The sequence below is a fragment of the Nonomuraea insulae genome (genome assembly GCF_042656245.1).
In genome coordinates, this window is record NZ_JBHSPA010000089.1 from 1 (window position 1) to 56,522 (window position 56,522).

General features: G+C 69.4%; 55 protein-coding genes and 1 pseudogene (1 of these 56 running past the window's edge). 22 read left to right on the plus strand and 34 right to left on the minus strand.

Annotated elements, in window-relative coordinates:
- From ACFPZ3_RS55530 to ACFPZ3_RS55550, 5 genes are all read left to right on the plus strand, one after another.
- Positions 1-286 (plus strand): phosphotransferase (locus ACFPZ3_RS55530; RefSeq protein WP_379522551.1); only part of this gene is annotated, 286 nt, incomplete at its 5' end.
- A 240-nt stretch (positions 287-526) separates the two neighbouring features.
- The gene (locus tag ACFPZ3_RS55535) at positions 527-934 is read left to right on the plus strand and encodes an HIT family protein (RefSeq protein ID WP_379522552.1); all 408 of its coding nucleotides are present in this window, start codon (positions 527-529) and stop codon (positions 932-934) included.
- 117 nt (positions 935-1,051) lie between these two features.
- Positions 1,052-1,618: a hypothetical protein gene (locus ACFPZ3_RS55540; protein ID WP_379522553.1), complete on the plus strand. Its 567-nt coding sequence runs from the start codon at positions 1,052-1,054 to the stop codon at positions 1,616-1,618.
- A gap of 807 nt (positions 1,619-2,425) precedes the next feature.
- Positions 2,426-2,695 carry a hypothetical protein gene (locus ACFPZ3_RS55545; protein ID WP_379522554.1) on the plus strand — a complete coding sequence of 90 codons (270 nt, stop codon included), beginning with the start codon at positions 2,426-2,428 and terminating at the stop codon, positions 2,693-2,695.
- A gap of 262 nt (positions 2,696-2,957) precedes the next feature.
- Positions 2,958-3,098: a hypothetical protein gene (locus tag ACFPZ3_RS55550; protein WP_379522555.1), complete on the plus strand. Its 141-nt coding sequence runs from the start codon at positions 2,958-2,960 to the stop codon at positions 3,096-3,098.
- Between the two features lie 624 nt (positions 3,099-3,722).
- Here ACFPZ3_RS55550 and ACFPZ3_RS55555 read toward each other — a convergent pair.
- The 7 genes from ACFPZ3_RS55555 to ACFPZ3_RS55585 form a co-directional block, all read right to left on the minus strand.
- Positions 3,723-4,088: a GntR family transcriptional regulator gene (locus ACFPZ3_RS55555; protein WP_379522556.1), complete on the minus strand. Its 366-nt coding sequence runs from the start codon at positions 4,086-4,088 to the stop codon at positions 3,723-3,725.
- Positions 4,082-5,131: a hypothetical protein gene (locus ACFPZ3_RS55560; RefSeq protein WP_379522557.1), complete on the minus strand. Its 1,050-nt coding sequence runs from the start codon at positions 5,129-5,131 to the stop codon at positions 4,082-4,084. The genes ACFPZ3_RS55555 and ACFPZ3_RS55560 overlap by 7 nt, the downstream gene beginning before the upstream one ends.
- Positions 5,132-5,170: 39 nt before the next feature.
- On the minus strand, positions 5,171-5,767 hold the full coding sequence (locus ACFPZ3_RS55565) for a hypothetical protein (protein WP_379522558.1): 597 nt from the start codon (positions 5,765-5,767) through the stop codon (positions 5,171-5,173).
- A 277-nt stretch (positions 5,768-6,044) separates the two neighbouring features.
- Positions 6,045-7,055: an alcohol dehydrogenase catalytic domain-containing protein gene (locus ACFPZ3_RS55570; protein ID WP_379522559.1), complete on the minus strand. Its 1,011-nt coding sequence runs from the start codon at positions 7,053-7,055 to the stop codon at positions 6,045-6,047.
- 195 nt (positions 7,056-7,250) lie between these two features.
- A complete protein-coding gene (locus tag ACFPZ3_RS55575; protein WP_379522560.1) occupies positions 7,251-7,382 on the minus strand; it encodes a hypothetical protein in 132 nt (43 codons plus the stop codon).
- A gap of 51 nt (positions 7,383-7,433) precedes the next feature.
- On the minus strand, positions 7,434-7,811 hold the full coding sequence (locus ACFPZ3_RS55580) for a MerR family transcriptional regulator (RefSeq protein WP_379522561.1): 378 nt from the start codon (positions 7,809-7,811) through the stop codon (positions 7,434-7,436).
- A 131-nt stretch (positions 7,812-7,942) separates the two neighbouring features.
- Positions 7,943-9,109 (minus strand): serine hydrolase domain-containing protein, encoded by a 1,167-nt coding sequence (locus ACFPZ3_RS55585; RefSeq protein ID WP_379522562.1) that lies wholly within the window; start codon positions 9,107-9,109, stop codon positions 7,943-7,945.
- Positions 9,110-9,419: 310 nt separating this feature from the next.
- On the opposite strand from ACFPZ3_RS55585, the gene ACFPZ3_RS55590 reads away from it, so the two are divergent.
- The 3 genes from ACFPZ3_RS55590 (at position 9,420) to ACFPZ3_RS55600 (ending at position 12,505) form a co-directional block, all read left to right on the plus strand.
- A complete protein-coding gene (locus ACFPZ3_RS55590) occupies positions 9,420-10,094 on the plus strand; it encodes a recombinase family protein (RefSeq protein ID WP_379522563.1) in 675 nt (224 codons plus the stop codon).
- A 426-nt stretch (positions 10,095-10,520) separates the two neighbouring features.
- Positions 10,521-11,258, plus strand: a complete 738-nt coding sequence (locus ACFPZ3_RS55595) for a recombinase family protein (RefSeq protein ID WP_465263596.1) — start codon at positions 10,521-10,523, stop codon at positions 11,256-11,258.
- A 27-nt stretch (positions 11,259-11,285) separates the two neighbouring features.
- A protein-coding gene (locus ACFPZ3_RS55600) for an IS3 family transposase (protein ID WP_379522564.1) occupies positions 11,286-12,505 on the plus strand; the annotation gives its coding sequence in 2 pieces (ribosomal slippage) (positions 11,286-11,601 and positions 11,601-12,505; 1,221 coding nt in all).
- A gap of 80 nt (positions 12,506-12,585) precedes the next feature.
- On the opposite strand, the gene ACFPZ3_RS55605 is transcribed toward ACFPZ3_RS55600, so the two are convergent.
- Positions 12,586-13,284, minus strand: coding sequence for an SDR family oxidoreductase (locus ACFPZ3_RS55605; protein ID WP_379522565.1), 699 nt, complete (start codon positions 13,282-13,284; stop codon positions 12,586-12,588).
- Positions 13,285-13,532: 248 nt separating this feature from the next.
- Between ACFPZ3_RS55605 and ACFPZ3_RS55610 the strand changes: the two genes are divergently transcribed.
- Positions 13,533-14,432: a helix-turn-helix transcriptional regulator gene (locus ACFPZ3_RS55610; RefSeq protein WP_379522566.1), complete on the plus strand. Its 900-nt coding sequence runs from the start codon at positions 13,533-13,535 to the stop codon at positions 14,430-14,432.
- 521 nt (positions 14,433-14,953) lie between these two features.
- On the opposite strand, the gene ACFPZ3_RS55615 is transcribed toward ACFPZ3_RS55610, so the two are convergent.
- Positions 14,954-15,571 carry a hypothetical protein gene (locus tag ACFPZ3_RS55615; RefSeq protein WP_379522567.1) on the minus strand — a complete coding sequence of 206 codons (618 nt, stop codon included), beginning with the start codon at positions 15,569-15,571 and terminating at the stop codon, positions 14,954-14,956.
- A 74-nt stretch (positions 15,572-15,645) separates the two neighbouring features.
- On the opposite strand from ACFPZ3_RS55615, the gene ACFPZ3_RS55620 reads away from it, so the two are divergent.
- Positions 15,646-17,136 (plus strand): pentapeptide repeat-containing protein, encoded by a 1,491-nt coding sequence (locus ACFPZ3_RS55620; RefSeq protein WP_379522568.1) that lies wholly within the window; start codon positions 15,646-15,648, stop codon positions 17,134-17,136.
- Here ACFPZ3_RS55620 and ACFPZ3_RS55625 read toward each other — a convergent pair.
- On the minus strand, positions 17,133-17,489 hold the full coding sequence (locus ACFPZ3_RS55625; protein WP_379522569.1) for a hypothetical protein: 357 nt from the start codon (positions 17,487-17,489) through the stop codon (positions 17,133-17,135). The genes ACFPZ3_RS55620 and ACFPZ3_RS55625 overlap by 4 nt on opposite strands.
- Before the next feature lie 355 nt (positions 17,490-17,844).
- Between ACFPZ3_RS55625 and ACFPZ3_RS55630 the strand changes: the two genes are divergently transcribed.
- Positions 17,845-18,318 (plus strand): hypothetical protein, encoded by a 474-nt coding sequence (locus tag ACFPZ3_RS55630; RefSeq protein ID WP_379522570.1) that lies wholly within the window; start codon positions 17,845-17,847, stop codon positions 18,316-18,318.
- Entirely contained in the window at positions 18,315-21,029 is a 2,715-nt protein-coding gene (gene fxsT, locus ACFPZ3_RS55635) for an FxSxx-COOH system tetratricopeptide repeat protein (protein WP_379522571.1), read from the plus strand. Before ACFPZ3_RS55630 ends, fxsT begins: the two co-directional genes overlap by 4 nt.
- A 64-nt stretch (positions 21,030-21,093) precedes the next feature.
- Here the strand turns inward: fxsT and ACFPZ3_RS55640 are convergent, their stop codons facing one another.
- The 4 genes from ACFPZ3_RS55640 to ACFPZ3_RS55655 form a co-directional block, all read right to left on the minus strand.
- Positions 21,094-21,756, minus strand: a complete 663-nt coding sequence (locus ACFPZ3_RS55640; protein ID WP_465263597.1) for a recombinase family protein — start codon at positions 21,754-21,756, stop codon at positions 21,094-21,096.
- Positions 21,757-21,896: 140 nt separating this feature from the next.
- Entirely contained in the window at positions 21,897-24,416 is a 2,520-nt protein-coding gene (locus ACFPZ3_RS55645; RefSeq protein WP_379522572.1) for a tetratricopeptide repeat protein, read from the minus strand.
- A 260-nt stretch (positions 24,417-24,676) separates the two neighbouring features.
- Positions 24,677-25,135, minus strand: coding sequence for an STAS domain-containing protein (locus ACFPZ3_RS55650; RefSeq protein WP_379522573.1), 459 nt, complete (start codon positions 25,133-25,135; stop codon positions 24,677-24,679).
- Between the two features lie 64 nt (positions 25,136-25,199).
- Complete coding sequence (locus tag ACFPZ3_RS55655) at positions 25,200-25,394, minus strand: hypothetical protein (RefSeq protein ID WP_379522574.1); 195 nt, start codon at positions 25,392-25,394, stop codon at positions 25,200-25,202.
- Between the two features lie 44 nt (positions 25,395-25,438).
- On the opposite strand from ACFPZ3_RS55655, the gene ACFPZ3_RS55660 reads away from it, so the two are divergent.
- Positions 25,439-25,618, plus strand: coding sequence for a hypothetical protein (locus ACFPZ3_RS55660; protein ID WP_379522575.1), 180 nt, complete (start codon positions 25,439-25,441; stop codon positions 25,616-25,618).
- Positions 25,619-25,706: 88 nt separating this feature from the next.
- Here ACFPZ3_RS55660 and ACFPZ3_RS55665 read toward each other — a convergent pair whose 3' ends face one another.
- Positions 25,707-26,654, minus strand: coding sequence for a hypothetical protein (locus ACFPZ3_RS55665; protein ID WP_379522576.1), 948 nt, complete (start codon positions 26,652-26,654; stop codon positions 25,707-25,709).
- A gap of 46 nt (positions 26,655-26,700) precedes the next feature.
- A complete protein-coding gene (locus tag ACFPZ3_RS55670; RefSeq protein WP_379522577.1) occupies positions 26,701-26,844 on the minus strand; it encodes a hypothetical protein in 144 nt (47 codons plus the stop codon).
- A 683-nt stretch (positions 26,845-27,527) separates the two neighbouring features.
- On the opposite strand from ACFPZ3_RS55670, the gene ACFPZ3_RS55675 reads away from it, so the two are divergent.
- Positions 27,528-28,010: a hypothetical protein gene (locus tag ACFPZ3_RS55675; RefSeq protein ID WP_379522578.1), complete on the plus strand. Its 483-nt coding sequence runs from the start codon at positions 27,528-27,530 to the stop codon at positions 28,008-28,010.
- A gap of 194 nt (positions 28,011-28,204) precedes the next feature.
- On the opposite strand, the gene ACFPZ3_RS55680 is transcribed toward ACFPZ3_RS55675, so the two are convergent.
- A complete protein-coding gene (locus tag ACFPZ3_RS55680; protein ID WP_379522579.1) occupies positions 28,205-28,807 on the minus strand; it encodes a TetR/AcrR family transcriptional regulator in 603 nt (200 codons plus the stop codon).
- 95 nt (positions 28,808-28,902) lie between these two features.
- Here ACFPZ3_RS55680 and ACFPZ3_RS55685 point away from each other — a divergent pair, with 95 nt between their 5' ends.
- Both ACFPZ3_RS55685 and ACFPZ3_RS55690 read left to right on the plus strand, forming a co-directional pair.
- On the plus strand, positions 28,903-30,069 hold the full coding sequence (locus ACFPZ3_RS55685) for a cytochrome P450 (protein WP_379522580.1): 1,167 nt from the start codon (positions 28,903-28,905) through the stop codon (positions 30,067-30,069).
- Positions 30,070-30,180: 111 nt separating this feature from the next.
- Positions 30,181-30,999 (plus strand): SDR family oxidoreductase, encoded by an 819-nt coding sequence (locus ACFPZ3_RS55690; RefSeq protein WP_379522581.1) that lies wholly within the window; start codon positions 30,181-30,183, stop codon positions 30,997-30,999.
- 11 nt (positions 31,000-31,010) lie between these two features.
- Here the strand turns inward: ACFPZ3_RS55690 and ACFPZ3_RS55695 are convergent, their stop codons facing one another.
- From ACFPZ3_RS55695 to ACFPZ3_RS55715, 5 genes are all read right to left on the minus strand, one after another.
- Entirely contained in the window at positions 31,011-31,973 is a 963-nt protein-coding gene (locus ACFPZ3_RS55695) for a hypothetical protein (protein WP_379522582.1), read from the minus strand.
- Between the two features lie 178 nt (positions 31,974-32,151).
- The gene (locus ACFPZ3_RS55700; RefSeq protein WP_379522583.1) at positions 32,152-32,658 is read right to left on the minus strand and encodes a hypothetical protein; all 507 of its coding nucleotides are present in this window, start codon (positions 32,656-32,658) and stop codon (positions 32,152-32,154) included.
- 105 nt (positions 32,659-32,763) lie between these two features.
- The gene (locus tag ACFPZ3_RS55705) at positions 32,764-33,021 is read right to left on the minus strand and encodes a hypothetical protein (RefSeq protein ID WP_379522584.1); all 258 of its coding nucleotides are present in this window, start codon (positions 33,019-33,021) and stop codon (positions 32,764-32,766) included.
- Positions 33,018-34,844: a 3'-5' exonuclease gene (locus ACFPZ3_RS55710; protein ID WP_379522585.1), complete on the minus strand. Its 1,827-nt coding sequence runs from the start codon at positions 34,842-34,844 to the stop codon at positions 33,018-33,020. The genes ACFPZ3_RS55705 and ACFPZ3_RS55710 overlap by 4 nt, the downstream gene beginning before the upstream one ends.
- Positions 34,841-35,608 (minus strand): hypothetical protein, encoded by a 768-nt coding sequence (locus ACFPZ3_RS55715; RefSeq protein WP_379522586.1) that lies wholly within the window; start codon positions 35,606-35,608, stop codon positions 34,841-34,843. Before ACFPZ3_RS55715 ends, ACFPZ3_RS55710 begins: the two co-directional genes overlap by 4 nt.
- A gap of 322 nt (positions 35,609-35,930) precedes the next feature.
- Here ACFPZ3_RS55715 and ACFPZ3_RS55720 point away from each other — a divergent pair, with 322 nt between their 5' ends.
- Positions 35,931-36,821 carry an alpha/beta fold hydrolase gene (locus ACFPZ3_RS55720; RefSeq protein WP_379522587.1) on the plus strand — a complete coding sequence of 297 codons (891 nt, stop codon included), beginning with the start codon at positions 35,931-35,933 and terminating at the stop codon, positions 36,819-36,821.
- Positions 36,822-37,046: 225 nt separating this feature from the next.
- Here ACFPZ3_RS55720 and ACFPZ3_RS55725 read toward each other — a convergent pair whose 3' ends face one another.
- The gene (locus ACFPZ3_RS55725) at positions 37,047-38,744 is read right to left on the minus strand and encodes an outer membrane protein assembly factor BamB family protein (protein ID WP_379522588.1); all 1,698 of its coding nucleotides are present in this window, start codon (positions 38,742-38,744) and stop codon (positions 37,047-37,049) included.
- A gap of 737 nt (positions 38,745-39,481) precedes the next feature.
- A complete protein-coding gene (locus tag ACFPZ3_RS55730) occupies positions 39,482-40,366 on the minus strand; it encodes a helix-turn-helix transcriptional regulator (RefSeq protein ID WP_379522589.1) in 885 nt (294 codons plus the stop codon).
- A gap of 220 nt (positions 40,367-40,586) precedes the next feature.
- On the opposite strand from ACFPZ3_RS55730, the gene ACFPZ3_RS55735 reads away from it, so the two are divergent.
- The 5 genes and pseudogenes from ACFPZ3_RS55735 to ACFPZ3_RS55755 all read left to right on the plus strand — a co-directional run bounded on the left by ACFPZ3_RS55735 (position 40,587) and on the right by ACFPZ3_RS55755 (position 46,575).
- Positions 40,587-41,375 (plus strand): SDR family oxidoreductase, encoded by a 789-nt coding sequence (locus ACFPZ3_RS55735; RefSeq protein ID WP_379522590.1) that lies wholly within the window; start codon positions 40,587-40,589, stop codon positions 41,373-41,375.
- A 944-nt stretch (positions 41,376-42,319) separates the two neighbouring features.
- The gene (locus ACFPZ3_RS55740) at positions 42,320-43,075 is read left to right on the plus strand and encodes a hypothetical protein (RefSeq protein ID WP_379522591.1); all 756 of its coding nucleotides are present in this window, start codon (positions 42,320-42,322) and stop codon (positions 43,073-43,075) included.
- Positions 43,076-43,119: 44 nt separating this feature from the next.
- Entirely contained in the window at positions 43,120-45,087 is a 1,968-nt protein-coding gene (locus ACFPZ3_RS55745; RefSeq protein ID WP_379522592.1) for an ABC transporter ATP-binding protein, read from the plus strand.
- A gap of 428 nt (positions 45,088-45,515) precedes the next feature.
- Positions 45,516-46,118, plus strand: a pseudogene (locus tag ACFPZ3_RS55750) (ATP-binding cassette domain-containing protein); the annotation flags it as partial.
- A gap of 271 nt (positions 46,119-46,389) precedes the next feature.
- The gene (locus ACFPZ3_RS55755) at positions 46,390-46,575 is read left to right on the plus strand and encodes a hypothetical protein (RefSeq protein ID WP_379522593.1); all 186 of its coding nucleotides are present in this window, start codon (positions 46,390-46,392) and stop codon (positions 46,573-46,575) included.
- Positions 46,576-46,666: 91 nt separating this feature from the next.
- Here the strand turns inward: ACFPZ3_RS55755 and ACFPZ3_RS55760 are convergent, their stop codons facing one another.
- From ACFPZ3_RS55760 to ACFPZ3_RS55805, 10 genes are all read right to left on the minus strand, one after another.
- Positions 46,667-48,400, minus strand: a complete 1,734-nt coding sequence (locus ACFPZ3_RS55760) for a serine/threonine-protein kinase (RefSeq protein ID WP_379522594.1) — start codon at positions 48,398-48,400, stop codon at positions 46,667-46,669.
- A 417-nt stretch (positions 48,401-48,817) separates the two neighbouring features.
- Positions 48,818-49,750 (minus strand): hypothetical protein, encoded by a 933-nt coding sequence (locus ACFPZ3_RS55765; protein WP_379522595.1) that lies wholly within the window; start codon positions 49,748-49,750, stop codon positions 48,818-48,820.
- A gap of 370 nt (positions 49,751-50,120) precedes the next feature.
- On the minus strand, positions 50,121-50,966 hold the full coding sequence (locus ACFPZ3_RS55770; RefSeq protein WP_379522596.1) for an ABC transporter permease: 846 nt from the start codon (positions 50,964-50,966) through the stop codon (positions 50,121-50,123).
- On the minus strand, positions 50,963-51,751 hold the full coding sequence (locus ACFPZ3_RS55775; RefSeq protein ID WP_379522597.1) for an ABC transporter permease: 789 nt from the start codon (positions 51,749-51,751) through the stop codon (positions 50,963-50,965). Before ACFPZ3_RS55775 ends, ACFPZ3_RS55770 begins: the two co-directional genes overlap by 4 nt.
- Before the next feature lie 112 nt (positions 51,752-51,863).
- Positions 51,864-52,976: a methyltransferase gene (locus ACFPZ3_RS55780; protein WP_379522598.1), complete on the minus strand. Its 1,113-nt coding sequence runs from the start codon at positions 52,974-52,976 to the stop codon at positions 51,864-51,866.
- Positions 52,973-54,139 carry an ABC transporter substrate-binding protein gene (locus tag ACFPZ3_RS55785; RefSeq protein WP_379522599.1) on the minus strand — a complete coding sequence of 389 codons (1,167 nt, stop codon included), beginning with the start codon at positions 54,137-54,139 and terminating at the stop codon, positions 52,973-52,975. The genes ACFPZ3_RS55780 and ACFPZ3_RS55785 overlap by 4 nt, the downstream gene beginning before the upstream one ends.
- An 81-nt stretch (positions 54,140-54,220) precedes the next feature.
- On the minus strand, positions 54,221-54,355 hold the full coding sequence (locus tag ACFPZ3_RS55790) for a hypothetical protein (protein ID WP_379522600.1): 135 nt from the start codon (positions 54,353-54,355) through the stop codon (positions 54,221-54,223).
- Between the two features lie 160 nt (positions 54,356-54,515).
- Positions 54,516-54,752, minus strand: a complete 237-nt coding sequence (locus ACFPZ3_RS55795) for a hypothetical protein (protein WP_379522601.1) — start codon at positions 54,750-54,752, stop codon at positions 54,516-54,518.
- 299 nt (positions 54,753-55,051) lie between these two features.
- Positions 55,052-55,960 carry a hypothetical protein gene (locus ACFPZ3_RS55800; RefSeq protein WP_379522602.1) on the minus strand — a complete coding sequence of 303 codons (909 nt, stop codon included), beginning with the start codon at positions 55,958-55,960 and terminating at the stop codon, positions 55,052-55,054.
- Positions 55,961-56,111: 151 nt separating this feature from the next.
- On the minus strand, positions 56,112-56,522 hold the 3' portion of the coding sequence (locus tag ACFPZ3_RS55805) for an SAM-dependent methyltransferase (RefSeq protein ID WP_379522603.1). 339 nt of this gene lie beyond the right edge of the window; the window shows 411 of its 750 coding nt (coding positions 340-750); the start codon falls outside the window, past its right edge; it ends in the stop codon at positions 56,112-56,114.

The following is a 56,522-nucleotide window of genomic DNA, read 5'->3' on the forward strand; positions in this document are numbered from 1 at the left end:
CGGCGTGATCGACTTCGGCGACCTCTTCGCCGGCGATCCGGCCTGCGACCTCGCCGCCGCGTGGATTCTGCTGCCGGACGGCGCCGCCGACCGCTTCCATGCCGCCTACCGCCCATCCGCGGACGCCGCGACGCTGCACCGCGCCCGCGGATGGGCGGTGCTCCGCGCTCTCAGCGGCCTCCTCATCGGCGAAGCCGGCGTCCGCGGCCGCCGAGGCGGCAAGCCCACCTGGGGCCCACCCGCCCACGCGGCACTGCGGCGCCTCATCGCAACGGCCCATCGCTGATCGATCGCCGCTCCACACGCTCGAATGCCTTCGCGCCGGACCCCACCATGCTCGGCATGCTGGGGTCTACTTGCCTGACGTGGCTGACAGACGTCCAAGCGGCTGACCAGCAGATTCGCTTGACAACCCAAGACTTGCTATGGAAGCGCGCGAAACCCTAGGGCTCCTGGCCTGAGAGTGGCCATCCCCAGCTGAAACCCCCTTTGCAGCCTGGCCAAGCGTGCTGTGATCATGCCGGTCATGAGTTGCGTCTTCTGCCGCATCGTCGCCGGCACCGAGCCCTCGCAGACCATCCACGAGGACGAGCACGCCATCGCCTTCCTCAACCTCGCTCAGGCCACCAAGGGTCACACGCTGGTCGTCCCGCGAGCGCATCACCGAGACATAGGAGAGATCCCAGTCGAGACTGCGGCACACGTCATGCGAGCCGCGGTCGAGGTGTCCCGGCGGCTCGCCGGCGCGCTCGGGGCGCCTGGAGTCAACCTCTGGCACGCCAGCGGCAAGACGGCCTGGCAGAGCGTCTTCCACTTCCACCTCCACGTGGTCCCCCGCTTCGAGCCCACCGACCTCACCCCGCCGTGGATCGAAGTCGAGCATCCGCTCGAGTCCCTCAAAGGGCTGGCCGAGGAGATCAGGGCCTGGCGCTGAAGGCGAGCACCAGACGGGCTCTGAACACACACGCCACACCGGCAGCTGCTTGAACGACCTCGTCACGAGGCGCAAATCGGGTGGAGTTCGGCTTGGGGCGGTTAGTACCGTTCGAGGATGCGGCGGTGCTTGGAGTGCGGTCAGTGGGAACCTGCCGGAGCGCCGGACTGCGAGCGATGCGCCAGGTTCATTGACGAGATCGTCGAATCGGGATGGCGGGAGTTCGTCTCGCAGGAATTCGACGCACTGACCGCCCTGGATGAGCGCCACATCGCCGAGATGGTGATCGACGAGCCCGACAGGCACCTGTGGCGGGTGGTGGACGCCGCCCATGACCGGCTCGTCTGCACCGAGTGCGGCGACAGACTGAGCCGAGGTCCGGCTGGTTGCGCTGCCTGCGATCTGGCCAACGGATTCCGGTATGTCGCCATTGAGATTGACCGGCCTGGCGTCCCGCCAGGCAACGAGCATGCGTTGAGAGTCAACGTGTCTGTGGTGCGCAGGCCATCGGGAATCTCGTGGCGTGAGGTACTGGGGCGCCGGCTCTTGCTCCCCTACCTCCTCGACGGGCATCTGCCCACGATCAGGCAGGCTCAGGCTGCCCGGGCCCTCCTCAATGAAGGAGGCACGGCCGAGGACCTAGCGAAGCACTTCCACTCTCTCTGGGGCGACGCCGCATCCTAACTACAGTCAGTTCAAGGAGATCAACGGAACCGCGCCACACCTACTTGCCTGACGTGGCTGACAGACCTTCAAGCAGTTGACCAGCTATTTCGCTTGACTACCCAAGATAACGCACACACCCACCGCCGATCCGCAACGACAGCAGCCGGGCAACCGTGCCCGAAAACGCCACCCAAATCCTCCGCCCACTGGCGTATCGTGCGCGGATGGAACAAGCGGCGGCAGAGCTGGCGCACTGGCCGGCGCAGCGCACGACCGAGCAACAGGCGGCTCTGATCAACACCCGAGCAACTGGCCGCCACCCTGCTCCGCGACCAGCACGCCACCGGGCTCCTGCACGGCATCACCCCCGCCGAGCGCCAACTGCTGATGGCCGCGGCCGCGCTCGCCGAAGACCCGCCCTGCACCACCGCAACGGCCGCGTCGCCCGGCACAAAACCTGGTGGGCCTACCACGGCACCTGCTCAGACCCCATCAGCATCACCCGACCTAGTCACCGCGCTCGCCAGCAGCACCGCCCCCGCCGCAGCCGCAGCCGCCGAACAGAACATCACCCACCTGATCAAGCGGCTACTGCCGCCCCGCTCTCGATCAACCACCACAGGCACGCCCACCCATGCATCAGCCCGACGAGGGGAGCTGAAAGCGCCATGATCAACGACTTTCCTGGGCACGAACCCGGCGACGATGCCACATCGCCCGCCCAAGGTCATCAGTCCACTTCCGACCAGCCCCCAGCAAGGACCGGCAACCTCGCACCGCGGCCCCGCACGCGCTGCCTCGGCGCCCGCCGAGGCAGCTTGGACCATGACCGAGCCCGAAGACGTCTTTCAGGCAGAGGTCATACGCCGTCACGAACTCCCCTACGCACGACCGCTCGTCGGTGCGAAAGAACCCGAAACGACCTTCCAACGCGAGGTGGTCGACCGATACCGCCAGCCCGGCACCGCGCAGACCGACAGCACCCCCGAAGGCGGCGGGCGCGCACTCGCCAGCCCGACCGCTCAGGCGATCGCCGCTGACCGAGCCTGGCTGGCCAAGATGATGGCTGCCCGCCGCACCACAGACGACTCGTGACTGTCCAGGCTGTTCCAAGACACGGTCGCCGAGCCGCAGTGGGCGGACGCGCTCACCGACGTCGACCGGCGCGGCCTGACCCCCGCTGTTCCACACCATGACGCCCGTACGGGACGGTACAACTGCGGCCCGATCGGCGCCTGGACTTGACCGGGCTTTCCCATCGTCGAAAGCTGAGGTAGCAGGGAGAGTGAAGCTTCGTCGACTTCAAGACCATGAGCCTGCAGCACGACCGCATCGTCTGAAGGTCATGCCGTGGTAGATGGCGCTGATCGGTGTGATCACCATCGTCGGCGCCGAGAAGTGGCGCAACCCCGACGACGCGCCCTTCAGCTGCGCGGCCCCGCTGATCCCGTCCTTTAACGGCGGCCTCCTCCCGAAGGAGTCCCCAACCGCCAACTAGCGCCGACCGCTCAGAACCTGACCCGGACGAGGTGCGCACGATCGGTGCCATTGCGCGACTGCTGGGCGTGGACGGCCGGACGGTGACGAATTCCGGGCCCGGGTGGACGAGCGGGGCCGCTCACGAGAACCGGGGCGCACGCCGCCTCGCTACCTGGCGGGGCTGCGCGGGGCGGGCCGGGCGTTCAACACGGAGAAGACCTACGCGGGCCGGATCGCCTTGTACCTGTCGTATTGCCGAGGCCATGGGCTGGACTGGGCCGGCCCGAGCCTTCCGCAGCTGATGGCGATGATGCGCTGGCTGGTGGACGAGCCGATGCCGTCGCGATCACGCAAGCCGGGCGCCGCGGTGCGGTATCGCAGCGAGGGCACCGAACGCGATCATGGGGACCGTCGGGGAGTTCCTGTCGTGGTGCAGCCTGCAGGGCTGGGTGCCGCCGACGGTGGTCCACACGCTCACTCAGCCGAAGTTCCTGCGCTACCTGCCGTCGGGGTTCGACGCGGGTGAGGACGGTCAGAACCGAACGGTGATGGCCCGCACGATCAAGTTCTGGGTCGCGATCCCGGGCCATCCGCCTGGGCGGCGAGGCCGTCATCCGCGCGGGTGCACGAGCTGCTGTGACGCTCACTCGCGAGCATTGAGCAGGGCTTGCCATACGGCTGCGATCGCCTCCTCGTCGGAGGCGCCGGCCTGCAGGGCTGCCCTCGCGTATTCCTCGGCCGCAGCCACGAGCCGCAGCCGGAACGCGTCGGCCGTGCCGGTAATGACCGCCGCGCGGCCCCGGCGCAGCTCGACCAGGCCCTCGTCGCGCAGTTGTTGGTAGCCGCGCAGTACGGTGTGCAGGTTGATGCCGAGAGAGGCGGCAACGTTGCGCGCCGAAGGGAGCTTGTCGCCGGGGGTCACCTGGCCGCTCGCCACCGCGTTCCGGACCGAACCCGCCACCTGATCGGCGAGCGGCTGCGCCGACGACGGATTGACGGTGATCAGCACCCTGCGGTCTCCCCTCCACGTTGCCGGTTGAGCCAGCCGTTGACCAGCCGGGCCGCCGTCTCCGCCTCGCGGGTCGAGTACACGAACGACCGGCTGTCAGCCAGTGCCAGGACCAGCGCCGAGCCCTTCCCGGACACCACGCCCCAGCCGGAGTCGGTGTCGCCCAGCTTGTAGCGTCCCTCCGGCGGTGTGCTCCTGGCCTCCGCGAATCGTATCCGCGCGTACGGCACGGTACGGCTAAGCATTGGCAGCAGGGGCACTCGCACCGTGACGCCGGACCCGTCAATCTGCAACCGCGTGTAAGCCTGCGCCGCCCACAGCGTCGGCCAGCAGACGACCCAAACCGTCATGTACAGGCCCCCGAAACTCAGCAGGGTCCTGTCGTCGCCGTCGGCGAGCCGGTTCACGTAGATCCACACGAGCAGGGCGGTCGCCGCCGCCGCCATCACGAGCGTGCGGATCGACCAGGCAGAGGTCGTGAAGAGGACTCGCTGGTAACGGGTGAGCGGCATGGCCTGCACGTGCGCGGGCGGGAGCAGGGTGGCCTCAGGCTCCTGCGGCAACGGGCCGACCGCTGCCCGGCCCAGCGTGACCGACGCCACGGCGATCACCAGCTCCGCTGCGAACAGCCAGGGCGGCCTGGCCGCGCTAGGCGTGTCGACCATGGCCAGCAGTCCCACCGCCGTGGAGATCCCCACCGCGACGCCGAGGAGGAAACCCACCTGGACCAGGCCGCGCTGGACCTGCGGCAGCCGCCACGAATAGAAGAACGCGATGATCATCCCGATTTCCAGATAGAGCGTCCATCCGTACAGAGGCTGCGAGGTCCACCAGTCCCAGGTGGGTTCGTAGCCGCCAGGATCGAGCGGCCAGTTGAAGACGTACACCCGCCCGGGCAACCGCTCGCCGTACGCCGCGACCACGGTCATCGGCGCGACCAGCAGCACCACTGGCCCGAACAGCGCCAGCGCCAACCGCCGAAGCCGCCCCGGCCCGGCATGGTCCTCGTACGGCACCGCCGTGGGCGGCACGCGGATGAACATGACCTCACCTCAAACTGTTTGCCTTTGACTATAACAGTGTCAACAGTTACCTGAGGGTGACAGCAGCATGCCTGCGGCCTCGGCCTGGTCGAGGATGTGCCGGTGGCGTTCGGACAGTTGCGGGCCGATCAGCGCGCGCACTGCCTGTGCGCTGCGGGCCACCACCAGCGCCTGAATGAGCGGGGTGCCGTCGTGTTCGGCCAGGGCGCTCATCAGCGGCGTCAGGTCGGCGCTGGCCCCGCCATCGTCGACGACGATCAATGTGGGATCGCCCGCCTCATGGGCCAGCCGGACGATCTGCCCACCATGGCCTGGACGAAGCTCTCCGCGCGCCCACTCCTGCGGCAGGGCGAGCCCGTGTCGGTAGGCCAGTCGGCTCTTGCCCACGCCGGCAGGCCCGATCACCAGCATCCCCGCATGTGCGTCGGCGCCGTCCCACCCGCCCAGTGCCGTCAGCTCGGCCATCCGGCCGCGGAACGGAATCACCGGCAGCGCGGCGTTCAGCAACATCAGCGGGCCAACATCGCCCGTCAGGCGGAGCTCCATGGGTGACAGCGCCTCATCGCGGCCTTGGCGGGCCGCCGCCAGCTGAGCGCGGCGCCTGCGCCGAGACTCCCGAAACACCGTCTCGGTCATCACCCAGTTCCTCGGGACTGGCGGATTCGTCTGGGACGGCCAGCAACGCGCTCTCTCCGCACCATCGGTTCTTCTTAGGTCCGGGCTGCGTTCGGTCAACTTGGCCTACGTGAAAGAAGAGATCATCATCCTCTGACCTGCTGGAAGGGTCCTCCAACCCTAGATAACGCGCGTCTCGAGTTCGCCGCGTCCGCGCCGCAAGCGTTCAAGGCCTCGGTCAGGCCTCGAAGTCTTCGCCGAGCCCTGTCCTGGATGCGCCCGGGAGGCACGGCGGGGGTCAGGGAATGGTGACGAGAACCGTGCCGGTTTTGCCTGGCCGGACCGCGTGCTCAACGGCCTGCGCGATCTCGTCGATGCCGTACTGGGCTGCCACGTCGAACGCCTCGGCCGCCCCACGGGCGATGAGCTGGGCCGCGGTGGCCATGTCGTGAGCGCGCTGCTCGGCGGAGACGGTCTCCGCCCAGCGCAGGACGATCAGGCCCCGCAGCCCGAGACTCGTATGAAGGAGGTCCCCGGCGTGCAGAGGGATGGGCTCCTTGGCGAGGACGCCGTAGGTGATCAGGGTCCCGCCGGGCGAGAGCAACTGCAGGAGGTCTCGGGCCAGCGTGCCACTCACAGGGTCGACCGCGGCAGGAACAGGCCGCGCCCCGATGTGCTCGCGGATCTCTTCCTTCCACGTGGGCCGAGCGGTGGAGACTACCGGAACGCGCGGGTAGCGTTCTCGCAGCGTCTGGGCACCGACGTCGCTGCGGACGATGTTGATGTGCTGGATGGCGTGGTACTGGGCGACGGCGGACAGCAGGCGGCCGACGTTGGAGCCAGCGGCGGTCTGCAGGAAGACGCCGTTGTAGCCGATCGTGGCGTGCTTTTCGAGCTCACGCCGCAGCATGATCACGGTGATGGGATTGGCCAGCATCTGGGCGGCGATGCTGTCGGGAACATCGTCGCTCACAGGGACGACGAACTCCGCCGGGACGAGGACGTATTCGCTCCAGGCCCCGGGGTGGGGAAAGAAGGACACACGCGCCCCGGTGGCGACCCCGGCGGCCACGGGGGTGTCGGGTCCTACCGCCTCGACGATGCCGGTGGCCTCAATACCGGGCGTCAGGTACGCGGTCTTCGAGGGGTAGGGGCCCTGGATGGGGAGGAGGTCGCCGATGTGGATCGGGAAGGCGTGCACCCGTACCAGTACCTGGCCCACGCCGGGCGGTCCAGGGACGTCGACCTCCGCGACGGACAGAACGTCGGCGGGGTTTCCGGACTGCCCGTAGATCACTTTTCGTGCCATTCCCGATACTCCTCGCTGTACGGTGACGGCCGAGCCGCGCCTCAGCGGCCCCGATCACCCGCTCCTGGGCCTGGTGGGTGGGAAGCAGAATTCGGCTTCTCCTGGCTTCCATCTGGGCCGGATGACTTCAGCCTGCCCGCATGAGAACGAGCTACGTCAGCCCTGCCACTTTCACACCTGTGGCACAGAACCGCTTTACCCCGTCACATCCACTGACGCCGGGCTGCGTCGCCGCATCCAGCCTCCCTTGGGCTTGACGATGCGGGCGCGTACGGTGCCCCACTCGCCGACGCTGATCCATTCATCGTCGATGTCCGGCTTGTCCACACCATCCCCTGTCCGCAGGCCAGCGACGATGTCGAGCCCTTGGATGGAAATCTAACTAATAACCCTTGAGTTGCTTCTGGCTTTCCTGCTCCCTCTAGCCGCAGGACCTGGGCTTAGCCGGCGCAGCATGTCACGGCGCGCGATCAGCTCCTCGATCCGTTCGGTGAGCTGCCGCTCGACGTCGGTGAGCGCGGCGGCGAACAGCGCGGTGTCGGCCTCGAGCAGGGGCCCGGTCTCGGTCAGCGGCACCCCGGCGGCTGCCAGCGTCCGGACTTGCACCAGCCGCAACAGCTCGGCCGAGCCGTACCTGCGGTAGCCGGAGCTGTCACGTTCGGGCTCCTTGACCAGGCCGAGCTTGTGGTAGTGCCGCACCGTCTTCACCGTGACGCCGACAAATGCCGCCGCCTGCCCAATCGTGACTCCGTTCATCCGCCAAATTCTGCCTGGTGCTCGAGCTCGGCGACCAGGCAGACCGCAGCCGAGCAGGTGGCCCCAGTTCACGTTCCAGCTGAGGCACGACCAGAAGGGGTCGTCTCTGGAGGTGTACGGGTCGCAGGTGTTCAGTCCGCCGGCTGAGCCGGATCGGCGTGCTCGCCGCAGAACACCTCGTTGACGAGTTTGTGCTGGGCGTTCTGGAACGCTGCTGCGATGGACATCTCGGCGTCGTCCACCCAGTTCAGTACGGCGGTCAGGGTCTTGCTGCCATCGGGCGTGCTGTACATCAGCGACGCGGAGCCGACGTTGCCGCCGTTGTGGGTGATGACGGTGGCGCCGCGGTCGGTCTTCTGGACGAACACTCCCAGCCCGTAGTCCATGTTCGGGATGCCCGTCGGGTGCGGGGTGCACATTTCGGTCAGCAGTGGGGCCGGCAGGAGCTTGCCGCCTACCAGCGCGGAGATGAACGTGGCCAGGTCCTGGCTGGTGGAGATCATGTCGCCGCCGGTGGAGACCCAGGAGGGGTTGTAGCGGGTGATGTCGATCGTCTTCTGCCGGCCGTCTTCCTGGTAGCGGTAGTAGATGTGGGCGTGCGGGGCGGGGATCTCCGGCGAGGCGTCCGGCACCACCGTGCCCGACAGCCCGAGCGGCCCCAAGATCCGCTCCTGCATCTCCTCGGCCAGCGAGCGGCCGCTGACCTTCTCGATCAGCAGCCGGGCCAGCACGTAGTTGGTGTTGGCATAGCTCCAGCCCGTCCCCGGCGCGAACCGGGCCGGCTTGGACAGCGCCAGACGTACCAGCTCCTCGGGCCGGTAGGTGTGGAACCGGTTGTCCAGCCACTGCTTGCCCGTGGTGCTGTAAGGGACGGCGATCCCGTGCACGATCGACCCGTCGTCGTAGACCTCGCCGGTGAAGTTGAAGATGCCGCTGGTGTGCTGCAACAGCATCCGCACCGTGATCCGGCCGTCCAGCCCGAACTCGGGCAGGTAGCCGGCTACCGGGGTGTCCAGCCCGATCTTGCCCTCGGCCACCAGCTGCAGCACCAGGGTCGCGGTGAAGGTCTTGGTGTTGCTGCCAATCCGAGCGTGCCCGTTGACCGGCGGCGCCTCGGTGCCGCCCAGCTCGGCCACCCCGGCACTGCCGGCCCACGCGCCCCGCTCATCGTGCACACGCAGCGACACCCCGAGGAAACCGGACTCGACGATCTCCTCGATCGCCTTGCGCAGCTCCGGGCGATCCTGTCCGGCGATCGGCAGGGTGTTCTTGTCCTGATCGGAAAGGTTGATCATCATAGTGGTTGCCCTTCAAGGTTGTTATGTCCGGGGTCGGCCTCTCGCCGCTGCGCCGAGCTTGCACCCTGACCCAAGGTCAACCTCAACCGTGATCTAGCTCACAGCTGCTTTGGGGCGTGAGACAGCTTTGCGAGCAGGACGCCGTCCCTGTTTGTGACAGTCGCATCTCGCGGGAGGCCCGGTGATGTTCCGTAAGGCGATCCCCACCGGAACACCGCCCAGCCACAGTGGCGCCCCAGGTCGGGGCGTTCCGTATAGGTGTTCCGCGAACTGTTCCGGTGAAGGCTCCCTATCCGGAACACTTCAGAGCGTGAACGGAGCACGTGTCGGCTACGCCCGCTGCAGCACCGACGAACAAGACGTCATCATCCAGACCGAGCAGCTTCTCGCGCTCGGCGTCCCCGAGGACCGCATCTACATCGATCGCGGCTTCTCCGGCACCACCCGTCGCAACCGGAACGGCCTCGACCAGGCCCTCGCAGCCGTCTGGGACGGCACCGTGTTCACCGTCACAAAATTCGACCGCTTTGCCCGCAACATGGCCGAAGCCAACGACATCCTCACCGACCTGTCCGACCGCGGGGTGCTGTTCGGGTTGAGCGCCTCCGTCTACGACTGGAACGACCCGTTCGGGCGCCTGTTCCTGCAGACCCTCGCCATGGTCGCCGATTCGAAGCAAACATCGGGCACCAGCGCACCCGCGAGGGCATGGCGTTGGCCAAGAGAAGGGGCAAGCTCAAGGGCAAGCAGCCCAAGCTGCCCGAACCCGCACGGCGTTCCATCCGCCGCCGCTACGCCGAAGGCGAGGTCTCCCTGGCCGACCTGGCCGCTGAATACAGCGTCGGCCGGTCCACCATCCACCGCATCATCCACGGAGCTCGAGAAACCCCCAGTTAGAAAGCGGATCTACGCCCACCTCGCTACACGCCGTAGCCATAGGAACTCCAGGCCTCCCTGGGCAGGATCATCCGAATGGGGCCTGTGACCCGCGCCCATGAGCGGTCGCATCCAAACGACCAGTGGCGATAGCCCGAGCCCCCACGGGCTCGCTAACGCCACTGGCCGATTGGTTGCTGCTCAAGGGCCGAGCTGTTCCGGTGCTGCCGCTACACCGCTGAGCTGGGCGACGACGAAGCCTACCAGGACGGCCTGTACGGCTGGCTGACCTGCACCCTGGAGGACGGGCGCGTCGAGACCAGCCACCAGTTCGCTGTGAAGACCGAAGACTTCTAGCGAGGCTGATGTCCATTCTGCCCTTGTGGATCATGTCGAGAATCATTCGATTCTCAACACCCTGGCCGGAGCCCCCTTCACGAACTGCCGACAGCCCGCCGGAGTGTCGGAAAAACGTGTTGCGAAGTCGGAGTGTTCATCAATTCCCGCAACATCGTTTTCTCTACACTTCCGAGGTGTGACGACGCTCCCCGACGATCCGGCCCCCGCCGCGATGATCCGCCAGGCCGCCGACGACCTCCTTGGCGCCGAACCTACAGTCCTCACCGGAGCGCTCGTCGGCTACGCCCGGGTCTCCACCCGCGATCAGCGCCTCGACCGACAGACCCGCGCGCTCGAAGCCGCCGGCTGCATCCGCATCTTCGCTGACAAGCTGAGCGGCAAGAACACCAACCGCGAAGAGCTCACCAAGGCCCTGGACTACCTACGGCCCGGCGACACCCTCGTCGTCCCCTCGCTCGACCGGCTCGCCCGCTCTCTGGCCGACCTCATCACGATCGTCGCCGATCTGCGTCGCCGCGGCGTCGGCTTCCGGTCCCTGAAGGAAGCCCTCGACACCACTACCCCCGGCGGCCGTCTCGTCTTCCACGTCTTCGCCGCCCTCGCTGAGTTCATCCGCGAGCTGATCGTGGAGGGCACCCACGAGGGTTTGGCCGCCGCCAAGGCTCGCGGAGTGCGACTCGGCCGCCCGCCCGCGATGACCCCCGAGCAGGTCCGGCACGCCCGCGCCTTGCTCACCCAGCCCGATGCCACCGTGTCCTCGATCGCCCGGTTGCTGAACGTCAGCCGCTCCACGATCTACAAGTACGTGCCCGAACTCGCCACGGGCCGCCCTGTCGTCGAACAGCCAGCAGCGCAAGCCGAGCTGGAGACTGGGTCCTCGCCCCGAAGTGTGGACACCTTGAGTGCCGGATGATGGAAATCCGGAGACAAGGAGTTCCACGTGGCGATGAAGTCGTATCCGCCGGAGTTCAAGGCGGACGCCGTCGCGTTGTATCTGTCTGACCCGGCGCGGACGTATGCGTCGGTGGCCCGGGACTTGGGCATCAACCGCGAGACCCTGCGCCTGTGGGTGAAGGAGGCCCGCGCGGACGGCACTGCCGGCGGGGCGAAGAAGGCGGGCCCGGCCAAGAAGCCGGCGAGCGGCCCGATATCGTCCGACGACGTGCTGGAAGAGGAGAACAAGCAGCTCCGCGCTCGGGTCCGGGAGCTGGAACTGGAGCGCGACATCCTGCGCCGGGCGGCCAAATATTTCGCGGGAGAGACGAACTGGTGAGCCGCTTCGAGTTCGTTGCCGACCACGTGGGCGCCTTCGGCGTGAAGCGGCTGTGCCGGGTGCTGGGACTTTCCCGCTCCGGCTTCTACCGATGGATGAAGGCGGCGTCCGCGCGGGCGGCCCGCGCTGCGGCCGATGCCGCACTCGCTGAGGAGATCAAGCAGATCCACGAGGAGTTCGACAGCACCTACGGCAGTCCGCGCGTCACCGCCGAACTGCGAGGGAAGGGCCGCGAGGTCAACCACAAGCGCGTCGCCCGCGTCATGCGCCGCTTCGGCATCGTCGGGGTGCACCTGCGCAAGAAGGTGCGCACCACGGTGCCCGAGCCGTCGCATCAGAAGGTGCCCGACCTGCTCCGGCGGGACTTCACCGCGCCCGCGCCGAATCAGCGCTATGTCGGCGATATCACCTACCTCCCCGTCGGTGAGGGCCGGTTCCTGTATCTGGCGACCGTGCTGGACCTGGGTTCGCGGCGGCTGGCGGGCTGGTCGATCGCCGATCACATGCGCACCGAGCTGGTGACCGACGCGCTACGGGCCGCCGCCACGACGCGGGGCAGCCTGGACGGGGCGATCTTCCACTCCGATCACGGGGCCCAGTACACCTCGGCCGAGTTCGCCCAGGTCTGCGCCGAGCTGGGGGTGCGCCAGTCCATGGGCGTCGTCGGTACCAGCGCCGATAACGCCGCCGCGGAGGCGTTCAACGCCAGCCTCAAACGCGAGACGCTTCAGGGCGCCGGGCGCTGGTCCTCGCCGCGTGAGGCCCGCCTGGCCGTCTTCAAATGGATCACCCGCTACAACACCCGCAGGAGACATTCCACCCTCAGCTACCTCAGCCCGATCGACTACGAGCAGCAGAGCACCGCTAGAGTTCTGCTCGCCGCATGACAGCCAGTGTCCACACTTCGGGGTGAGCCCCCCACCACGGCTCACGACAAGCTGCGATGCCACAGGGTGTCAGGTCTGTCTCAGGCGGGCTGGCCGACCGGCCGGATGGTCAGGGTGTTGAGGTCGACGTCGGCCGGCTGGCCGAGGGCGAAGCAGATGGCCTCGGCGACGGGCTCGGGGGACAGGGCGAAGGGCGGGACGCCGCCTTGCCAGAAGGCGGTGTCGGTCATGCCGGGGTTGACGAGGGTGACGCCGATGCCGCGGCTGGTGGCGTACATCCGCAGGTTCTCGGCCATGCCGGTGACGGCCCACTTGGTGGCGGAGTAGAGGTTGGCGGGGCTGTTCTTCAGGCCGGCGACGCTGCCGATGAGCACCAGCCGCCCGCCCGTGGTCTCGAGGTGGGGCAGGGCGGCGTTGGCCAGCAGGGCGGGGCCGAGGACGTTGGTGAGGACCATGGGCGCCCACAGTTCCGGGTCGCCGTCGGCGATGGTGCGCGGGTGGTCGGCGGGGATGAAGCCGGCGTTGGCCACCGCGGCGTCCAGGGCGCCGAAGTGTGCCACGGTGCGGGTCACGGCGGCTTGGGTGGCCGGCCAGTCGGCGGCGTCGGCGATGATGCCGAGCAGCCGGTCGGGGTGGCCGGTCTCGTCGAGGAAGGACTTGAGTTTGGTCTCATCGCGGCCGGTGACGGCCACGCGGTGGCCGCGGTCGAGGAGCAAGCGTGCGGTGTGGGCGCCGATGCCGCTGGTCGCGCCGGTGATCAGTACGGTCTTGCCGGTCATGGTCATACTCCCGGGTGCTGGAGGTCCTGTCGGTGCATCACAGGAGGGCTTCGACGGTGATGGGCGGGCCGATCACCGTTACAAGAGTTGGTCGGACAGGGTTCATCTTCGTGTCGCAGGTCGCGTTCTCCCTGCTGATCCCAGGAAACCCGCCTGGCCGGGCGCGAGGCAGAGCGCGTTTATGGGGGGGATAAGCTCAACCCCCTTACCGTCGGCGGCTGCGCGAACCCTGCGGTTACCGTGGGGGCATGGACGACCGGCCCGACCACCGTGCCCAGATCCGGGACTTCCTTGCCACCCGGCGCGCGAAGCTGACCCCGGAGCAGGTCGGGCTGCCCACCAGTGGCCGGCGCCGGGTCCCCGGGCTGCGCCGCGAGGAGGTCGCGGTGCTGGCCGGTGTGAGCACCGAGTGGTACACGCGGCTGGAGAAGGGCCACATCAGCGGCGTATCGGAAGAGGTGCTCGACGCGGTGGCCCAGGCCCTGTGCCTGGATCAGGACGAACGCACCTATCTGTTCGATCTGGCCCACGCCGCCCGGCCCGCCGGTCGCGCGCCTTCGCGCCGCAAGGACGTCCAGGTCCCGCCGCCGGTCCAGTGGCTGCTGGACTCGATGACGATGTCGGCGGCGTTCGTACGCAACGGCCGCCAGGACCTCGTCGCCCACAACGCGCTGGCCCGGGCCCTGCTCGCGCCGGTCTTCGACAGCCCTGCCACCACACGGAACGGCCGCGCCAACCTCGCCCGCTACGTCTTCCTCGACCCGGGCTCCCAGCGGTTCTTCGTCGACTGGGACGCGGCCACCGCCGTCAGCGCCGCGCTGCTGCGCGCCGAGGCCGGACGCGAGCCCCACGACCGGGCGCTACGCGACCTCGTCGGCGAGCTGTCCACGCTCAGCACCGAGTTCCGCAGCCAGTGGGCCGCCCACGACGTGCGCATCCGCCACGCTGGCAGCAAGCGGCTGTGGCACCCGCAGGTCGGCGACCTGGAGCTGACCTACCAGTCCCTTGACCTGCCCGTGTCCAGCCGGACGGTGTACGGCCTCACCATCTACACCGCCGAGCCGGGCAGCACCTCCGAAGAGCGGTTCAAGCTCCTGGCCAGCCTGGCAGCCACCCAGCCGGCACACCCCACCAGCCAGCCGGGTTGAAGCGCCGACCTGCTCACGGTCTGCAGCTCGGGCATCTAGCTACGGCGAGACCGGGCCCAGCGGGCATGCATTGAACGGACATCACCACGACCGGAACACCTGAACACGCGTTCACCCCCAGCATGCCAGCACACCAGCCAACGTGCCTTACGTGCCTGACAAGATCACATCTCCCTGACCTGCGAGAAGATGCGAACAACCCCAGATAACCCCTGAACACGGTGGGGATGTGCGTGCCGTCCTCATCCACGGTGCTCACACCGCTAGAGAACATGATCCGTATGGCGGCGGTGGCCGTCCCGCTGAGGAAGGCGTACAGGAAGCGGCCGCGGAACGGGCGCCCATTCTTGTCCTTGGTCTCCAGGAGATGCGCGGCCTGCTGGGCGATCTTCTCGGCGAACGCAGCGTCCGTGGCCGCATGGGCGAGAGCCGAACGACCGTACTGCTCGTACAGGCGCGGTAAGGAGGTGGCGCCCGTGCCAATCAGCTTGGGTGCGGCTCCTCGTGAGTGACTGAAGCGATCAAGCCGTAAGGGCGTATCCGTCCTGGTAGCCGGTCTGGTGGACGCGCTCGTGTTGCCGGGCGAGATGGAAAGTCCAGTACTCCTCCAGATGACCGTTGGCGACCAGCGCGCGCAGCTTCAGCACCGCCTCGGCCCCGGCCAGCCCCCACCGCGCCCCGGCCAGGTCGAACCTGTCGGCGATCAGATGACGGCACGCGCCCTCGATCACCCCGGTCGCGATCGGCCATCCCGCCTCCAGCGCCTGCTCATACCGCAGATGCCCGGCGTTGTTGGACAGATAGCGGATGCACGCGTCGATGCCGTCACGGTGCTGCGCACCGGCTGTGGCGGCCTGCGCGGTCAGCGTGGTGATGACCTGGCCGGTGTGCCCGGCCAGCAGGGCCAGGGCGTGCCCGGCGACCCAGTCCTCCGCGGCCGGTGCCGCGGGCGGGTGCAAACTCCACGCAGCAGCCCATAACTTCTCGAGCACGTGCACGAAATCGATCACGATGTGGACGCGGATGCGCCGCCGAGCGGCTTCGGCAGTGATCAGGTCGAGCTGGTGGCGGGCCCCGTCGACGAGCACGACCCAGGGGCGGGCATGCGCGGGATCACGGGCCTCGGCATGGTCAAACACCTTGGCGATCACAGGGCCGGGGCCGGTGATAACCGAGCCGCACAGCCACTTGCGCGTCGCGTTCGGCCTGGCCCGTGGCAGGCGCCGGCCGGATCGCCCGCCCGGGACGGCGATCACATCGTGCGGCAGTCTGGGGTGTCAGCGCCTGGCTGCTGCAGGACCTCGACAAGTTGCCCACCCTCGCCGAGCAGGTCTCCGCCCGGATTGAGGCCGCTCGGACCGCGCTGGCGGCCGCCGCCGGTGTCGGCGCCGCGGTGACGCTGCTACTGGCCGTGCGCCGTCAGCGGCACCAGGAGCTGGCCGCCGCGCACACCACGCACGACGCGGCTGAGCGCCGGGTGACCGAGCTCTACACCAAGGCCGCCGAGCAGCTCGGCAATGCCCAGGCGCCGGTCCGGCTGGTCGGCCTGTACGCGCTGGAGCGCCTGGCCCAGGACACCCCGGCGCTGCGCCAGACGATCGTGGACGTGCTCTGCGCGTACCTGAGGATGCCGTACGTCCTGCCCGCCGAGCAGGACCGGCACGAGAAGATCCGCGCCGCCCAGCGCGCCGCCCAGCGCGCCGCCCGCACCCCCGGCACGGCCCGCCCTGGCGCGACCGGCGGCCGCGACCCGCACGAAGAACGCCAGGTCCGCCTCACCGCCCAGCGCATCCTCACCGCCCACCTGCGCTACCAGCCGCCGCCCGGACCCCGCCGGTGGTGGCGGGGTCGCCTCCCCGACCCCAACCCCGGCTACTGGGAGAACCTCCGCCTCGACCTCACCGGAGCCACCCTCATCGACTTCAACCTGACCCGCTGCCGTCTCCGCACCGCCGGATTCGGCGGCGCGACCTTCACCGGCTCTGCCAGGTTCCGTGAGGCGACCTTCACCAGCACCGCCAGGTTCGACAGTGCGACCTTCACCCGCGAGGCCGAATTCGGCGAGGCGACCTTCACCGGCGACGCCGAATTCGGCGGTGCGACCTTCACCAGCGTCTCCAGGTTCGACGCGGCGACCTTCACTGGCGGCGCCCGGTTCGACGCGGCGACCTTCAGCGGTGCCGCCGGATTCGGCGGTGCGACCTTCACCGGCTACGCCGGGTTCGACGCGGCGACCTTCACCAGCACCGCCGCGTTCGGCAAGGCGACCTTCTCCAGCACCGCCTGGTTCGGTAAGGCGACCTTCACCGGCAACGCTGGGTTCGGCGGTGCGACCTTCACCCGCGTCGTCGGGGTTCGACGCGGCGACCTTCACCAGCACCATCTGGTTCAACAGGGCGACCTTCACCAGCGGCGCCGGGTTCGACGGGGCGACCTTCACCGGCGCCGCCAGCTTCGGCGGGGCGACGGGGCTGGAGGTCGCCAAGTTGGCGGAGGTGCGACTGGCCCCTGTTCCGGCGGATGTGGAGCGGGTGTGGCCGGACGCCTGGAGGGCGGAGGACACCGGGGGCGGGTGGCAGACGCTGCGCCTGGCCGCCGCGGCGGGTGTATCGCACCAAGGTCGTGGCCACGCCGGCGTCGCCGACGGATGAACTCATGGGCGTCGGCCATGCCGGCGCCGCCTGGTGACGAGCCTCCTTTCTAGGCAGCAGGGCCTGGCTGGACGGTGTAGCAGCGCGGGCAGGTGACGACCGTGGTGTTGCCGGGGACCTTCCACCGGCACCGGCACAGGTGCCTGTGCTGGCAGCGGGTGAGCGTGTCGTTGGGTAACAACTCGCCTACCTGGAGCGGGCCTGTGCGGCCACAGGAGGGGCAGGTCCATTCCGGCGGTGTCTGATCCCCGTCGACTAGGTGCCCGTCAACGGTGGTGAACCGCACGGAGACCCGCAACGGGGCCTCGAGTTGGCTGGCCGTAGTGCCGCAAGCCGCGCAGCGCACATAGCGGGTGTCGCCGGACAGGCGGCGGTTGAGCGCGATCGAGATCAGCATGCGGATCACGAAGCGGCCCCTGGCCTTCCTGGAGTGGGAAGCAATGCGGGGGATTGGATCGTCCACCCGGCGGTGCGTCGTGGCAAGCGGCCTGCTATCGCAGATAGTGAGTCACTATCTGCGATAACGGTGGTGCTGTCCTGTGGGAACGCCCCGCCGTGACGCCGACGACTCCCCTGCTTATCTGCGATGACCTCTTGGGTCGGCCAGGCACTCGCGGCCGAACCTAGACAGCCGCCCAGTGACAAACAGATTCGGGAACCTCAAATCATGATCCGTCGGTTATCGCAGTAATGCGGAACGTGTTCGTGGCGATAGCCGGACACAGGGCCCAGGGGGCGGGACCGGAGGAGGGGCGGGGATGTTGAGTGAGGCGTTAGCGGCGCTGGCGGCGGCGGGCGGTACGGCGCTGGTCGAGGCGATGACCACCGATGCGTGGACCTCAGCCAAGCAGAGCTTCGCCCGGCTGCTCGGCCGCGGCAAACCCGAGCGGCAGGAGGTCGCCGAGCGGCGGCTGGAGCGCGCACGGCAGGAACTGGCCGGCACCACCGGTGCCGAACTGGAGCGGGCCCGCACCAAGCAGGAGGCGGCGTGGCGGCTGCGGCTGAGCGATCTGCTGGAGGACGATCCCGCAGCGGAAGCCGAATTGCGGGTGCTGGTGGCGACGTTCGGCACGTCAGCCTCCGCCTCCGGGGAGCGCTCGTTCTCGATCGGCGGCGACAACAGCGGGATCGCCTCCAGCGGCGATAACGCGACGAACGTGCAGATGCGGGCAGAGGCCTCCGGGCAGGGCCGCGTCTACCAGGCCGGTCGCGACCAGACCATCAACGAACGATGAGCGGCACACCGGTCGCACCGGACGAACCTGCCGGCGGGCAACCGCGGATCTGGATAGAGGGCACGGCCTCCGAGCAGGGCCGGGTGTATCAGGCGGCCGGTGACCAGACCATCAATCAGAACGTGCTGCCAGAGGCGGTGCTGCGGCCGGTCACTGAGGTGGCTGCCCCGCCGGGGTTGGTGAATCTGCCCCGGCACACGCGCACGTTCGTGGGGCGCAGCGATGAGCTGGCCGGGCTGGAGGCGGTGCTGCGTGGCGGGGGTGAAGTGGTGGTGGCCGCCGTGCACGGGCTGGGCGGGGTCGGCAAGTCCACGCTGGCCGCACACTACGCGCTCGCGCAGGCCAGATCCCCCGCGCCAGGGCAGGAGCATGCAGCCGGCGGCGGGTTGAATCCGGTGTGGTGGATCACCGCCGATTCCGGCCCGGCGGTGGAGGCCGGCCTGGCCGGTTTAGCAACCGCGTTGCAGCCGGAGCTGGCCACGGTGTTGCCGCTGGAGGCGCGGGCTGAGCGGGCCACCGCGTGGCTGGCCGCTCATGACGGGTGGCTACTGGTGCTCGACAACGTCGTCGACCCCGCCGATGTGCGGCTGCTGCTGGAGCGGACCCTGGCCGGGCAGGTGCTGGTGACCAGCCGGCTGGGCGAGGGCTGGCACCACCTGGACGCGCACGTGCTGCGCCTGGACGTGCTGGGCGAGCGGGAGGCGATCAAGCTGCTGGCCCGGCTGGCCGCCCCGGGCCTGTCTCGCGACGTCGTCCAGGCCGGGCTCGACCAGGGCGAGGTCGAGGGGCTGGACGGGGCGGCCGAGCTGGTGCGCGAGCTGGGGCACCTGCCGCTGGCGATCGAGCAGGCGGGTGCCTACCTGCACCAGACCCGGCTGACCCCGCGCGCCTACCTGAACCTGCTGCGGCAGCAGCCGGCGGTGATGTACGACCGGGCCGCCCGCGGAGCCGATGCCGAGCGCACCATCGCCCGCATCTGGCGGCTAACCCTCGACCAGTTGGCCGACATCCCGCTGGCCGGAGCCTTGCTGCGGGTGCTGGCCTGGTACGGCGCCGAACCGATCCCCCGCACTCTGCTGGACGGCCTGGACACCGATGCGTCGGAGGTTCAGCACGCTCTGGGGGAGCTGGCCGCCTACAACATGATCACCCTCGACTCCGAAACGGTCACCGTGCACCGGCTGGTCCAAGCCGTCGCCCGCACCCCCGACCCCGACGACCCGCACCGGGAGGCCGCCGCCATCGACGCCGCCCGCGACCAGGCCACCCGCCTGCTCAACGACACCCTCCCGGCAACGCCGTGGGATCCGGCCGGATGGCCGGCCTGGCGGACGCTGCTGCCGCATAGCACCGCATTGATCGACCACGTCCCGCCCAATGCCGACACCGCCGCCACCGCCTACCTGTTCAACCAGACCGGTATCTACCTGGACAATCAGGGCGCCGTGACCCGCGCGATCGCCTGCCTCGAACGTGCCCGTACGGCGTGGGAGCGGGTGCTGGGCGCCGCCCACCCCACCACCTTGGCCTCCCGCAACAACCTGGCGGGCGCCTACCGGGCGGCGGGGGATCTGGGCCGGGCCATCCCCCTGTACGAGCAGACGCTGGTCGACTTTGAGCGGGTGCTGGGCGCCGCCCACCCCACCACCTTGGCCTCCCGCAACAACCTGGCGGGCGCCTACCGGGCGGCGGGGGATCTGGGCCGGGCCATCCCCCTGCACGAGCAGACGCTGGCCGATCGGGAACGGGTGCTGGGCAGCGCCCACCCCGCCACCCTGATCTCCCGCAATAACCTCGCCTACGCCTACCGGGCGGCGGGTGATCTGGGGCGGGCCATCCCCTTGTTCGAAACCACACTGGCCGAGCGGGAGCGGGTGCTGGGCGCCGCGCACCCCGACACCCTGGCCTCCCGCGGCAACCTTGCCTATGCCTATCAGGTGGCGGGTGATCTGGGGCGGGCCATCCCCTTGTTCGAAACCACACTGGCCGAGCAGGAGCGGGTGCTGGGCGCCGCGCACCCCCACACCCTGACCTCCCGCAACGACCTTGCCATGGCCTATGAGTCGGCGGGTGATCTCGGCCGGGCCATCGCGCTGCTGGAGGCCACGCTGGCCGAGCGGGAGCGGGTGCTGGGCGCCGCCCACCCCGACACCCTGACCTCCCGCGGCAACCTCGCCTACGCCTACGAGTCGGCGGGAGACCTGCACCGCGCCATCCCGTTGTACGAGGTCACGCTGGCCGACTGTGAGCGGGTGCTGGGCGCCGCCCACCCCACCACCCTGACCTCCCGCCACAACCTCGTCTACGCCTACCGGGCGGCGGGTGATCTCGGCCAGGCCATCCCGATGCTGGAGGCCATGCTGGCCGAGCGGGAGAAGGTGCTGGGCGCCGCCCACCCCACCACCCTGGCCTACCGTGGCAACCTCGCCGCCGCCTATTGGGGGGCGGGGGATTTGGGGCGGGCCATCCCGCTGTTCGAGGTCACGCTGGCCGACTGCGAACGGGGGCAAGGCGCCGACCACCCAGACACCCTTGCGTCCCGCAGCAACCTCGCCACCGCCTACCGGGCGGTGGGAGACCTTGGGCGGGCCATCCGGCTGTACGAACAGACGCTGGCCGACTGTGAGCGGGTGCTGGGTCTAGGCCATCCGACGACGCAGGCGGTCCGGACCGGTCTGTTGCAGACGACACAGCACCGCGACGGCTCATAGCCCGCTCTCGGATCACGCACACGAGGGTTTGCTGCGCTCTTCATCGAGGTGGCGTCTCGGGTGATCAGGCCGTGCTGGTGACCTCTTCGCGCTTCCCGCTGTCGCGGAGCTGTCGCAGGTCGGGGATGTGGTTGTAGAGGGTGCCCGGGCTGACGCCGAGGAGTTTGGCGATCGCGGTGATGGAGTTGTGGGGGTTGGGCAGCATGTCGCGGGCGGCGCGCAGCAGTTCGGGGGTGATGACGGTGGGGCGGCCGCCGGTGCGGCCGCGCGCTTTGGCGGCGGCCAGGCCGTCGCGGGTGCCGGCGACGATGAGCTCGCGGATGAATTCGGCCAGGGCGGCGAAGACGTGGAAGATGAGGCGGCCGCCGGGGGTGGTGGTGTCGAGGTTCTCGTGCAGGGAGGTGAAGCCGATCTCGCGCTTGCGCAGGTCGCCGACCATAGTGATGAGGTCGGCCAGGGAGCGGCCGTAGCGGTCCAGTGACGGGACGACCAGGGTGTCGCCCTCGTTCAGGAACGCGTGGCAGGCTGTCAGCTCGGGCCGCTCGGCGCTCTTGCCGGACTTCTTGTCGGCGAAGACGCGCTGGCACCCGGCCGCCTTGAGCGCGTCGAGTTGACGTTCGAGGTTCTGCCCGGCGGTGGAGACGCGGGCGTAGCCGATGCGGATCTCGCTGCGGTGGGCGGGGAAGGCGGCCAGCGGGTCGGCGGGCGGCTGCAGGGCGTCGGTCACGCCCGCCATCCTCTCAACAAACGGTGTTCCGGAGTTGTTGAACCGCCGAGGTTGTTGAACGAGTTTTTGAAGGTTTTCAGTGCCCCACGCGACCTGTTTTTCAAGATCTTCAACAAATGATCGTTTAATGAAGAGGGGAATCAGCCGTTCTCTGACGCCTGATCACCTGCTTCTTTCGTCCAGTGGGCGAGGTTGTACCGCGTGATCAGGGTGCTGGGGTGGTCGGTGCCGAGCACGCGTTCGCGGATGGGGAGCAGGGCGGCGAGTTGGTCGCGGGCGGCGGCCGCGTCTCCCGCCTGCCCCGTCCAGTGGGCGAGGTTGTCCCGCGTGATCAGGGTGCTGGGGTGGTCGGTGCCGAGCACGCGTTCGCGGATGGGGAGCAGGGCGGCGAGTTGGTCGCGGGCGGCGGCCATGTCTCCCGCCTCCCCTGTCCAGGCGGCGAGCTCGTGTTGGGTGGTGAGGGTGTCGGGGTGGTCGATGCCGAGCAGGTGCTGCTCGATGGGGAGCAGGGCGGCGAGTTGGTCGCGGGCGGCGGCCGTGTCTCCCGCCTCCCCTGTCCAGCCGGCGAGCTCGTGTTGGGTGATGAGGGTGTCGGGGTGGTCGGTGCCGAGCACGCGTTCGCGGATGGGGAGCAGGGCGGCGAGTTGGTCGCGGGCGGCGGCCGCGTCTCCCGCCTGCCCCGTCCAGCCGGCGAGGTTGTCCCGCGTGATCAAGGTACTGGGGTGGTCGGTGCCGAGCAGGTGCTGCTCGATGGGGAGCAGGGCGGCGAGTTGGTCGCGGGCGGCGGCCGCGTCCCCCGCCTCCCCCACGTAGTAGGCGAGATCATGCTGGGCGTTCAGGGTGTCGGCGTGTTCGGGGCCAGAGATGTGAAGATGGTGGAGGTGGATCTGGTGCTGGATGTCCAGGGCGGTGACCGGGTCGCCGCTGGCTTCCAGGTAGTCGCGCACCTGTGCCAGGCCGGAGGAGTCTGGGGGCAGGACGGTACGGGCGTGCGGGAGCAGCAGGCGGTAGGAGGGCCAGTTGGCCATCTGTTCGGGATCGTCGGGGAGTGCGGCCTGCAGCAGGGTGGTGGCTTGGCGGCCGATGGTCTCGCGCTGGTCGTCGGGGATCTGGGCCTGGACGGTGGCCTGGATGAGGCGGTGCACGCTGATCAGGTCGTGCGGTTCCTGGCCTGCTGGGACCTCGGAGGTGGTGGTCAGGGTGATGAGGCTGTAGGAGGCCAGCAGGGCGAGCGCTTCGCCGATGACCAGGTCGTCGGCTTCGGCCAGGCCGTCCAGCACGGTGACGGGCAGGTTGTCGGGCGCGTAGCAGGTCAGCAGGTTGAGCACGTGCAGGGCCAGCGGGTTGACGAGGCGGATGCGTTCGCATGACAGTGCCCAGACGTCGGCGACGGCGCGGGCGGCGTCTCCGCCGGTTGGGACGGCGGCGTGCACACGTGTGGGTGTCTGCTGGAGTAACTGCAGGTAGCGGGCCAGGGTGATGCGCGGTGTGCGGGTGATGTAGGCGCCGGCTTGCCGTAGGGCCAGTGGCAGGTCGCCGAGCTGGTCGGCCAGTTGGTCCAGCAGCGGGGTTTGGCCCGCGGCGGAGGGGCCGATGAGGTCGGCCAGCAGGTCGATGGAGGCCGGACGTTCCAGCAGGTCCAGCCGTAGCGGGGTGATGCCCGTCTGCTGCCAGCCGACGTCACGCCGCGTGGTGATCACCACATGCCCGCTGGCGAGCCGGGCCAGGTAGAGCTCGATGTCGGCGGCTTCTTCGACGTTGTCGAAGATGACCAGCCAGCCGGTGTGGGTGTTGAGCCACTCCAGTGTCCAGGCGGCGGCTTCGTCGGGGGTGGCCTGCTCGGCGGCGACCGGGTCGGCGCCTGCCGCCAGGACCCGGGCCAGGCTGGCCAGACCGGCCTGGATCTGGGCGGGAGTTTCGGCCTCCACCCACCACACCAGCCGGTAGTCCTCGCGGTGCCGGCGGGCGTACTGCAGGGCTAACTCGCTCTTACCCACCCCGCCGAGGCCGACGATCGCCTGCGTGATCACGCCCGCTCCGGTGGCCAGCCTCGCCCGCAGGGCTGTCAGGGCCTGCTCGCGGCCCAGGAACTGGGTTGCCGGTCGGCGCGGCACCCCGATCAGGATCTCCGGCGCGGGCACCTGCTTGGCGGCCGGCAGCGGACGCCGTGGCGTTGAACCCGGTTTGTCCGCCGTGAGCGAGTCGTCAGCGGCGGAGCGCGGGAGGTGGAGCCGGTTGTGCACCGCCGCACCGACCAGCGAGGCCAGCTCCTCGGAGGTGGTGAAGATGCTACACAGCAGGTCGGTGGCCAGTTCCGCGCGCAGGGCTCTGATCCGGGTCAGATCGTCATCCATCCGCGGCGGCGGCCATGGTGCCTGCGGATCGAGCAGGAAGATCAGGACAGGGAGTCCGGCATCGCGTGCTGCGCGGTACTCCAAGTCCGTGATGGACTGCTCGCAGCCCGGGGGGATGTAGCCGTAACGCCAGGCGAAGATCCCGATGTACATCGCGCACGAGCGGACATCGGCCAGGCATTTGTCCAGCGGACAGGCCGATTCGGCGACGTAGCCCTCCTGGGAGACCGCCTGCACGCCCATCCGCTCCAGCACCTGCCGCACCGCGGCCCGCTCCGCCCGCAGGTCGGTGAACGTGGAAGACACATAAACCCGGGTCATGCCATGCCCAGCATCGACTGTGGACCCGAGGCTGACACCTGCGGCGGCGCCTGGCGGCGCTCATCGTCTGGCGGGTCAGGCATCTCGGCAGCGCTCCGCGGGCGTTCGGCGCGCCGTCACCACCGCGATCACGGCTCCACGCCGCACCCGCGAACGTGGCCTGCCCCTTACCTCCGCCGCCGTCTTCGACATGCCTCCAGAGTGCTCCCGTACCAGTACGAGCGGGACCCATAGTGACGAACGCGTTACCTGCCATCCACGCGGCACGAAAGGTGGTCATCTGGACGGTTTGACGCCTCTGGCCAAGAAGGGTCGGTGCAGAGCGCGCGTTGCGGGGTCGGGATGGCGTGCAGCGCCGCGAGGATGGCCTGTTCCACGCTGTGGTGCACGGTCAGGATGGGCCTGGCACCGGTGATGGTCAGCAGGCGGGCGGGGGATTCCTGCAGGGCGGCCAGGTGCAAGTCGCCGCCGTGCTGGCGGATGTGGGCGCGGACATTGAGCAGGACGCGCAGGCCGGAGCGGCCCAGGAGCGGTACTTCGCTCAGGTCGAGTACCACGTGGTCGCCCGGCCGCCGGCGCGCGCGGGTGATGAAGGCGTCCAGCCGATCGGCGTTGGCTGCCTCCAGGTCTCCGGCCATTGAGATGACGGTGACGCCGGGCATGTGCTGGCAGGCGAACGTGGGCGGGATCATCGGCGGGGTCATCGCGGCTCCCCGGCAGCGGGCGGGCCTTCCGGCAGGGCGGGGACGGGTGAGGGCGGCCACGGGCTCAGTCCTGCGCACGGGTCAGGAACGTCATGACGGCCAGGGCGAGGCCGACGAAACCGGCGAAGCCGGTCGCGCCGACCAGGACGGCCAGCGGTACGGGAGTGCCGCCCAGCCAGGCCAGGCCGCCGCCGGCGAAGGCGACGAAGAGACCGGCGGTGATGATCACGGCCATCCACAGTCCCCGGTTGTTGTTCATGGCGTTCCTCGCGTTGTTGTGAAGGTCAAAGGTGAAGTAATCGGGTGCGTACAGGCACGCTCCCCCGGCTCCGCCGCAGTGCGCTCACTCAGGCCGCCGAAGACGGCGCCAACACCGCCACGCTGCGGCTCCACCCCTCGCCCACCCGCGTCTTTCCCCGAAGCCAGGTGGCGGTGGTCGCGGGTGATCAGGTGTCGGATGCAAGGGCGCCGAGCACGCAGTGAATCGCCGACTTCACGCAAGGCGGCGGGTTGGCTCAGGTACGCCCTCTGTCCTCACGATTCGTGGGCTCGGCAGAGGCCCCCGGGTCTTTCAGCTGGCCTGGCCAGGAGCTTGGGGGGTGGGCAACGCGGTGACCGGAGCCAGCATCTCCCCCTGAGGCCGCTGGTGCCTCATGCGCAAACGTCGCCAGGCCGTGGCCCACGCCTGCAGGTCGTCTTCGGAAAAGGAGCACGCCCAGATGAACGCGCGGACCAGCTTCTCCGGTGGCAGTTGAGTGGACTTCAGGGCTTGGCACAGCGTGCTGGCGCCGAACGCCTTGTGCGAGCGTTTGACGAGCTCTCGATAGCTCAGCCCACCCGCCCATATCCGATACTGCTTCATCAGGGCCACGAAGTCGGCAGGGGTTTGCGCGGACAGGGGATTGGGTTTCAGCGCGTGGCCTGGCAGGTCCTTGGGCGGCTCGAACGGCAATTCCGGCGGATTGCCCATCTTCGTCTGGTTTGGCTGATGAGATCCCGCGAGGGTTCTGATCGCGGTGACCACGTTGTCTGCCGGCCTAGCGTGCGGGCTTTCGCCGCCGGCGGCGAAAGCGAGCGTGGCTTGAGCTGCTTCCGCCTCTGCTGCCTGCTGCTGGGCGGCCCGCAGTTTGCTTTTCGCGCGCTGGCCCCGGCTTTCTGCCTTCGCCAGCTCGTTCGTCGTGCGTATGTGCGTCGCGTGTGCTCGATCCACCATGGTGGCGGCCTTGGCGTAGGCGGCTTCAGCCGCGGATAGCTCCGCTCTTGTGTGAGCGATGTCGTCGTCTTCCGCGCCAGTCATGCACCCGGCCCGTGCCTGTTCCAGGTTGGCCTGGGCGGTTCTCAGCGCGGTCGTCACGTACCGGAGTTTGTCTGAGGCGGTGACCAACTGGCGCGTCGCAGCAGTGCGATTGTGCTCGGCGGCCGCGACGGCCTGCTCGGCTGCTTGGACCACTTCTGACAGGCGGGCGGGGTCCGCGATTCCCGCCTGGCACAGGAGCTGGGCCACGTCTTGCTGCTCCACAGCTGTCGAGTGTTGGGCGGCGTGGCCGTTGGGGGCCGGAGGCCGGCTAGACATCCGTTGCCCGGGCGGAGGTGAGGCACCGGGCGGCTGTGACCACTCTGGCCACGGCGCCCGCCACCAGCGCGAGCGCCAACTCTGGCGGGTAGCCCAGACGCAGCATCGTCACCGAGAACACAATGCCGATGATCATGATCCACGCACCGGCAGGGGGAAGGCGGAGGCAAATGGAGCACATTTAGGATGAGTCACCTTCTTTTGTGAGACACGAGATGAATAGTCCGTTTTGTAAAACATGAATCGACCGCGTAAATGCGCCCTGCGAAAATTTCGTGATGCCCGTCGGCGCCAACCTTCGGGGGAACCAAGGGCGCGATAAGCCAATGATGACGCATACCGCGTGCCTATTCGGGTCTGTGCAACTAACTCGGGAAAACGCCATCGGCCCTGCACGTCCAGAGGCATTCCGCTCTGTTCCGGGGTGTTCAATTTGGCGCTGCGTCGTTCAAGGGCGTGCGAATGTGCCGCACACCCTATTGGTGTCCGTTATGTACCGCTCTAATGGAGGCGGAAGCTCACCTGATGCAGGTGACCGAGGGAATCATCCGTTCGACCGCGGAACACCTTTGGGCCCCGGGGTCCACTGCGCCAACAGTGGGCCCCTTCCCTCCGAGAGCGCGCCCAGGACAGCCAGGGGACGGTGTTTGCGCAATCGTCTCGTCTTCCGCTTCAGCGGCGCTGGCCACGCATGCCCGCGCAGGGGCTTCTACCAGGGAAGATGTCCGATGCCTGGCGCCTGACAAGGCCCCGGATTGTCGGCACAGCCGGATAGCGTCGATGGTGCCTATCCCGTTCCCCTGCCGAAAGGCCCCAGCGGTGAAACAGCGCACCCAGGTCGAGCAGGACGCCTTCCAGGCGTGGATCTACGCCAGCAACTGCTTGCTGTACGAGAACGACCCCGGCCCCGCCGAGCTGAACGTCGGCAGCGCCGGCGAACCTCGCATGATCCCCCGTGCAGAGGCGTGGCAGCACGGCTACGCCCTCAACGTGGTCGTCGACTGCGCCGGCGACCACGCCCGGCTGCTGGCCGCCGCCCAGCACTGCCGCGACGACATGCGCCGCAAGGCTCACTTCGGCGCCAAACGCGTCGGCGAGCTGGCGCGCGCCGCCGACCTGTGCGAGCAGGCCGCCCGCATGGTCGAGCAGGCCGGCGCGGTCGGCGACGAAAAGGCGCGCCGCCGCCTGGTGGCCTCCTGCGAGCACGAGACCATGGTGATGGCGCTCGGGGTGGTCCCCGAAGTCGTCGAGGACAGCGCGCGCACCACGCGACTTCACGTCGCACTCCCGGTCCCCACCTGACGCATCAGGTGCGCCTTTTCCTCAACGCTCACCACGACGGTCTTCAGCCAACGCAGCTTGAGGCGGTTTGACGTCTCCCCCCGCAGGGCGACGCCGAAGGGCCAGACCTTCATCTCCTGCACAGCACCGCATCCAGCAAGGTCACCTACACAACAACCTCACCTTCTGCGCTCGTGGCGCACATAAAGAACAAGCTAAGCGTGACTCGCCGGGGTTCCACAGTGGAGTCTGAACAGGGGGAGGGCGATGTCGTCGACGATCTCGGTGATGGCGGCGTCGTCGACCGTCATGCCGTAGAGCAGGGTCTCGCTGCGGAGCAGGTCGAACGGGACGCGCAGGACCCGGTCGCTGCACCGGTCGGTGCGCAACTCGCCGCGCTCGACGGCCCGGGTGAGGAACGGTCGGATCAGCTCGAGGATGTCGTCCTGGGCGAAGCGGCGGCGCAGCTGCTCGAACACGTCGGGTTCGCCGAACGTCTCGGTGATGAGGCCGGGAAGCGTGTCGCCGGGCACCCGGCGGAACTGCTTGATGCCGCGGTCGACGAGTTCGAGCAGGTCGCCGCGGAGCGAGCCGGTGTCGATGTCGGACTCCTGCAGTGGCACGTTGTGCGCGAGCGCGGCCATCACCAGTTTGGCCTTGGTCGGCCAGCGGCGGTAGATCACCGGCTTGCTGGTGCCGGCGCGGGCGGCGACGTTCTCCATGGTCAGCTTCGGGTAGCCGGCCTCGAGCAGCTCCGCCCACGCGGCCGTGAGCAGCGCGTGCTCCAACGCCTCGCCGCGGCGCCGACCACCGGTCATGGGACTCCCCGATTAGATCCGTTGCGTTTCTTAGTACGGCAGTCTAGCCTCGAAGTGAAGATACGAACCGTTTCTTAACTAGTGGGGGAACGCTCATGACCGACACCATCCCGGACCTCACGCTGGCCAGGAGCTGCCCGTTCGACCCGCCGGACGGCTCCGCCGAGCTGCGGGAACGCGGCCCGGTGGCACGGGTCCGGCTGTTCGACGGCAGCACCGCCTGGCTGGTCACCGGCCACGCCGAGGCCCGCGCGCTGCTTGCCGACCCGCGCGTGTCGTCCGACCGGGGCAATCCGGGCTACCCGATGCCGGTGCCGCTGCCGACGCATGCGCGCGTGACCAACATGAACGCGACGCTGGTCGCCAACGACCCGCCGAGGCACACCAGGCTGCGGCGGATGCTGATCCCGTCCTTTACGGTGCGCAAGATCGCGGCGTTGAAGCCGAAGATCGAACGCATCGTCACCGAGCGGCTGGACGCGGTGATCGCCGCCGGCCCGCCCGCCGATCTGCTGGCGAGCTTCGCACTACCGGTGCCGTCCATGGTGATCTGCGAGTTGCTCGGCGTGCCCTACGAGGACCACGAATTCTTCGAGGAGCAGTCCCGACGCCGGCTCGACGCCGACGGCCAGGCCATCCAGAAGCTCACCATGTACCTGCACGACCTGGTGCGGAAGAAGATCGACAAGCCCGGCGACGACCTGATCGACGACCTCATCGCCGAGCAGCTGGCGGAGGGCAAGCTCGACCACGACGAGCTGGCCAGCATGAGCATGGCGATGCTGATCGCCGGCCACGACACCACCGCCCACATGATCTCGCTGGGCACGATGCTGCTGCTCAGCAAGCCGGACCAGCTGACCAAGGTGCGGGCCGACGAGGCCGCGATCCCCGGTGCGGTCGAGGAACTGCTGCGCTACCTGACGATCGCCGCATTTCTGCCCCGGACGGCCACCGAGGACATCGAACTCGGCGGCCACACCATCAAGGCCGGCGACGGCGTGCTGGTGGCCGGCTCCATCGTGAACCGCGAGCAGTCCGACGAGCTGGACGTGGACAACCCGATGCGCCAGCACCTGGCGTTCGGCTTCGGCATCCACCAGTGCCTGGGCCAGAACCTGGCCCGTGCCGAGCTGGAGATCGCCTTCAGGCACCTGTTCCACCGCATCCCGACGCTGCGCCTCGCGGTGCCGGTGGACGAGGTGCCGCGCCAGCCGTTCGCCGTGCTGTCCGGCGTCACAGAGCTGCCCGTCACCTGGTAGATCACATCAGTGAAGGATCAGGGCCTGCTCGGAACCGATCCCGGCCAACCCCGAAAAGCCCACATCACCCATCAGCGCCGCGCGGGCCGCGGTGCGGAAGGAACACGCCCCATGAGCAAGATCTGGTTCATCACCGGTGCTTCGCGCGGCTTCGGCCGCAGTTGGACCGAGGCCGCTCTGCGACGCGGTGACAAAGTCGCCGCGACCGCCCGCGACATCGACACTCTGAACGACCTCGCCGACAAGTTCGGCGACGCCATCCTGCCCATCGCGCTCGACGTGACAGATCAAGCCGCAGCCATCGCCGCGGTCCGCCAGGCCCATGCTCACTTCGGCAGGCTCGACGTCGTCGTGAACAACGCCGGCTATGGACACTTCGGGTTTCTGGAAGAGATCACCGAGACCGATGCCCGCGCTCAGATCGAAACCAATGTGTTCGGTGCCCTCTGGGTCACCCAGGCGGCCATCTCATTGATGCGCGGACAAGGCTCCGGCCACATCGTGCAGATCTCCAGCATCGGCGGCGTGGCCGCGTTCCCCGGCCTGGGCATCTACCATGCCTCGAAGTGGGCGCTCGAAGGCTTCTCCGAAGCCCTATCCCACGAAGTCGCGCCCTTCGGGATCAAGGTCACCCTGATCGAACCAGGCGGCTACGCCACCGACTGGGGCGGCTCCTCGGCGATCCGCTCCGAACCCAACCCGGCCTACCAGCCGATGCGCGACGCCAGGGCCCAGCAGCGACAGAGCTACCAGGCGCCAGGGCCGGAGGCCACCACAACCGCCGTGTTCGCCGTCGTGGACGCTGAAAACCCACCCCTGCGCCTGCTGCTGTCCGGCGGCGCGTACGACATCGCCCAGGGCGTGTACAAGCAGCGGCTGCAAACGTGGTCAGAGTGGGAAGCCACGTCTCGTTCCGCCGACCGAGCTTGACGAGGACGAGTTCATCGGCAGCAAGTGGCCCTCCCGAACGGGTCGTTGCGCTTGGCCACGGTCGGCCAGCCGCTCAGCGGTGCGGCCCTTGAGGCACGGCGGTTCTGCCAGGTGCGGTGGACGTCGGCCACCAGGTCGAGCACGGCGGCGGCCATGGTGGCCGGGTGCTTGCCGGGGCCGGTGTGCGTGGCCAGGGTGCCGTTGCGGTGGTAGGCGCGCCAGCCGTGGCCGCCGAGACGGCGGGTCACGGTGCCCAGCAGCTCGCCGGCGATGATGACCCAGTAGATCGGGACGTCGTCTTGGATGTCGCTCTTGACGACCTGGACGGCGTCGAGCTCGGCGTCGGTGTACCAGAGGGGACGTGACAGCGGGTCGGCCTCGGAGGTCCACGGCCGCGCGACGTCGTCGACAGGCTCGTTCGCCTGGCTCGGTGCCGTGAGGGCGGTGGGGGCGGTGGGGGCGGTCTGTTCGGCGTCGTCGGCCGGGCCGTCGTCGTTGCCGTTATCCTCGCCGCCGCCTTGGTCCTGGCTGTCGCCCGGGTCGTCGTCGGACTGCCGGCCGAAGCGGCGCCGCGCGGTGTCGGGGTGCATCGTCAGCGTCTGGCCGACCTGTTCCCAGGTGTCGCCTGCAGCTCGGCGAGCGGCGACGTGGGCGGCCAGCAGGCCCTCCACCAGGTCGGGCAGCGTGCGCAGCGCGACCGTCTGCTTGCCGGTGCCGGTGAGGGGGTCGGCGATGTGCTTGGCGTGGACGGCCAGATGGGCGGCGCGCCGGCGCACCTTCTCCTCCAGCACCGCCAGCTCGTGCGGGTCCGGTGGGGCGGGCGCGGGGGTGGCGAACGGGTTGTCGATGCGCCAGGCGGCCTGGCGGCAGGCTCCCGAACAGTAGCGGCGCCGGGTGGTGGCGTCGGCGGGCAGCCTGTTGCGGCAGAACGGGGAGGCGCACCGGCGCCCGGGTTCGGCCTGCGAGTCGGCCATGAACGCGTTCCTCTCGGCAGCGGGTGACGGTCAGGCGGTTCTACGTTCCGTCACGCCGTGGCGTGACGGGAGGCGATTTCGCCGCTCTGTGCGTTACGGTCCTCATGCTGCCGCTCCTCCCGACGTATCGTCACGGGGCCTGGCGGACAGTTTGCCGTAACCCCGTAACGCAAACGGGTCAGTACAGGAGGCGGCCCAGGCCGCCGCCCTGCCACGCGGCGTTGAGCCGGTCGGCGGTCTTCTGGTAGGCCGCCTCCTCCTCGTGGGTCAGGACCACGTCGGCGGCCGGGTCGACGTCGGCCAGGCGGTCGCGGAGCATCGTCGCGTCCGCGTCGTCGGCCTGGTCCAGCAGGGCGGCCAGGCGTGCCGCGTACGCGGCCAGTTCGGCGGCGGTGGAGGTGGCCTTGGCCCGGCCGTTCTCCAGCCCATCCCGTACGGCGTCGGGTGCGGCGGGGTCGCCGAGCACCCGGGCGGTGGCCTTCAGTACCAGGATGTCGGCGGTGTCGACGTCGACCCGGCGCAGCGGGGCGTGCTCGTAGCGGCCGTCCGGGGCCAGCAGGCGGCCGGTGTGCCCCTGGTCGGTGGCGAAGCGGCCCTGTGTGGGCACCAGGGCGCCCGCCACGTTGCGCACGCTGGCCAGGGCGATGCCGGTGGCCAGCGGGTCGGGCAGCTCGGCGGGATCCATGCCGTCGATCTTGCTGCCACCACCGCGGCGGCCGCAGTGGCCTCGCCGGCGGCGAGTTCGGCGCCGTGGTGATGGCGTTGAGCTGGGGTAGCGTCTATTGACAAGTCAGCCCCAGCCGCTGAGATCGACAGCGTCCGCGTCCTCCAGGCCGTGGCTGCTGCCGCTTGTGCCGGACTGCCGCGACCGCGGCGGCCGGGCAGGGTCCGGGGGTAGTGTGAGGCGGACGTCGAGGTAGCGCTGGATTTGCAGGCCGCCGCCGCGGCGGGAGCGCGGGCCGGAGTCTTCCAGGATGGTCATCACGGTGGCGATCAGGGCGGCGGCGGTCTCGGCTTCTTCTACGGTGCCGACCAGGCGGATCTTCATGCTTGTCTCCTCCTCAGCGTACGATCGGGGAGGCGATCGCGTGCAGCAGCTCGTGGGCGTCGCGGGCGTCGCCGAGTGCCCGGTGGCCGCCGCCGAGCGGCAGCCAGTAACCGACGCGCGCCCAGACGGAGCGGGCCTGCATCAGGCACCACCAGTGGTCGGGGCGGGGCAGCTCGGTGACGTCGAGGCCGGCCATGCTGTGCGTGGTGAGGATCCGGCCCGCGTCGAACGGGGCGTTGTAGGTCAGGACGTGGCGGCCGCGGATGGCGGCCAGGAAGGCCGGGGGCGACCTCCTGCCAGGACGGGGCGGCCGCCAGTTCGGCATCACCGATGCCATGCACGGCCCGGGCGCCGGGCTCGACCGGGACGTGGCCGGGGTTGACCAGGGTGTTGAGTAGGGTTTCGCCCGTGGCGCCGTCCAGGACCGCGATTTCGATCACCACGCCGTCCGTGCCGGTGGTCTCGGTGTCCAGCACCACGGCGCGGCCTGGCCGTAGGGCGGAGCGGGCCCATCGGATGACCTCGCCGACCTCGGTGGACAGGGTGATGCGGTCGGCGTGCTGGGCGGCGCCGTGGTGGGCGGCCAGCGCGGCCGTGACCTCGGTCTTGGTGGGGTGGCCGTCTTCGCGGAATTCCCAGTCGATCTCCCAGCGGTCGCCGGCGTTCCACCAGTGCGGCCACACCTCGACCGAGTAGTCCGCGCTGAGCTGGGCGCAGAAGGCGCGCACGGCCTGGGCGCGGCTGATCGGCAGGCGGGTGTATTCGCGCAGGGGGCTGGTCTCGCCGGGTTTGACGGCGCGGACGGCTTCCCAGTCCACGCCCTCGATGAGGAGCATGTCCTCGATGTCGCCGACGGCGTACAGCGGCACGTCGACGGTCTTGCGGCGGCCGACCTCGCGCTCGACGTACATGGTCGGGGAGACCCAGCCGGCGGCCACGCAGTAGTCCCAATCCCGGCGGCGCATCTCGGCGTGCTCGGCGGCCTGCTCAGGCCCGAGGAGCTGATCGCGGCGGACCTGTTCCATCAGGTCTTCGTCGTCGGCCAGGGCGGCGATGTCGGTGCGGGCGTAGCGATCGAACCGGCCGGGCTTGATGCGCCGCTCGGCGGCTACGCACTCCAGGTCGTACTCGCGCCAGCCCAGGACGTCGGCGGCCTCGCGCATGGTCAGGGAGCTGGCCAGCCAGGCCACCCGCTCGGCGACGACCTCGGTCAGCACGGCCAGGCGCTCGGCGTCGCCGGGAATGGTGCGCAGCGGGGCGACGTCGTACAGGTTCCAGCCCTTGTAGTCGTCGACCACGCTGGTCAGCTTCCGCTTCTCCAGCTCGCCGATGTCGGCCTGGTCGACCTGCAGGCCGGTCAGCTCGGCGAGCAGGTCGGCGCACCGGCGGGCGCCGAGGGGCTGCGGCGGGATCTGCCCGCGCAGCCGCTCGGCGCGCTCGGTCAGGGCGTCGGCCTGCGTCCTGGTCCAGTACGGCGGCCGCTCCGGGTCGAAGATGAGGCCAGCCTCGCGGGCGCGCCGCCAGTCGCCGAAACCGAGCTCGAGCACGCCCATGAGCTGGCTGTCGTCGAGCAGGTCGGGGATCGCGGCCGCCAGCTCCTCGCGGCGGGCCACCAGATCGTCCACCACGGCGCCGGACCAGCGCGGCGTCTTCATGTCCTGCTCGGGCAAAACGCCGGCGGCCACGGCGCGGCCGAACTGGGCCTGGTCCCAGCCGAGCGCGGCCTGCAGCTGGGCGGCGGTGTGCGCGGTCGTCCGGCGCGGCGACTTGGCCGCAGCCGCCGTGCTGGCGGGCTCAGTGGTCGGCGGGGTCTGCTGGGTCACAGGAAGCTCACCCGCCCGACCACCGCGAACAGCTCGCCGGCGTCACAGGCGCCCTGCAGGGCCGCGTCGCTGGAATTGGCCGCGGGGCCGACCAGCAGCATGTGCTGGGCCCGGTCGACCAGGTCGAACCACTCCTCGGGCAGCGGCACCGCCTCCGGCGCCTGCCACAGCAGGACGTCGTCGAAGCCGTCGGCGTCGATGTGCGCGATCGTGGCGACGGAGCGCGAGCCGATCTCCATCCGGACCCGCCAGGACGTGTCGAGGTCGGGCAGAACGGTCATGTCCCAGGTGGGCCAGGCGCAGCGGGTGCGCAGATCGGCGGGCCCGGCGGCGCTCGTCTCGGGAGCCAGCACCAGCCCGGGCAACGGCCCGTGACCGGTCGGCACGATCATCGGGTACAGCGCGTAGAACGGGACGTCATCCAGGTCGCCGGCGTCCAGGTCGCCGTCCGGGTTGTCGTCGAGCTGGACCAGGTGGACATCGGCGGCGCCCGCCGCCCACATGTCCAGCGCGTCTTCCAGCAGGTCGGACGCCTGCTCGGGCGTCATGGCGGCGACCGCGTCGAACGCCGCGGTGCCGTCGCCGTCGCGGTGCGCCTGGTGGGCGAGCGGCTGCCAGACCCGGGTGGTCTCCGACGCCAGCCCGGCGCTGGGCAGCCACCCGAAGACCGCGCACGCCAGCACGGCGACCGTGGGGCGGTCGCCTGACGCCGCCTCGGTGGTCGGCTGGAAGGAGCAGGTGCGGTTCCTGGCCCGCGAGCACACGGTGTACGTCGTGGACCTACCGGGCCAGGGCTACACCACACTCCGCGCCCCCGGCAGGCCTGAGCAGGAGATCACGCGATCCGCTGTCCCATGACGAACAGCACCGTGCCGATCGGCGTGAACACCACGCCCGGCCCGCCGACGATCAGCGGAGCGAGGTACGCCGACCACGAGACCAGTCTGCCGTGCCTCCGGCTCTTTGTCCCCCGTGCGAGCTACCGGCGAATGCCCACCGATTGGTGACGATTCAGGCATCGCTCGTCTCATAACGTAACGACGCGGCCCCGAGTCCGCACCGTCAGCTCGCTTATTGGAGGACATCATGCTTCGCAAGATCAAGTCATCCGCCGTGGCCGCACTGTACTGCACCGTGGTCGGCGTGGGACTCGTCGGCTGCGAGAGCGGCGCGGTGGGCAACGGGGACCCCATCGCCGCCGTTCGGGCCGATCTGTTCTCCGGCACCAAGAAGATCGAGGTTGACGGCCGGTCGGTGAACGTGTCCTGCTCGGGCGAGCCGGAGGATGGCGAGCCGGTCGTCGTCCTGCTGCACGGCGGGGGTGACGCCCTGGACAAGATGGCCGCACTGCAGAAGACGCTGAGCGCGAAGAACCGGGTGTGCTCCTACGACCGGCTCGGTGCGGGCGCGAGCAGCCGGCCGGACGGTCCGCAGGACTTCGCCGGCACCGGCAAGGTCCTGACCGGGGTGCTCGGCCAGATCGCCGGAGACCACCCGGTCGTGCTGGCCGGCCACTCCCTGGGCGGACTGATCGCGGCCCGGTACGCCCCGGAGCATCAGGACCGGATCAGGGGCCTGGTCCTGATGGACGCCACCCCCTCGACCATGATCGCCGACATCTCGAAGACGATCCCCGCCTCCGCCAAGGGCCCGGCCGCCGAGGTACGCGCCCAGAACCTCGCCATCTTCAAGGGTCAGAACCCGGAGAAGCTCGTCATCACCGACGGCAAGGTCGGCTCCGCAGGCAGCATCCCAGTTGAAGTGATGCAGCACGGCAAACAGTACCTGGCGGCCGTGCCCACGTACGGTCCCCGCCTGGAGCAGGCGTGGACCGCCGGCCAGCGCGACTGGCTCGGCCTGTCCAGCCGCGCCAAGCTGAGCACCGTCAAGAACAGCGGGCACTACATCTACGTCGACCAGCCCGAGATTGCCGTCCAGGCTATCGAGCGCGTCGCCTCCCAGGTGAACAATGAGTGAGTCTCTGATGCGACGTCGAGCTGATCATCACCGACCCGCCCACCGCCGAAAAGAGCTCAAAGTCGTGGTTTGCCGCCATTCCTCCAGAAGGTAGCGCCGATTCTCCGGCTGTCGTGCGGGGGCGGGCGCCGGTTCCACAGGCCGGTCGGGGTTCCTTTGGTCCCGGGCTGGCCCTGCTCGATCATCGCGGCATTGGAGACCGGCCGTACCAGGACCCGGCAGGCGTCAGCCGGCCGCCCCGTCCGTGGTGCGGAGGCCGAACAGGATGCCGTTCCCGCCGCCCACATAGACGTGCCCGTCCGTCACCACGGGCCCTGCCTGGACCGTCGCCCCCAACGAGAACGCCCACCGTTCCACCCCGGTGGCCGCGTCGAACGCGTGCAACACCCCCGCGCCGTCGCCCACGTAACACACTCCGCCATGGATCACCAGCGGAGTGTAGGGCCCGCCGGGCAGGAGACGGCTCCACCGCCGCGCCCCGGAGGCGGGGTCGAGCGCGTGCAGCCGTTCGTCGGGCCCGGCGACGTAGGCCAGGTCGCGGGTGGCGGCCACCTCGTGCCCGATCGACTTGACGGCCTTGGCCAGGAAGCTCCACTGGCGCTCGCCGGTGCCGGCATCCAGCGCGTACGTCCGGTTCGCCTCATCGGTGAAATACACCGTGCCGGGCGTGACGGAGACCGGCGTGACCGGGCCGCGAAACGGGGTGGTCCACCGCGCCTTCCCTGTCGCGGGGTCCAGCGCGTACGCGGTGCCGACGTCCCCCACGTAGAGTGCCCCGCCGCTCGCCACGAGCCGGGCGTTACGCGCGCCCCGCCGCCACAGCACGTCCCCGGACTCCGGGTCCAGCGCGACGACCTCGTCCTCGCCCCACGCGTACAGGCGGTTATCGGCCACGGCCAGGCCGGTGTCACCCCCGAGTTGCGGGAGCCGCCACCGTGGCCGCCCGGTCGCCGCGTCGAGGGCGACGACCTCGACGCTGTCAGCGGCGATCACGCTGCCGGCCATGACCACGGTGCTGCCCGAGAACGTCCGCTGGTGGCTCCACCGGCGCCGGCCGGTGGCGGCGTCGAAGGCGTACAGTCGGTTGTCCGCGCCGGAGGCGTACACGAGGCCGTCCGCCACCGCCTCGAGAGACACATCCGCCGCGATGATCCGCCGGGGGCGTCCGGTGGCGGCGTCGAAGGCGTAGAGCCGGTCATCGTGGCTGTTGAAATACACGACCCCGTCGTCCACCAAGGGGGTTTCGGCGACGCTGCCGTCGGTCGCCTGACACCACCCGCCCGCGGGCACCGGACGCCCGCCGCCCGGGGCGCCCATACGGTCGCGTACGAGGGGTGCCACGATCCGCAGCGCCCGGGCCGAGGTGGAGACGACCTCGGCGATGACGGGGCCCACATGGACGAGCGTCCTGCCGAAGGCCCCTTCAACGCCGCCGGACACCATCGTCGTGAAGAACCCTGGGCCCTCGGTGATGGGGTCGTAGGCGCCGTAGGTCTTGTCCGCGCTCACCGCGGCGTCGAACAACGCCCGCGCCTCGGCGTCCGATCGCGCCACCCAGACCACCGACACCGACACCACCGCGCCGTCGTCCGAGGGTGGTATCCAGTCGCAGGACGCCGGCTTCGGCAGGGGCAGCGCGCCGACGGTGCGGCGGTGCGGGAGCGGGCGGTAGCCGCCGGCCACGGCGCCCAGGTCGCGGGAGGTCAGCAGGGCGCAGGCGTCCGGCCAGGAGCCGGGCTCCACCCCGCCCAGCGCGACCGGGCCCGGCAGCCGCCCGCGCACCCGCCGGTAGGCGATGACCCGCTCGCCGTCCCCGCCGTCGTCGTACACGAAGGCCAGGTCACCGGTCGCGCCGCCGGCGGGGCCCGCCGACGCGGGCAGGTCCAGGGGGGCGGCGTCGAGCCGGCCGCTGCCCGGCTCCACCGAGACCAGGTACGCGGGGCAGCGGCCTCCACTCGCCGACGCCCTGCGGGGTGGTCAGGGGGCCGGTCTGGAGCCGGCCCGGGCGGGCGCGTATCTGCCTCGCCTGACCTTCGGCTTCGCGTCGGGGCTCGGGGGTGACCGGAAGGTCAACATCGCGTACAAGGATGCGCTGATCTAGGTCAGGGCGGATTGCCACGCCCACACCACCGTGTGCCGGCACCCGGGCCACTCATCTCGCCGGCTCTGGGACGGACCCGCAGCGACGCGGCTGGAGCGGTGGTTTCTGTTTGTGGGAAGTGACCGCTCTCATCCGGACGGACCGACCTGCATGTGAGGATCGACTCCGAGGGCCGCACTTCTGACCGGCGCCTGGGACCAGGAGAACCTGTACCGGGCCAATAAGCCCAGCCATACCACCGAGGACGCCTCCACCAACTTCAAGGGTGTCGACGTGAACTGCGCCACCTGGCCGGACAGCATGGACTGGAATATCACCGGCATCGCACAAGACTGGCCGCCGGCGCCGCCAACCACGGCTTGGTGCTCAAGTCGCCCGGCGAGGCGAACATCAACAACTTCCGCATGTTCACCTCCTCGAAGAACACCAACTCAGCTTGTTCTTAATCCGCCTAATCGTTGTGTTGGACGGCGGTTTGATCGTTTCGCGGACAGCGAGACTGCCTTGCAGTGATCATGTGCGGTGTCGAGTCGCTCAAAGCACTAGCGGGTGACGATTGTCAGCGCTGAAGTGCGGTCGAGCCGGTCCAGCTGGCCAGAAGATCGAGTGCCTGGCGTTCGGGTGAATCGGGCGCGGGCGAGTAGATGGTGATACAGAGCCCGGGGTCAGCGGGCAGATCGAGGGCTTCGTAGGGCAGGGCTAGGTCCCCGACGAGCGGGTGGTGGAGTTGCTTCACGCCGGAGCGGGGGAACTTCACGTCGTGCCTAGCCCAACGCTGGGCGAACTCGTCGCTCTTTGTGGAGAGCTCGCCGATCAGGTCCGTCAGGCCCTTGTCTCGCGGCGAGCGGCCGGTCTCGGTGCGCAGGAAGGCGACCGAGTCGTTGGCGGCTTTCTCCCACTCGGACCAGAAATCGGCGGAACCAGGATCGAGGAACAGGAACCGCGCGGTGTTGACCGGACCACGCTGCGCGAACAACGGGGAATCGTAGACCGGGGCATACAGAGCCCGGCCGAGAGAGTTGGCGGCGAGGATGTCGAACCGTCCGTTGCGGATGTAGGCCGGCAGGTCGGTCATCGCGTCGAGCATCCGCAGAATCACCGGTCGGATCCGCCCAGGCGCAGCGGGTGGTCGGCGCTGGGACGCCGTGGCCGCGCGGGCCAGGTCGTAGAGGTAGGCCCGCTCGGCATCGTCGAGCTGAAGTGCGTGGGACAAGGAGTCCAGCACCGAGTCCGAGGCGCCGCTCAAGTTCCCGCGTTCGAGGCGGATGTAGTAGTCAATGCTCATCCCGGCCAGCAGTGCCACCTCCTCCCGGCGCAACCCGGTCACACGTCGATTGACACCGAAGACGGGCAGCCCTGCCTGCTGCGGCGTTATGCGGGCGCGACGAGTACTGAGGAACTCCCGCACCTCGTCGGCCTGCTCATGCCTCTCGCTGTCGGTCACATCACCACCGTAGGTCGTGCGGCGGTGTGCTGGGAGGTACTGCCGTTACCCGGAAGAGCAGTAACTCTCACCCGCGCACGAACACGGGTTTCATGGGAGGGACCCAGCAAGGCAGATAGACCCTGCACAGCTTCGAGAGGTCAGCCGGCAAGCTCGGCGTCGAACACATCGACCTGCTGATCCTCCGCCAAGCCCTCCCGTACACCTAGAAGGACCGCAAGTGGTAGACATCACAACGCATGCAGAACTTTTCGATCTGAGTGGAAAGCGCGCGCTCGTCACCGGTGGCACCAGAGGCATCGGAATGATGATCGCGCGTGGCCTTCTCCAGGCGGGCGGCCGCGTGGTCATCAGCTCACGCAACGCAGAAGCGTGTGCTCAGGCGCAGGAGCAGCTGTCCAAATTCGGTGAGGTGCGGGCCATCCCCGCCGACCTGTCCCGCCACGACGAGTGTCGGCGACTGTCCGACCTCGTCACCGCCGACTCGGAGCGTCTCGACATCCTCGTCAACAACGCGGGCGCCATGTGGGACGAGCCGCTGGCGACGTTCCCAGACGCGGCCTGGGACACGGTCGTCGACCTCAACCTGAAGTCGCCGTTCTGGCTAGTCCAGGCGTTGCTGCCCGCACTTCGCAGGGCGGGCACCGCCGACGATCCCGCGCGGATCATCAACATCGGCAGCATCGCCGCCATCCACATCCCCCAGCGGCCCAACTACTCGTACTCCAGCAGCAAGGCCGCACTGCATCAACTCACCAGAGTGCTCGCCAAGGAACTAGGACCGCAGTACGTCACCGTGAACGCCGTGGCGCCGGGACCGTTCCCGTCGACGATGATGGCTGCAACGCTCGATGAGCTCGGCGAGGCGATCGCGGCCTCGGCTCCACTACGCCGGATCGGCCGCGACGACGACATGGCGGGTGTCGCCGTGTTCCTCGCCAGCCGGGCAGGCGCATACCTAACGGGCGCCGTGATCCCCGTCGACGGCGGCATCGCCACAACCGCGTAGGCCGCCTAGGCGAGGACATCATCGACGCCAACGAACCGACACCGGGATTACCGACCGCGTTCAGCGTTTGGTCGTGCGCGTGCGGCCCCGACTGCGGCGACCGTCTCCCGGCAACGCTCCGGTCGCCGCGCTCGATCGGTCCTCCGTGCTGGGTTGCGGTTGGACGTATGCGTATGTGGAGACACCCCCGCTTACTCTGGCGATAAGCGGGGAGTCCTCCACTTATAGACGAAGCGAGGAGCGCACGTGGTGGCACGCGGCGGCGAACGCCCGCTACGCGCTGATGCGCAGCGCAACCGTGACCGGAACGCAGAGCAGGGCCTCGACGTGACGTGCGATGCGATCGCCACGAGCCGTCTGGTTCTGTTCGGGAGAACCGGTCCGCTAGGCCGCGAGGAATGATAGTCAGAAGTTCAACACGCTGGACTTGACAGAAGATGTCCATCGTCGTCACCTGGCCGGTCGGGCCGACCACCTCGGCGAGTAGGGACGCGAAGTAGCGGCGCCTCCCGCATGAACGCGGCGTCGGCGTCAGGGTCACGGTCGACGCCCGGCGGTGGGCGCCCGGAAAGCGGGCTTGTCCGGTTCTGAGGGGGCGGGGGAGCGATCATTCGGGGCCGTGGCAGTGGCTGCTGTTCCCCGACGTCCCCGACGTCCCCGGCGGCACCACCAGCTACGCCACCATCGTCGCACCGCCGCCCAGTCCGGCGGCCGCTGTTGAAGTGGGCCGGGTCGCGGCCCGCGTGCTCGCCGGCGAGTTGCGGGGTCTGATCAGCGAAACTGGAGAGCGTCCTTCGAGAGACGCCGGCTCCACGGCGAACGTCGGGCGATAGCCCCGTCGGAAGACTCGCTCGGCGACGACCCGCCGCAGACCGAAGCTGAGGCGAAGGGCCGAAAGCCTTGGCGGACCAAAACTGTCAGTGACCGCCGTCACACTGCGTGTCATGGCAGATGAGTCCCTCGAACTGGGCGAGATCACGATCTCCGACTGGCACGGCCACGCCGACAAGACGGCCGAAGTCCGCTTCCGCACGATCGCCAGACGCCTCCCATCGCTCGTGCACCAGGCGCTGAGCGTGGCTTGGAAGGCCAGCCCTCGCGACACCCTGTACGCGATCACTCTCAACGTGCTCGGCGGCGTCTTCACCGCCTTCGGACTGCTGGCCACCACCGGCGTGCTCACCGCGCTGTTCACCGCCGGGCCAACGATCGACCGTGTCATGGCGACGCTGCCCAGCCTCGCTCTGGTCGCCTCCGCGGCCGCGCTGCGCGCCGTGGTGCAGGCGGGGGCCGGATGGGCGCAGTCCTGGCTCAATCCCCAGATCGCCCGCCTGACCGAGGAGGACCTCTACAGCCTCACCAGCCAGGTCACGCTCGTCTCCTTCGACGACCCGGACTTCCACGACTCCCTGGAGCGCGCCACCTCACGCGGCATGTACGTCGCCTCGACCGCGGTCGCCTCCGCGATCGACATGCTCACCGCCGCCGTCGGCCGCACCGCCGTGGCCGGCGTCCTCGGCGTGCCCAGACTCGACCGGACGGTCACTGACATCTACGCCAACCGGGCCCGCCCCGAGACAGACCGGCCCGGCCGCGCACCTGCACGCCCAGGGCGTACCGCCCGGCCAAGCACTACTGATCACGCAACGGCAGGAGCCTGCCCACGACCTCACCTGCACCAAAGACGGGCCTGCCGTTGAGCGCCCGCCACGAGTCCATCCCCCCGACTGAACGGAGCTCGTCAGTGAGTGCCAGGACCAACACCCCTGAGGCAGAAGACACCTCGCAACACGACACCCCGAAGGAGGGTGACGCACAGACCGGCACCCCCGATCCACTGTTCGGGAGCGGTATCCGCTACACCATGGGCTGGGCCCGCCACGAAGGCGACAGGACGGCCGGGTTCGGCCGGATGATGCGCCGTCTGCCCGAGCTGGTCGGCATCTGCCTCAAGCTGAGCTGGCGAGCCGACCGCAACGCCCTGATCATCGTCACCGCCTGCCAGCTCCTGGTCGGGGCCGCCACAGCGGGCGGACTCCTGGCCACCAACAGCGTCCTGCAGCAACTCCTGACCGCAGGACCGACCCCGGACCGGATCACGGCCGCGCTGCCCGCGCTCGCGCTGGTCGGCATCTCGGCCATCGCCATCGCGGTGATGACCGCCTGGTCCAACGCCATGTCCGGCCGCCTCAAGCCCAAAGTGGAACGCCTGGCCTACACCGAACTGCTGGCCAGGTCCGCCCGGGTGGAGCTCCTGCACTTCCAGCGCGCCGACTTCCACGATCTGTTGGACGCCGCGCAGTACGGGGCCGGGTGGATCGACCTGGTGATCGAACAGCTCATCAAGACCGTCACCGCGGTGATGGGCATCATCGCCGCCGCCGGCGTCCTGGGGGTGCTGCACCCCCTGCTGCTCCCGCTTCTGCCTCTCAGCGTCGTTCCCCGGGGCTGGGCCGCCATCCGCGCCACCCGGATGCGCAACGAGTCCCGGCTGACATGGCTGTCACACATGCGCCAGCAAGCCAGCCTCACCAGCCTGTTGACCAGCAAAGATCCAGCTGAGGAGATCCGCGCTCACGCCGCAGGAAACTTCCTGCTGAGCCACTACGACCGGCTCGCGACCCACTCGGCGCTTGAGCAGGCGCGTCTGGCCCGCGCCGACGCCAAAGCCGATCTGGTCGCGGGCGCTCTCAGCGGGCTGACGACAGCGGCGACCTACGTGCTGCTCGGCTGGCTGCTGGCCACCGGCCGGATGGCGCTGGCCGCCGCCGGTACCGCCGTCCTGGCCATCCGCACGGGCACCAACCAGCTCGGGAGCGTAGTCAGCTCACTGGCCTACATGCACGAGTACGGCCTCTACACCGCAGACTGGAGGGACGCCTGCCGGCAGGCCCAGGAGCTGGCCATCCCCGAAGGAGGAACCGTCACCCCGGCAACCGGCCCGGAACGGATCGAGGTCCGAGACCTGCGCTTCAGCTACGTCAACGCCGACAAGCCCGCCCTCAACGGGGTGAACCTCACGATCCGTCGCGGCGAAGTGGTCGCCCTGGTCGGCCACAACGGCTCCGGCAAAACCACCTTGGCCAAACTCCTCACCGGCCTGTACCTGCCCGAGGAAGGGTCGGTCACCTGGGACGGCGTCGACACCGCCCACCTCGACCGCGACCGCGCCTTCAACAGCGTGGCCCTGCTGTCACAGGGCTTCGAACGCTGGCCCTTCACCGTCCGCTCCAACGTCGCGATCGGCCGCCATCAGACCGATCCGACGGCCGAGGCCCTCACCCGAGCAGCCGCATCGGCCGGCGCGGCCGACCTCATCGAAGAGCTGAAAGACGGCTGGGACACCCTGTTGGCATCCGAGTTCCAAGGCGGGATCAACCTGTCCGGCGGGCAGTGGCAGCGCATCGCCCTCACCCGCGCCTACTTCCGCGACGCGCCGCTCCTGGTACTCGATGAACCCACCGCCGCCCTCGATCCCCGCGCCGAGGCCGCGACGTTCACCGGGGTGCGGGCACTGGCGGGCGGCCGCACCGTCGTCCTCATCACCCACCGCCTGCATTCGGTGCAGCACGCCGACCGGATCCTCGTCCTGCAGGACGGCGTGATCACCGAAAACGGCACCCACCAAGAGCTCCTCGAATTGGCGGGGGAATACGCCGAGCTGTGGGCGTTGCAGGCCAGCCAGTACAACGCCGACACCCCCACACCCTGACTTCGAATGCCGGCCGTACCAGGACCTCGGCGTACTCCTTACTCGGAGGAAAGCGGCGCGGGAAAGTACGCGGCCCAGGACACCGACAGATCGCAACTCCTCCTGCTGCCGGTGCGCTCCTCGGGGGCGAGCCGTCGATGTCCACGGGTGGTGGCGCGTCGCTAGGGTGAATCCCGCGCCAACATGGCGACGCGCCAACAGAGCAGACCGCCACGGCGCGGTCTGCTCGCCGGGCCCAGGCGACCGTCCTGCAGCGAGCCTGGCTGGAGGCCGCGCACACCGCAGACTCCCGTTCCTCCCGTCTCGAGTTCGCCGCGTCCGCACCCCGAGCGTTCAAGGCCCTGATGGGCCCGGCAATTCCTGCACCTGGCCGCGCGACGACAGGCCATGACGGCTGATGCGGCCAGGGCCCTTGCAAGACCACCCTCGCCAAGATCCTGGCCGGCCTGTACGAGCCCGACACCGGCGCCGCCCACTGGGACGACGTCGATCTGGCCACCGTCCACCCCGACACGATCCGCCTGCGCACCGCCGTCATCGCCCAAGACCACACCCGCTGGCCACTCACGGCCCGATACAACATCACCATGGGCACCGACAAGGGCGAGCCCGCCCTGCACGCCGCCGCCGCTATCGCCGGAGCCGACGACGTCATCGCCGGCCTGCCCCACGGCTACCGCACCCTGCTGGACCGCCGCTTCAAGGACGGCTGCGAGCTGTCCGGCGGACAATGGCAGCGCATCGCCGTCGCCCGCGGCTTCCACCGCGACGCCGACCTGCTCATCTGCGACGAACCCACCGCCGCCCTCGACGCCCGCGCCGAACACGCCGCATTCGAGGGCCTGCGCGCCCACGCCAACGGCCGTACCGTCATCCTGATCACACACCGCCTGGCCAGCGTTCGCTACGCCGACCGCATCTACGTCCTCGACCACGGCAAGATCACCGAACAGGGCACCCACGAAACGCTGATCGCCGCCGGCGGCCTGTACAGCGACCTGTACACCCTCCAGGCCACGGCCTACCGGTAGCAAGCCGCCACCACCTGTACGCGCCTACGCCGGCCTCGCCCAGCGGCCCCGCCATCACCGTCATCGACGCTGTCGGCCTGAGCATCCCCGCCCCACCCCTAAGACGATCATCGGTTGCGGCGCTCCAACCGAATCGGCGTCGCAAGGCTCCGCGTGACCAGTGTCATCGCCACGCGGAGCCACCCATGCCGTCATCGCCTCAGCGTCCCCCGCAGATCTGCTCGCCGAACTGCGCCGCCTTCACGCCGATGCTTCTGAGAAGCAGGATGAGGTGCTGACCGCGCTGGGCATGCGCCCGCTGACCGGCGGCCGCCAAAACCACGTCTACGCCACCACCGGCGTGGCCCCCATAGGCATCAAGATCTACAAAGCAGACCACCTGCAGCGTGCCCAGCGCGAATGGGCGGCCCTCCAGACGTACAGTCCGTCTCAGACGGCGGCACGTCGTCCGGTTTGATCGCGACGTCGCCGGCGGTGGCGTCCTCGACCGGCGGCCGCTCGCCCGTGGATGTGCCACGAGAACAGTCGTACACAGGCTCAACGCCGATCTACCAGAGAACCCAAGGGCTCTCCGCACCGCCGCTGTACGAGGCCGTGCCCGTCTTCCTCCACCGCTGGCGGACGTCGTGCTTGGCCCCGATCCGCGGAACCGTGACGGTGAACGGGCCGCACGTGACCATCGCCCCGTCCCGCGGAGGAGCGGCGCCCGTACAGATGAAGGGCTGGGAGGCGTTGACGTCCGCGTCGGTGTTGTACAGCTGGACGTGAATGTCCGAACGCACCGAGCTGGACCCTCGGATCCGCCCCATGAGGTAGAGCAGGTCGCCCACTCTGGCCATGCAGGGCGACATCTCCGTGGCCGTGCTGGTGGAGAACCACGAACGGCACCGCCAGTTCGGCTCCGAGTTCTGGGGCGGCGCGGTGTCCTCGTCCGGCGTCGCGGGGACCGTGTCTTTCGCCTCCGCCTTCGGAGCGGTCGAGGATCGTTTGGGGTCAGGAGCCGGGGTCCGCTGCGTCACCGGCCTCTCCGACCTCGGCGGCTCGGAGACGACGGCCTTCGGCGTACGGCTGCGCACCGGCGAGGTCTTCGATGACGGTACGGACGGGCTCACCACGGTGGCGGACGGGGCCGCGGTGGTCACGGTGCCGACGGCGGCGGTCGGCCCCGTTGACATGACGGCCAGATTCTCCGTGGCCCCGGCGCCCGGCGCCCGCCATGGCGCCACGACGGCCACCGCCGCCGCGCTGAGCGCCAGGGCGGTGGTGGTGGTCGCGATGACGATCAGCCGCTGCCGCGATCGCCCACGTCCTGGCGAGGCCGCGGTCCCTACGCCGGAAGGAGCGGTCCCCTCCGTTCCGGAGGTCCTGGCATCGACGGGAGCGCTCACCGAAGGGAGAGGCTCCGAGGTGGCGGACGGGGCCTCTCCTCTGGCCACCCGGGGCAGGGCGGGCAGCCCTGACAGCGACGGCATCGCTTCGCGCAGCGCCATCGCCACCGCACCGGCGTGCGGACGCCCGGCCGGGTCTTTCGCGGTGCAGGCCGAGATGGCCGACCACAGGGCGTCGGGCATCCCGGGCAACCGCCGGGGCGTGGCCGTCGCATGCTGCCTGAGCAGGGCCATCGGGTGGTCGCCGACGAACGGCGGGCGGCCGGCGAGCAGTTCGTAAAGGATCAGGCCGATGGCGTACACGTCCACCGCCGGCGTGGGAGCGCCGCCGTCGGCCACCTCTGGAGACAGGTACGTGGGGGTGCCGATGATCGAAGTGGTCTGGGTGAGCCCCGGGCCGTGGACGATGCGGGCCACGCCGAAATCCGTGAGCCGTACCTGCCCGGTGGCTCCCTCGATCAGCACGTTTCCCGGCTTGACGTCGCGGTGCACGACGCCCACGGCATGCGCGGCCGCCAGCGCGTCGGCCACCTGGGCCATCATCCGGGCCGCCTCCGCAGGAGGCAGCGTGCCGTGCCGCTGGAGCAGGGTGCGGAGATCGCCGCCCTCGACGAGATCCATCACGAGGGCCAGGCGCTCTCCCTCGATGACGAAGTCGCGCATCGTGACGATGTGGGGATGACGCAGGGTCCGCATCACATTGCGTTCCTGTACGAACCGCAGCACCAGATCCTGGTCGCCGGTGAGGTTGCTGCGCAGTAACTTCACCGCCACGATCTCGCCGGTGTCCCGGTGGCGCGCCCGCCAGACGGTCCCCATCGCACCGGCGCCGATCTCGTCCAGAAGCACGTACTGGCTGCCCAGAAATGCCTCGGACCCGCCCCCCGTGACCATCGCCCGCCCTCTCTCTCGAACAATGGAGATCACAATAGCCAGGTGGATCCCGGCCGAGGAAGATCAGCAGAACCGGGCACACCCTCGCCAGCCTGGGGCAGCCCGGCGCCTGGGGGCGACCGTGAGGCGGCGGGGCGGAAGAGCTGCGCCGCCTCACGGCCTTCCTCACCTGGCGCTCACGGGGGATATCGCCGGGCGAGGGGCGGTCGTGCCTGAAAAGGTGCAGGCCGGGTCGCCCGTTGCTGCGGGTCCTGGACCCGACCTGCGCTGGCGGGTGCGAAGACGGGGCGGTTCAGATCTCGCACAGATCGAACTGTCTCGCCTCGCACCGGACGTGGCACGCGGCACTGTTCCTCTCAGCGCCGCTGACCTTGCTGCGCCGTGTTGATGGCCGGCCGCCACGCCACGATGAAGGGTTCAGCCGCGCGCGTACGCGGCGCGGCAGATGCGGGCGCGCAGCCACACGTACGGGTGGGCCGGTAACACTCGCCACAGCACCCTTAAGGGAAGCTGCCACCAGGGCAGAGCCCATCGGGAGCGGGCCACGACCTGCGACCACAGGCGCCAGAGCGGTGGCGCGCCGGCGCCGTGCAGGTGGGCGGCCGGGATGTCACAGCTGATCTCGATCGCCCAGCGGGCCGTCAGGCACACCAGGACGAGGACGGCTCCGGCAGGCAGGACGGTCATGCCGGGCGCGAGGATCCCGACGATCATCCCGCCGTCGACGATGGCGGACATGACAAGCCGGGTGATCCGGGACCGGGATGGGGTCAGGTGCGTGCACTCGTGCGCGAGGACGAAACGCAGCATCTCTGTATCGCCGTCGAGCAGATGGTCACCGACGAGAAGGGCAGCGCGGCCCATCCCCCGGAACAGCGCAGCCCCCGCCGTAGCGCGCATCTGGCAGGTGCAGGACGCCTCCCCATGGCCGCATGTGCAGGTGACCCGGAACAGGGACGCCTGGTAGCCGCGCTCCTGGAAGCGGTCCAGCGCGTCCTGAACGGCCCGGTCTGTCTCCGGAGACAGGTGCGCGCGGACGGTCTGCTCGTACGGGGGCGCGGTGTCCCAGTCGATCCGGCTGACCGGCGTGATCGAACGGAGCTTCCTCCAGGCGACGATCAGCCAGGACACGGCGACGAGGCCGGCATACACGGCCAGCGCCATCACTGGTCCGATGGCTGTGCTCAGCGCGAAGCCCGCCGCGATGAGGGGCACGGGCAGGAAGACGGACAACAACCATGCGAGCGTCGAAGTGGCCTTCCGGACGCGCTGCTCCCCGAACTCCTGGAACGTCAACTGCTTACGGTTGGCCGCTGGGCGGCGGGGCTGGGGCTTGGTATCGGTGGGCATTGTGATGCGAATCTCCGGATGGGGGGATGTTCACGTCCCGGCGCTCTTGCGGGGCGCTGGAAGGGGTGGTGGCCAGGAGGCCCACGGCCTGCGACTGCCGCAGGACACGCGCCTCCTGGCTCATACGAAAGGCAGGGGAGCGGTAACACGCAGGAGGAACTGCCGTGGGACGGCGGTGTACGGTCCGCCGTCCCACGGCTGGACGCCCCGGCCGGGAGGATGGCCGGGGCGGAACGCGCTACCGGCGCCCCCGGGGCGGGTTCACATCGGCAGCGCGAAGAGGTGGGCGCCGCGAGGCCGTGCTCTCCAGCTCGACTCGCCCGGCTGTTGAACTGTGTGTCTGCATGGCACTCCTTTGCGCGGGTGGGCGTTACGTCCAGGCGAGGGCGTGGCCGGGTGGTGGTGTGCCCTGGCGTGATCGGAGTAGACGGCGTTGGAGCAGTAGAAAACCGCCGTTGGCGGTGATGCCGGTGGCGCCGAGCAGGAGGATCACTGCCCACATGGCGGGTACGTCCAGGGTGGCAGCGGCTTGCTGGAGCCGGTAGCCGAGCCCGTCGGTGCTGGCGGTCAGCTCGGACACCACCATCATGATCAGGGCGAGGGAGACGCTCAGCCGTAGCCCCGCCGGGATCCTGGGGGCGGCGGCGGGCACGAGCACTGACAGCAGCCGTCGCCACCGTCCGAGCCGGAACACGTCGGCGGTGTCGAGGTAGGCGTGGTGCACCTGCCGGACGCCGTCCGCGGTGTTGATCAGGATGGGCCAGATGACGCCGCACACGATGGTGGCGAGCTGGGTGGGGGTGCCGATTGGCAGGGTGGCCAGGAAGAGGGGCAGCAGTGCGGGGGGCGGGATGGCGCGGGCAACGTGCAGGATCGGGTCGGTGAGTGCGGCCAGGATGGGCAGGCGGCCGAGCGCGAGCCCGGCGGTCAGGCCGAGGGTGGCGGCCAGGGTCCAGCCGAGCGCCAGGCGGGTCAGGCTGGGCAGCAGGTCGGCCAGCGCCTCCTCGGTCAGGAAGGCGCGGCTGGCCGGGCCGGCGAACCACAGGCGGTAGGCGCGGGCGATGACCGTGGTGGGAGGCGGGAGGTAGAGCAGGTTGTGGGTGCGGGCGATGGCCTCCCAGGCGATCAGCGCAGCCAGGGCGGGCATCACACGGGTCAAAGGACGCACGGGGCGCAGGAAGTTGGGCAGGGGGTGGCGCCGGTGTGTGGCGGTCATCGGGCTTCTCCGGTGGTGTGCCGGTGCCACGCGAACAGGCGTCGTTCGCCCGCGCCGCACAGTTCGGTGGCGGCCAGGCCGAGCAGTCCGGCGGCGAGGGTGGCGGCCAGCGCGTGGGCAGGCTGATCGAAGCTGTAGGCGTTGACGATGTAGGTGCCGATGCCGGGCGTGCCACCGGTGATGACCTCGACGCTGACCGACACGATCAGCGCGACGGGGACGGCCAGGCGCACGCCGGTGCCGATGTGGGGTGCGGTGCTGGGCAGGCAGACGCGCCACAAGATGGTGAGCGGGCCGAAGCCGTAGGCGCGCAGCGTGTCCTTGGCCAGCGGTTCGACCTCCAGCATCCCGTACAGGGTGTTGATCAGGATCGGCCAGGAGCAGCTGTAGACGATCAACATCGTCTTGGCGGCGCTCGGGTCGCCGAACAGGGACAGCGCGAGCGGGATCAGCACCAGCGACGGGATCGAGCGCAGGAACTCCAGCACCGGCCGCAGCGCGCGTTCGATGCCGGGCAGCGCGCCGAGCAGCAGTCCCGCCGTAACGGCCAGCCCGAAGGCGGCGGGCAGGCCGACAGCGCAGGCGTACACGGTGGCGTAGGCGTGCGCGGCGAACTCGCCGTCGGTCAGGAGGCCGGTTGCGGCGACTGCCACGATGGAGGGGGCGGGCAGCACGCGGGCAGCGGGCGGGCCGAGGCGGTGGGCCAGTTCAGCGGTCGCGCCGCACAGGACCAGGCCCGCTGCGCCGAGCAGGGCGCGGCGCCGCCACGTCAGTGCTGTGCTCAAGGGACTCTCCACGGAAGGGGCGTGGCTGGCGGGCGGGGGCGGGCGACCGGTACAGGGGTGTGGGGTGACCGGTCGCCCGCCCCCGCGGGGCGGGCTGGGATGGCTGGCGGGATCAGTCGCTGTCAGCCGTGGCGATCATGAGGGTGTGGCCGCCGGGCAGGCAGGTGGTGTTGATGAGGTCGAGCCCGGCCAGCGCCAGCAGGGCGCGGTATTGCCGCAGCGTGCGCTCCCGGCCGCCAGCGAACAGGCTCATCATCCGCAGGTCCAGGTCGATGGCGCTGGTGTGCACGCCGGGCTCGGGCAGCGGCACCTCGACCACCCACAGTTGGGCGTGCGGACCTGCCTCCTTCAACGCCCGGCGGACGTTGCCCAGCAGTCGCAGGTTGGTGGGGTCGTCCCCGTTGTGCAGGATGGAGGAGACGATGATCACGTCAGCGGGCGGGCAGACCTCGTCGAAGATGTCGCCCGTGTCGAACTCGACGCGCCCGGCCAGATTCTGCTCGGCTAGATGGCGTTCAGCGCGGGCGGCGACGGCGGGGCGCTCGACGAGGATCCCATTCAGGCGCGGGTGAGCAGTTAGGATCATGCCCAGCAGGGTGCCGTCCCCGCCGCCGAGGTCGGCCACGGTGCTGGCGCCGCCGAGGTCGCGGGCGGCCAGCGCGGCGGCCAGACCGGTGGTCCGGCTACTCATGAACGCGTCGAACATGGGAGCCAGGCCGGGAGTGGCGGTCACCAGCGGGTAGGGGGTGTTCTCGCCGTTCAAGACGTGGGGGTGTCCGGTGCAGATGGTATCGGCCAGGCTGTCGCCCGCCTGCTGCCACAGCGGTGAAGTGATCACGCCGAGGGCGGCCCACATCGCCTCGCCGGGGCGCAGGGCCTGGCCGAGCGGGGTCAGCCCGTAGCGGCCACGCTCGTCAACGGTCAGCACGCCATGGGCGTGCATGTCGTGCAGGAAGCGGCCCAACATCTGTGGGTCGGCCTGGCAGATCTCGGCGAGGTCGTCGCTGTGGCGAAACTCGTCGTCGTCCAGGATGTCGGCGATGCCGAGGGTGACGAACGCCTTCAGCGCCTTCAGTCGCATGTCAGCGCCGGTCATCTGCTGGATGGCCTCTTGCGTCCTGATGGCCTGCCCCCGGGCGGCGTCGAACGAGCCGGTGTCGGTCTCGCCGACGCCGTTGGGGCCCTCAACGGGCAGGACGGGCAGGTCGCGGTCGTGGACGCTCATGGAGTGACTCCGGAGGAGATGAGGGCGGTGGGAGAGGTGGAGGGCGAGTTGGGCGTCTGCCAGAGGAGATCGGTGACGTTGATCCGCTTGGTGAGGTACTGGTCCGCGTCGGCTTTGCCTTTGGAGAAGTCGAGCATCGCGTCGGCGACTCGTTGCAGGCGGGTGGTGTTGAGCGTGGTCGGGAACGAGCCGAGCGCGATCGAGTTGGCCGTCGCGGCCTCGATGTGCGTGTAGGAGGGGAGGATCTTCTTGACCGTGCTGTCGTCCCGGGCGGCCAGTTCCTGCCCGCGGGCCAGAGCGCGTTGGAAGCGCAGGACGAGATCGGGATGCGCGTTGGCCCATTTCGTGGAGACCGCCCAGCCGGCGACCGGCCACTGACTGGTGCCCGACGTGGCGACGTCGGCCAGCACGCGACCGCCGTATTCGCCTTTGAAGAAGGTGATGAACGGCTCAGTCATCCACCCCACATCGACGCGCCGGTTCTGGACGGCCGCGGCCATCTGCGGCAGCGGAACCTGCACGAACTTGATGTCGGCCGCGGTGACCCCGGCTATTCGCAGCGTGCTTTCCGCAGTGAGGGTGGCGACGCTTTTGAAGGTTCCCACGCCGATGGTGATCTTCCTGCCGGTGCCGTTCCACTTCAGATCCGCCAGGCTCTGGATCGGCGAATCCTTGGCGACCATCAGCAGGAAGCAGTTGTTCTCGGCTTGGTAGGCGTCGGCGATCAGGCGGGCCAGGCCGGGCCGCCTGTCCTCGATCGCGTATCCCGTGACGTAGTTCCACAGCGCTACGTGGGTGTCGCCGCTTTCCAGGCCCGGGACCGCGTCGGATGAACCCCGGATCTCGGTCCACCGGATCTTCAGGCCCTCTTCGGCGAAGTAGCCACAGTGTTCGGCGATCTTCGCCGGTGCGACGTCGGGGATGGAGATGATGGCCACCTGGAGGGTAATGAGTTCCCCGGTCGCGCCGGTGGTTGCCAGCGAGGTTGGCGCGGTGTTCGGGCCGCAGATGCCCGTCGATTTGGGCGTCGTTGTGGTGGTGCTCGGCGACGCGCATCCCACCGCGAGCACGCAGAGTGCCAATATGACGGAGAGTGTTCGTTTCATGGATGTCCAAACAGAAAGGGGGGCGGAGCGGCCAGTGCAACGGCCGTGGTGCGGCATCACGCGTTAGCCGAGATCGGCGGCACTGCCATAGCTGGACTCCCAGCGACTCCTCCGCGATCAGGGAGCGGCAGTCGGGATCTACCTGGGGCCGAACAGCAGCGACCAGGTCAAGGCCGTCATGACGATCAGCCGCGCGAGTCCGGGGCGGACGGTCGTGCCGTCCGGCAGGTCCGGCGTCCAGGGGTCGCCCATGACGAGGACGATGAGGTCCATACGGGGTTCCTCTTCATCGCTGGCAGGCGGGGGCGTTCAGGTGCGGCGGGGGTGGCACGGGGGGCGTTACCCATGTGTGGTTCGAGCAGTCACCGGAAGCCGCCGTAGGTCTTGCGTGTCATCTCTGGATCCTCCCTTCAGGGCTTTCGCACGGTGGTGATCAACTGGCCCGGTTGTTGCGGGTTCGGCGGATGCGGCGGGCCTGATCGGACAGCGTGCTGGCCATCGTGGGCACGTCCGGCTCCTCGACGACCTGTTGGACGCCGGCAGCACGCATCGCCGTCGTGATCGGCCGTTGGAGCGTGGCCGTAATACAGGGCCAGCCCTGCCCGTCCAGGCCACGCGCGATGTCATGGCTTGGGTGGGTGTAGACCAGCGCACGCAGGTCCGCGCTCATGTGGTGAGCGGGCTCCGGCTCGGGAGAGCGCCTCGTAAGCGACTCCTCGGCATTGTTCATCGCAGCAGCTTTCGCATCAGGTGCTGGCTCACGCCCTGGGAAAGGGGCCCTGACCCAGGGCGTGAGTGTCGGATGCTCTCGCAACCCAGAGAGACGGGGCCTACGTCTCTCCCCAGGTTGCGAGAGATGGTGCAGCGCGGCCACAGCAGAACCGTGGATGAGCGCAGTGGCCGCGCCGCAGCGCATGCGAGGTGATGGCTGTCGGTGCGAGTTGCCGCGCCGGCATCATCAGCTCCTGGTCAGAGCCCGGTCAGCAGGTAGGCCAGCCAGGTGCGGCCGGCGTGGGCAAGGCGCGTCTCCTCGGGCCGGCGGGTCAGGTGTCCATGTTCGGCACTGTGCAGCCGGGCCAATGTCCACAACGCGGTCAGACCGGTCACCTGAGCGGCAGGCAGTTCGCTCCACGCGGGAATGTTGGCCATTAGCGTCGCGGTGTACTCGGCACTGCAGCCCGCTTCGACGAAATGAGGGGCGAGAAGCGCCAGATCGACCCCGGTGGCGCCCCGGCACGCCTGTGACCAGTCCACCGCGTAGACCAGGCGGTCCTTGATGCGCAGGTGCCGCGGGCTGAGATTGCCGTGCAGCAGCGTGTCCCCCTGCAACGCACTCGGGTCGAACCTGTGGAGCGCGGACTCGAACAGACCCCGTCCGCGTAACTGCGTGGGCGTCTGGTTGAGCACGCGGTTGGCCATCATCCACATACTGGTGACCAGATCGACCACGGGCCGGGCGCGCTCATCCGGGCACGGGGTGAGCACCTTGCCCAGCCGCTGCACGGCGTCCAGGACGAGCGATACGTCCAGCGATTCCCGGACGGGCGCCAGGAACGCGTGGTCGGCGTTGTCGTTGATGAGCTCGTAGGCCAGCAGCATCCAGCCCTCCGTCGCCGTGTTCCACAGCAGGCGCGGCGCCGGCGCATCCAGGGGCAGGCTCAGGCTTGCCGACCGTTCCCGCTTGTAGAGCGGCAGGTCCGGGCTGCGTAGCGGGGTGGCGCGGAGGAACACTGCCTGGTGCGCGCTGTGGAGATGCAGGGCGAGGCCGGGGCGGGAGGTGCTGATGGACTGGATGCGCTCTATCGGTCCCGTGTGCCCTTGCAGGATGCGATCACGGACGGTGTAGGGCAGCCTGTCCAATTCGGGGAAGTCGCTCATGTTACCTCCAGGGGCGCTTGACAGGGTGTGTTGGCTGTCTCGCACCCCGGGGAGAGGAACGAGGCTCGTCCCTGGGGTGCGAGACGATGGCAGGACCGCGGGCCGTATGCGCTCCGCGACGGTCCGTATCGTCCAGTCAGATGGGCAGCGGTCATGCCTTCCGGCCCACCGCGCATACGCCGAATCGATCATCGGCCCCCGCGTTGATCATGCCTTCGGTCGGGCGCCACTGGTCCAGATAGACCAGGCCGGGCTCGATCAGCTCGAAGCCATCGAAGAACCGCTGGATCTGCTCCATCGTCCGCGGCACGACCGGAGCGCTGGCCTTGCGGCGCGCGTACTTATCGGCACCCGCCCGTGCGACACCGTCCGGGTCATCCCACAGATGAGACAAGATCAGATGGCTGCCCGGCGCCATCCGATCGCGGATGGTCTCCACCAGCCGTTCCGGGCCGTCCGCGTCGGTCAGCAGATGCAGCACCGCCACCAGCAGGACTGCCACCGGCTGAGCAAAGTCGATATGAGCACCTAGCTTGGGATGGTCCAGGATCCCCTTTGGGTC

What these genes read in the sequence shown, in the direction of transcription:
- ACFPZ3_RS55650 (WP_379522573.1), bottom strand. Translation starts at nt 25,135, where the DNA reads ATGACCCCGCCGATGATCCCGCCCACGTTCGCCTGCCAGCACATGCCC.
- ACFPZ3_RS55535 (WP_379522552.1), top strand. Translation starts at nt 527, where the DNA reads ATGAGTTGCGTCTTCTGCCGCATCGTCGCCGGCACCGAGCCCTCGCAG.
- ACFPZ3_RS55580 (WP_379522561.1), bottom strand. Translation starts at nt 7,811, where the DNA reads ATGAACGGAGTCACGATTGGGCAGGCGGCGGCATTTGTCGGCGTCACG.
- ACFPZ3_RS55655 (WP_379522574.1), bottom strand. Translation starts at nt 25,394, where the DNA reads ATGAACAACAACCGGGGACTGTGGATGGCCGTGATCATCACCGCCGGT.
- ACFPZ3_RS55545 (WP_379522554.1), top strand. Translation starts at nt 2,426, where the DNA reads ATGACCGAGCCCGAAGACGTCTTTCAGGCAGAGGTCATACGCCGTCAC.
- ACFPZ3_RS55780 (WP_379522598.1), bottom strand. Translation starts at nt 52,976, where the DNA reads ATGAGCGTCCACGACCGCGACCTGCCCGTCCTGCCCGTTGAGGGCCCC.
- ACFPZ3_RS55795 (WP_379522601.1), bottom strand. Translation starts at nt 54,752, where the DNA reads ATGAGCGCGGACCTGCGTGCGCTGGTCTACACCCACCCAAGCCATGAC.
- fxsT (WP_379522571.1), top strand. Translation starts at nt 18,315, where the DNA reads ATGAGCGGCACACCGGTCGCACCGGACGAACCTGCCGGCGGGCAACCG.
- ACFPZ3_RS55695 (WP_379522582.1), bottom strand. Translation starts at nt 31,973, where the DNA reads ATGGCCGACTCGCAGGCCGAACCCGGGCGCCGGTGCGCCTCCCCGTTC.
- ACFPZ3_RS55540 (WP_379522553.1), top strand. Translation starts at nt 1,052, where the DNA reads ATGCGGCGGTGCTTGGAGTGCGGTCAGTGGGAACCTGCCGGAGCGCCG.
- ACFPZ3_RS55705 (WP_379522584.1), bottom strand. Translation starts at nt 33,021, where the DNA reads ATGAAGATCCGCCTGGTCGGCACCGTAGAAGAAGCCGAGACCGCCGCC.
- ACFPZ3_RS55605 (WP_379522565.1), bottom strand. Translation starts at nt 13,284, where the DNA reads ATGACCGGCAAGACCGTACTGATCACCGGCGCGACCAGCGGCATCGGC.
- ACFPZ3_RS55800 (WP_379522602.1), bottom strand. Translation starts at nt 55,960, where the DNA reads ATGAGCGACTTCCCCGAATTGGACAGGCTGCCCTACACCGTCCGTGAT.
- ACFPZ3_RS55565 (WP_379522558.1), bottom strand. Translation starts at nt 5,767, where the DNA reads ATGACCGAGACGGTGTTTCGGGAGTCTCGGCGCAGGCGCCGCGCTCAG.
- ACFPZ3_RS55720 (WP_379522587.1), top strand. Translation starts at nt 35,931, where the DNA reads ATGCTTCGCAAGATCAAGTCATCCGCCGTGGCCGCACTGTACTGCACC.
- ACFPZ3_RS55740 (WP_379522591.1), top strand. Translation starts at nt 42,320, where the DNA reads ATGGCAGATGAGTCCCTCGAACTGGGCGAGATCACGATCTCCGACTGG.
- ACFPZ3_RS55570 (WP_379522559.1), bottom strand. Translation starts at nt 7,055, where the DNA reads ATGGCACGAAAAGTGATCTACGGGCAGTCCGGAAACCCCGCCGACGTT.
- ACFPZ3_RS55700 (WP_379522583.1), bottom strand. Translation starts at nt 32,658, where the DNA reads ATGGATCCCGCCGAGCTGCCCGACCCGCTGGCCACCGGCATCGCCCTG.
- ACFPZ3_RS55770 (WP_379522596.1), bottom strand. Translation starts at nt 50,966, where the DNA reads ATGACCGCCACACACCGGCGCCACCCCCTGCCCAACTTCCTGCGCCCC.
- ACFPZ3_RS55765 (WP_379522595.1), bottom strand. Translation starts at nt 49,750, where the DNA reads ATGCCCACCGATACCAAGCCCCAGCCCCGCCGCCCAGCGGCCAACCGT.
- ACFPZ3_RS55680 (WP_379522579.1), bottom strand. Translation starts at nt 28,807, where the DNA reads ATGACCGGTGGTCGGCGCCGCGGCGAGGCGTTGGAGCACGCGCTGCTC.
- ACFPZ3_RS55785 (WP_379522599.1), bottom strand. Translation starts at nt 54,139, where the DNA reads ATGCCGCACCACGGCCGTTGCACTGGCCGCTCCGCCCCCCTTTCTGTT.
- ACFPZ3_RS55690 (WP_379522581.1), top strand. Translation starts at nt 30,181, where the DNA reads ATGAGCAAGATCTGGTTCATCACCGGTGCTTCGCGCGGCTTCGGCCGC.
- ACFPZ3_RS55670 (WP_379522577.1), bottom strand. Translation starts at nt 26,844, where the DNA reads ATGATCATCGGCATTGTGTTCTCGGTGACGATGCTGCGTCTGGGCTAC.
- ACFPZ3_RS55560 (WP_379522557.1), bottom strand. Translation starts at nt 5,131, where the DNA reads ATGTTCATCCGCGTGCCGCCCACGGCGGTGCCGTACGAGGACCATGCC.
- ACFPZ3_RS55790 (WP_379522600.1), bottom strand. Translation starts at nt 54,355, where the DNA reads ATGGACCTCATCGTCCTCGTCATGGGCGACCCCTGGACGCCGGACCTG.
- ACFPZ3_RS55610 (WP_379522566.1), top strand. Translation starts at nt 13,533, where the DNA reads ATGGACGACCGGCCCGACCACCGTGCCCAGATCCGGGACTTCCTTGCC.
- ACFPZ3_RS55685 (WP_379522580.1), top strand. Translation starts at nt 28,903, where the DNA reads ATGACCGACACCATCCCGGACCTCACGCTGGCCAGGAGCTGCCCGTTC.
- ACFPZ3_RS55760 (WP_379522594.1), bottom strand. Translation starts at nt 48,400, where the DNA reads ATGGTCACGGGGGGCGGGTCCGAGGCATTTCTGGGCAGCCAGTACGTG.
- ACFPZ3_RS55550 (WP_379522555.1), top strand. Translation starts at nt 2,958, where the DNA reads ATGGCGCTGATCGGTGTGATCACCATCGTCGGCGCCGAGAAGTGGCGC.
- ACFPZ3_RS55585 (WP_379522562.1), bottom strand. Translation starts at nt 9,109, where the DNA reads ATGATGATCAACCTTTCCGATCAGGACAAGAACACCCTGCCGATCGCC.